The sequence below is a fragment of the Borborobacter xinjiangensis genome, assembly GCF_047739745.1.
Lineage (GTDB): Bacteria > Pseudomonadota > Alphaproteobacteria > Rhizobiales > Rhizobiaceae > Pseudaminobacter.
This window is the reverse complement of sequence record NZ_JBLLVA010000016.1, coordinates 56,949-108,244: the sequence shown is the minus strand read 5'-3', so window position 1 is coordinate 108,244 and position 51,296 is coordinate 56,949. Positions and strand designations below refer to the sequence as shown.

The 51,296-nt window shown below is 58.7% G+C and carries 46 protein-coding genes and 4 pseudogenes (1 of these 50 only partly in view); 28 read left to right on the top strand and 22 right to left on the bottom strand.

Features of this window, described 5'->3' with window-relative positions; translation table 11 throughout:
• Positions 1 to 33: 33 nt before the first annotated feature.
• A pseudogene (locus ACLKMW_RS17200) lies at positions 34 to 573 on the bottom strand (ABC transporter substrate-binding protein); the annotation flags it as partial.
• Positions 574 to 886: 313 nt separating this feature from the next.
• Here ACLKMW_RS17200 and ACLKMW_RS17195 point away from each other — a divergent pair.
• Entirely contained in the window at positions 887 to 1,681 is a 795-nt protein-coding gene (locus tag ACLKMW_RS17195; RefSeq protein WP_415725706.1) for an IclR family transcriptional regulator, read from the top strand.
• Between the two features lie 22 nt (positions 1,682 to 1,703).
• Here the strand turns inward: ACLKMW_RS17195 and ACLKMW_RS17190 are convergent, their stop codons facing one another.
• The 3 genes from ACLKMW_RS17190 to ACLKMW_RS17180 all read right to left on the bottom strand — a co-directional run bounded on the left by ACLKMW_RS17190 (position 1,704) and on the right by ACLKMW_RS17180 (position 7,266).
• Entirely contained in the window at positions 1,704 to 2,918 is a 1,215-nt protein-coding gene (locus ACLKMW_RS17190; RefSeq protein ID WP_415725705.1) for an ammonium transporter, read from the bottom strand.
• A 228-nt stretch (positions 2,919 to 3,146) separates the two neighbouring features.
• Positions 3,147 to 5,156: a hydantoinase B/oxoprolinase family protein gene (locus ACLKMW_RS17185; protein WP_415725704.1), complete on the bottom strand. Its 2,010-nt coding sequence runs from the start codon at positions 5,154 to 5,156 to the stop codon at positions 3,147 to 3,149.
• A 49-nt stretch (positions 5,157 to 5,205) separates the two neighbouring features.
• Positions 5,206 to 7,266 carry a hydantoinase/oxoprolinase family protein gene (locus tag ACLKMW_RS17180; RefSeq protein WP_415725703.1) on the bottom strand — a complete coding sequence of 687 codons (2,061 nt, stop codon included), beginning with the start codon at positions 7,264 to 7,266 and terminating at the stop codon, positions 5,206 to 5,208.
• Positions 7,267 to 7,892: 626 nt separating this feature from the next.
• Between ACLKMW_RS17180 and ACLKMW_RS17175 the strand changes: the two genes are divergently transcribed.
• Together ACLKMW_RS17175 and ACLKMW_RS17170 are read left to right on the top strand one after the other, a co-directional pair.
• Positions 7,893 to 9,053, top strand: coding sequence for a transporter substrate-binding domain-containing protein (locus ACLKMW_RS17175; RefSeq protein ID WP_415725702.1), 1,161 nt, complete (start codon positions 7,893 to 7,895; stop codon positions 9,051 to 9,053).
• A 121-nt stretch (positions 9,054 to 9,174) separates the two neighbouring features.
• On the top strand, positions 9,175 to 9,783 hold the full coding sequence (locus ACLKMW_RS17170; protein ID WP_415725701.1) for an ANTAR domain-containing response regulator: 609 nt from the start codon (positions 9,175 to 9,177) through the stop codon (positions 9,781 to 9,783).
• 232 nt (positions 9,784 to 10,015) lie between these two features.
• Here ACLKMW_RS17170 and ACLKMW_RS17165 read toward each other — a convergent pair whose 3' ends face one another.
• A complete protein-coding gene (locus ACLKMW_RS17165; RefSeq protein WP_415725716.1) occupies positions 10,016 to 11,368 on the bottom strand; it encodes an NAD(P)H-dependent oxidoreductase in 1,353 nt (450 codons plus the stop codon).
• A gap of 947 nt (positions 11,369 to 12,315) precedes the next feature.
• Between ACLKMW_RS17165 and ACLKMW_RS17160 the strand changes: the two genes are divergently transcribed.
• The 7 genes from ACLKMW_RS17160 (at position 12,316) to ACLKMW_RS17130 (ending at position 18,075) form a co-directional block, all read left to right on the top strand.
• On the top strand, positions 12,316 to 13,548 hold the full coding sequence (locus tag ACLKMW_RS17160) for a transporter substrate-binding protein (protein ID WP_415725700.1): 1,233 nt from the start codon (positions 12,316 to 12,318) through the stop codon (positions 13,546 to 13,548).
• Between the two features lie 85 nt (positions 13,549 to 13,633).
• Positions 13,634 to 14,500, top strand: coding sequence for a branched-chain amino acid ABC transporter permease (locus ACLKMW_RS17155; RefSeq protein ID WP_415725699.1), 867 nt, complete (start codon positions 13,634 to 13,636; stop codon positions 14,498 to 14,500).
• Between the two features lie 2 nt (positions 14,501 to 14,502).
• The gene (locus ACLKMW_RS17150) at positions 14,503 to 15,570 is read left to right on the top strand and encodes a branched-chain amino acid ABC transporter permease (protein ID WP_415725698.1); all 1,068 of its coding nucleotides are present in this window, start codon (positions 14,503 to 14,505) and stop codon (positions 15,568 to 15,570) included.
• Complete coding sequence (locus ACLKMW_RS17145; protein WP_415725697.1) at positions 15,567 to 16,307, top strand: ATP-binding cassette domain-containing protein; 741 nt, start codon at positions 15,567 to 15,569, stop codon at positions 16,305 to 16,307. Before ACLKMW_RS17150 ends, ACLKMW_RS17145 begins: the two co-directional genes overlap by 4 nt.
• Positions 16,276 to 16,992: an ABC transporter ATP-binding protein gene (locus ACLKMW_RS17140; protein ID WP_415725696.1), complete on the top strand. Its 717-nt coding sequence runs from the start codon at positions 16,276 to 16,278 to the stop codon at positions 16,990 to 16,992. The genes ACLKMW_RS17145 and ACLKMW_RS17140 overlap by 32 nt, the downstream gene beginning before the upstream one ends.
• A 145-nt stretch (positions 16,993 to 17,137) precedes the next feature.
• Complete coding sequence (locus ACLKMW_RS17135; RefSeq protein WP_415725695.1) at positions 17,138 to 17,533, top strand: globin domain-containing protein; 396 nt, start codon at positions 17,138 to 17,140, stop codon at positions 17,531 to 17,533.
• A 245-nt stretch (positions 17,534 to 17,778) separates the two neighbouring features.
• Entirely contained in the window at positions 17,779 to 18,075 is a 297-nt protein-coding gene (locus ACLKMW_RS17130) for a putative quinol monooxygenase (protein WP_415725694.1), read from the top strand.
• Between the two features lie 209 nt (positions 18,076 to 18,284).
• Here the strand turns inward: ACLKMW_RS17130 and ACLKMW_RS17125 are convergent, their stop codons facing one another.
• A complete protein-coding gene (locus tag ACLKMW_RS17125) occupies positions 18,285 to 18,563 on the bottom strand; it encodes a hypothetical protein (RefSeq protein ID WP_415725693.1) in 279 nt (92 codons plus the stop codon).
• A 264-nt stretch (positions 18,564 to 18,827) separates the two neighbouring features.
• Here ACLKMW_RS17125 and ACLKMW_RS17120 point away from each other — a divergent pair, with 264 nt between their 5' ends.
• The 5 genes from ACLKMW_RS17120 (at position 18,828) to ACLKMW_RS17100 (ending at position 23,983) form a co-directional block, all read left to right on the top strand.
• Entirely contained in the window at positions 18,828 to 20,237 is a 1,410-nt protein-coding gene (locus tag ACLKMW_RS17120) for an amidase (protein WP_415725692.1), read from the top strand.
• A gap of 194 nt (positions 20,238 to 20,431) precedes the next feature.
• Positions 20,432 to 21,409, top strand: coding sequence for an ABC transporter substrate-binding protein (locus ACLKMW_RS17115; protein ID WP_415725691.1), 978 nt, complete (start codon positions 20,432 to 20,434; stop codon positions 21,407 to 21,409).
• Between the two features lie 4 nt (positions 21,410 to 21,413).
• Positions 21,414 to 22,178, top strand: coding sequence for an ABC transporter ATP-binding protein (locus tag ACLKMW_RS17110; protein WP_415725690.1), 765 nt, complete (start codon positions 21,414 to 21,416; stop codon positions 22,176 to 22,178).
• A complete protein-coding gene (locus tag ACLKMW_RS17105) occupies positions 22,165 to 22,983 on the top strand; it encodes an ABC transporter permease (RefSeq protein ID WP_415725688.1) in 819 nt (272 codons plus the stop codon). Before ACLKMW_RS17110 ends, ACLKMW_RS17105 begins: the two co-directional genes overlap by 14 nt.
• Before the next feature lie 226 nt (positions 22,984 to 23,209).
• Positions 23,210 to 23,983, top strand: a complete 774-nt coding sequence (locus ACLKMW_RS17100) for a sulfite exporter TauE/SafE family protein (protein ID WP_415725687.1) — start codon at positions 23,210 to 23,212, stop codon at positions 23,981 to 23,983.
• Between the two features lie 24 nt (positions 23,984 to 24,007).
• Here ACLKMW_RS17100 and ACLKMW_RS17095 read toward each other — a convergent pair whose 3' ends face one another.
• Entirely contained in the window at positions 24,008 to 24,700 is a 693-nt protein-coding gene (locus tag ACLKMW_RS17095; RefSeq protein ID WP_415725686.1) for a Crp/Fnr family transcriptional regulator, read from the bottom strand.
• Between the two features lie 214 nt (positions 24,701 to 24,914).
• On the opposite strand from ACLKMW_RS17095, the gene ACLKMW_RS17090 reads away from it, so the two are divergent.
• Positions 24,915 to 25,124 carry a transposase gene (locus ACLKMW_RS17090; RefSeq protein WP_415725685.1) on the top strand — a complete coding sequence of 70 codons (210 nt, stop codon included), beginning with the start codon at positions 24,915 to 24,917 and terminating at the stop codon, positions 25,122 to 25,124.
• 433 nt (positions 25,125 to 25,557) lie between these two features.
• Here the strand turns inward: ACLKMW_RS17090 and ACLKMW_RS17085 are convergent, their stop codons facing one another.
• Positions 25,558 to 26,001: a type 1 glutamine amidotransferase family protein gene (locus tag ACLKMW_RS17085; RefSeq protein ID WP_415725684.1), complete on the bottom strand. Its 444-nt coding sequence runs from the start codon at positions 25,999 to 26,001 to the stop codon at positions 25,558 to 25,560.
• A gap of 323 nt (positions 26,002 to 26,324) precedes the next feature.
• Between ACLKMW_RS17085 and ACLKMW_RS17080 the strand changes: the two are divergent.
• A pseudogene (locus ACLKMW_RS17080) lies at positions 26,325 to 26,522 on the top strand (helix-turn-helix domain-containing protein); the annotation flags it as partial.
• Between the two features lie 499 nt (positions 26,523 to 27,021).
• On the opposite strand, the gene ACLKMW_RS17075 reads toward ACLKMW_RS17080, so the two are convergent.
• From ACLKMW_RS17075 to uxuA, 5 genes and pseudogenes are all read right to left on the bottom strand, one after another.
• Positions 27,022 to 27,189 (bottom strand): hypothetical protein, encoded by a 168-nt coding sequence (locus tag ACLKMW_RS17075; RefSeq protein WP_415725683.1) that lies wholly within the window; start codon positions 27,187 to 27,189, stop codon positions 27,022 to 27,024.
• 162 nt (positions 27,190 to 27,351) lie between these two features.
• Positions 27,352 to 27,875, bottom strand: a pseudogene (locus ACLKMW_RS17070) (mannitol dehydrogenase family protein); the annotation flags it as partial.
• On the bottom strand, positions 27,872 to 28,375 hold the full coding sequence (locus tag ACLKMW_RS17065) for a glucuronate isomerase (protein ID WP_415725682.1): 504 nt from the start codon (positions 28,373 to 28,375) through the stop codon (positions 27,872 to 27,874). The pseudogene ACLKMW_RS17070 and the gene ACLKMW_RS17065, both read right to left, overlap by 4 nt.
• Before the next feature lie 89 nt (positions 28,376 to 28,464).
• The gene (locus ACLKMW_RS17060; protein ID WP_415725681.1) at positions 28,465 to 29,247 is read right to left on the bottom strand and encodes a glucuronate isomerase; all 783 of its coding nucleotides are present in this window, start codon (positions 29,245 to 29,247) and stop codon (positions 28,465 to 28,467) included.
• Between the two features lie 33 nt (positions 29,248 to 29,280).
• A pseudogene (uxuA, locus tag ACLKMW_RS17055) lies at positions 29,281 to 30,297 on the bottom strand (mannonate dehydratase); the annotation flags it as partial.
• Positions 30,298 to 30,565: 268 nt separating this feature from the next.
• On the opposite strand from uxuA, the gene ACLKMW_RS17050 reads away from it, so the two are divergent.
• The 4 genes from ACLKMW_RS17050 (at position 30,566) to ACLKMW_RS17035 (ending at position 32,745) form a co-directional block, all read left to right on the top strand.
• Positions 30,566 to 31,243, top strand: coding sequence for an SDR family NAD(P)-dependent oxidoreductase (locus tag ACLKMW_RS17050; RefSeq protein WP_415725680.1), 678 nt, complete (start codon positions 30,566 to 30,568; stop codon positions 31,241 to 31,243).
• A complete protein-coding gene (locus ACLKMW_RS17045) occupies positions 31,164 to 31,556 on the top strand; it encodes an SDR family NAD(P)-dependent oxidoreductase (protein WP_415725715.1) in 393 nt (130 codons plus the stop codon). Before ACLKMW_RS17050 ends, ACLKMW_RS17045 begins: the two co-directional genes overlap by 80 nt.
• Before the next feature lie 354 nt (positions 31,557 to 31,910).
• Positions 31,911 to 32,153 carry a hypothetical protein gene (locus ACLKMW_RS17040; protein WP_415725679.1) on the top strand — a complete coding sequence of 81 codons (243 nt, stop codon included), beginning with the start codon at positions 31,911 to 31,913 and terminating at the stop codon, positions 32,151 to 32,153.
• Positions 32,131 to 32,745 (top strand): zeta toxin family protein, encoded by a 615-nt coding sequence (locus tag ACLKMW_RS17035; protein ID WP_415725678.1) that lies wholly within the window; start codon positions 32,131 to 32,133, stop codon positions 32,743 to 32,745. The genes ACLKMW_RS17040 and ACLKMW_RS17035 overlap by 23 nt, the downstream gene beginning before the upstream one ends.
• 125 nt (positions 32,746 to 32,870) lie before the next feature.
• Here ACLKMW_RS17035 and scpB read toward each other — a convergent pair whose 3' ends face one another.
• Together scpB and ACLKMW_RS17025 are read right to left on the bottom strand one after the other, a co-directional pair.
• Positions 32,871 to 33,551, bottom strand: a complete 681-nt coding sequence (scpB, locus tag ACLKMW_RS17030; RefSeq protein ID WP_415725677.1) for an SMC-Scp complex subunit ScpB — start codon at positions 33,549 to 33,551, stop codon at positions 32,871 to 32,873.
• 2 nt (positions 33,552 to 33,553) lie between these two features.
• Positions 33,554 to 34,510 carry a DUF1403 family protein gene (locus tag ACLKMW_RS17025; RefSeq protein WP_415725714.1) on the bottom strand — a complete coding sequence of 319 codons (957 nt, stop codon included), beginning with the start codon at positions 34,508 to 34,510 and terminating at the stop codon, positions 33,554 to 33,556.
• A 125-nt stretch (positions 34,511 to 34,635) separates the two neighbouring features.
• Between ACLKMW_RS17025 and ACLKMW_RS17020 the strand changes: the two genes are divergently transcribed.
• From ACLKMW_RS17020 to repC, 5 genes are all read left to right on the top strand, one after another.
• Positions 34,636 to 35,865 carry a site-specific integrase gene (locus ACLKMW_RS17020; RefSeq protein WP_415725676.1) on the top strand — a complete coding sequence of 410 codons (1,230 nt, stop codon included), beginning with the start codon at positions 34,636 to 34,638 and terminating at the stop codon, positions 35,863 to 35,865.
• 215 nt (positions 35,866 to 36,080) lie between these two features.
• Complete coding sequence (gene fic, locus ACLKMW_RS17015) at positions 36,081 to 37,184, top strand: protein adenylyltransferase Fic (RefSeq protein ID WP_415725713.1); 1,104 nt, start codon at positions 36,081 to 36,083, stop codon at positions 37,182 to 37,184.
• A gap of 690 nt (positions 37,185 to 37,874) precedes the next feature.
• A complete protein-coding gene (repA, locus tag ACLKMW_RS17010; protein WP_415725675.1) occupies positions 37,875 to 39,119 on the top strand; it encodes a plasmid partitioning protein RepA in 1,245 nt (414 codons plus the stop codon).
• A 30-nt stretch (positions 39,120 to 39,149) separates the two neighbouring features.
• Positions 39,150 to 40,136, top strand: a complete 987-nt coding sequence (gene repB / locus ACLKMW_RS17005; protein ID WP_415725674.1) for a plasmid partitioning protein RepB — start codon at positions 39,150 to 39,152, stop codon at positions 40,134 to 40,136.
• A gap of 153 nt (positions 40,137 to 40,289) precedes the next feature.
• Positions 40,290 to 41,498, top strand: a complete 1,209-nt coding sequence (gene repC / locus ACLKMW_RS17000) for a plasmid replication protein RepC (RefSeq protein WP_415725673.1) — start codon at positions 40,290 to 40,292, stop codon at positions 41,496 to 41,498.
• Positions 41,499 to 41,558: 60 nt separating this feature from the next.
• Here repC and ACLKMW_RS16995 read toward each other — a convergent pair whose 3' ends face one another.
• Entirely contained in the window at positions 41,559 to 41,861 is a 303-nt protein-coding gene (locus ACLKMW_RS16995) for a DUF982 domain-containing protein (protein ID WP_415725672.1), read from the bottom strand.
• Between the two features lie 231 nt (positions 41,862 to 42,092).
• Here ACLKMW_RS16995 and ACLKMW_RS16990 point away from each other — a divergent pair, with 231 nt between their 5' ends.
• Positions 42,093 to 42,692, top strand: a complete 600-nt coding sequence (locus ACLKMW_RS16990; protein ID WP_415725671.1) for a cold-shock protein — start codon at positions 42,093 to 42,095, stop codon at positions 42,690 to 42,692.
• Between the two features lie 208 nt (positions 42,693 to 42,900).
• Here the strand turns inward: ACLKMW_RS16990 and ACLKMW_RS16985 are convergent, their stop codons facing one another.
• Complete coding sequence (locus tag ACLKMW_RS16985) at positions 42,901 to 44,097, bottom strand: DUF1173 domain-containing protein (RefSeq protein ID WP_415725670.1); 1,197 nt, start codon at positions 44,095 to 44,097, stop codon at positions 42,901 to 42,903.
• A 212-nt stretch (positions 44,098 to 44,309) separates the two neighbouring features.
• On the opposite strand from ACLKMW_RS16985, the gene ACLKMW_RS16980 reads away from it, so the two are divergent.
• A complete protein-coding gene (locus ACLKMW_RS16980; protein ID WP_415725669.1) occupies positions 44,310 to 45,506 on the top strand; it encodes a DUF932 domain-containing protein in 1,197 nt (398 codons plus the stop codon).
• A gap of 134 nt (positions 45,507 to 45,640) precedes the next feature.
• Here ACLKMW_RS16980 and ACLKMW_RS16975 read toward each other — a convergent pair whose 3' ends face one another.
• From ACLKMW_RS16975 to ACLKMW_RS16955, 5 genes are all read right to left on the bottom strand, one after another.
• Positions 45,641 to 47,494: a UvrD-helicase domain-containing protein gene (locus tag ACLKMW_RS16975; protein ID WP_415725667.1), complete on the bottom strand. Its 1,854-nt coding sequence runs from the start codon at positions 47,492 to 47,494 to the stop codon at positions 45,641 to 45,643.
• Positions 47,491 to 49,503 carry an ATP-dependent nuclease gene (locus tag ACLKMW_RS16970; protein ID WP_415725666.1) on the bottom strand — a complete coding sequence of 671 codons (2,013 nt, stop codon included), beginning with the start codon at positions 49,501 to 49,503 and terminating at the stop codon, positions 47,491 to 47,493. The genes ACLKMW_RS16975 and ACLKMW_RS16970 overlap by 4 nt, the downstream gene beginning before the upstream one ends.
• A 369-nt stretch (positions 49,504 to 49,872) precedes the next feature.
• Positions 49,873 to 50,433 (bottom strand): GNAT family N-acetyltransferase, encoded by a 561-nt coding sequence (locus ACLKMW_RS16965; RefSeq protein WP_415725665.1) that lies wholly within the window; start codon positions 50,431 to 50,433, stop codon positions 49,873 to 49,875.
• A 51-nt stretch (positions 50,434 to 50,484) separates the two neighbouring features.
• Positions 50,485 to 50,793: a hypothetical protein gene (locus tag ACLKMW_RS16960; protein WP_415725664.1), complete on the bottom strand. Its 309-nt coding sequence runs from the start codon at positions 50,791 to 50,793 to the stop codon at positions 50,485 to 50,487.
• Positions 50,794 to 50,891: 98 nt separating this feature from the next.
• On the bottom strand, positions 50,892 to 51,296 hold the 3' portion of the coding sequence (locus tag ACLKMW_RS16955; RefSeq protein ID WP_415725663.1) for a glutathione S-transferase family protein. Its footprint extends 246 nt past the window's final position; the window shows 405 of its 651 coding nt (coding positions 247-651); its start codon lies off the right edge, out of view; its stop codon occupies positions 50,892 to 50,894.

Below are 51,296 nucleotides of genomic sequence, written 5' to 3'. Positions count from 1 at the left end.
CAAAGCTCAAAATAGCCGAAACTCTAACTCTCAAAATGGACCCGTTCTCAGGGGGAAGGCCAGTTCGGTTATCGGCTTGTCAGCAGGCGTATCGGCCAGCCGCTTCGGCATCATGAAAGGTACAATCGAGGACGGCTTGGCTATGGACTCCAACACCAGCCCGTAAGGCTCTTTCAGCTTCAGCGTGATGGTTTTGGCATCAGTAGCTTCAAGACTGGCAGTATACTCTATCAGCTTTTGCCCCATGCCATCGCGCTTGGCCCAACGTTGCAAAGAAGCAACGCAGTCCTCAGCAGTAACTGGCTTCCCATCGTGCCATTTTAGCCCTTCACGAAGGGTAAACGTGTAGACAAGCTTATCCTCAGAAACCTTGTAGTCAGCCATCTGTGGCTTGACCTGAAATTTGTCATCCATACCCAGCAGGGTGTCATAGACCATATACCCATGATCTCGACTAATATATGCGGTTGTCAGAATTGGGTCGGTAATGCGCAGGTCAGAGTGCATGACCGCGCGCACTGTTTTTGCTTCAGCTTGGTACGGCAATAAAGATAATGAAAAAGCGGTCACCATGCCAAATGATGCAACTCTCCATCTATTCGGCAGCGTATCTTCCCTGCAGTTCATTTTCGCCTCCCTTTATATTGTGGCCTGCTATTATGCTTGAAAATTGGGCAATCTCGGTGTCGGCAAACGGGGCGTTTGCGCCCGCTGAGAAGTCGTTCTCGAACATGCCGGCAAAGAACTGTCATTTGCCGCAACAGGCCTATAGCCCAACATACGCCTTGTCAACAGGTGATGTTTATGTCATTAGATGACACAATTGATGTCTTTCGGATCGACCCGGAAATCGCTAACGAAGGTCGTGACGAAATGGAGTGCTCGGATGGGCGAGTTGAAATCGGGAGTTCCCTTGGTGCGCGCGCTTGAAAGGGGGCTCGCTATCCTTGAGGCGTTCGATACCGAGACGCCTCAACTGAGCCTCTCGGAATTGGCAAAGCGCACATCCCTGGACGTAGGCACCACACGTCGCATGCTGCAGACTCTGATGATAACCGGCTTTGTTGGATACAATGAGAACGCGTCCCGCTACTTCTTGACGAGACGCATTCTAGAGATCAGCGCCGCAGTCGAGACCGGCCGCGATCTTCGCGAAGTGAGTACCGGATACTTACGAAATATCGCTGAAAAAACAGGTGCCACCGTTTTCCTTTGGACTTACGACAACGGCTTTGCGCTATGTGTTGATCGCATAAGAGCTACAATCCCGAATGTAAGCGCCACGTGGTTTACCGTAGGCGGAAAGACGACGCTCAACTGCGGCGCGGGTCCAAGAGTATTGCTTGCCTATCTATCGCCTGCGGAACGTGCTGATGCGCTGAACCAGGACATGATCAAACGTACGCCAGCCAGCATTGTTGACCGGTCAGTTCTTTCTCGGGATGCGAGCGAGATCCGAGAAAAGGGGTGGGACTTGGCTGTTGATGACTTTGTCGTCGGCTTGGCCGGACTTGGTGTGCCCATCTTGACGGTGACCGGGGTCCTCGTTGGCGCACTGAGTATTTCCAGTTTGACGACGATATTTGGCGACCCAGCCAGCCCCACTCATCTTGACTTGGTTCGCGCATCGGCGGTGGCTATCGGCGCCCAAATGTCCGGCGACGACGAACACCTACGGTAAGGCTCGCGTGACCGGACCCACGTCATTTAAGATAGGCCGTTTCGCCATGTAGTGCGATGTCAAGTCCGTTCTCTTCGGCCGCCTGCATGACCTTGACTGGAGTGAACAGGTCGATGAACCACAACATCGCGTAGGTGAAGGAAAAGGCCCAAATGGATGAACCCGCCAGAGCGGCGAACTGCTTGTATAAGAAGATGCCATTACCGGCGATCAGTCCATCTGCCCCGGCAGGATTGAAGGCCGTCGAAGCAAATATCCCCAGCAGGAGAGTGCCGAGTCCACCTCCCACGCCATGTACGCCCCAAACGTCGAGCGCATCATCCCAACGAAGCCGGTTCTTCAACTCCACCGCCAGATAGCAAACAACGCCAGCAATGATGCCAATGATCATGGCAGCCATTGGCGATACATAGCCCGCCGCCGGCGTGATCGTAGCGAGGCCAGCGACTGCACCAGTCAACAAGCCGACAAAACTGGGCCGCTTTTCGAGCCACCAGCCAACGGCGAGCCAGGTCACGGCCGCGAAAGAGGCGGCCACGTCAGTGTTGAGGAAGGCGATGGCCGTCACCGAATCAACTCGGAACTCACTGCCTGCATTGAAGCCATACCAACCGAACCAGAGAAGCCCGGTTCCCAAGGCAACCAAAGGGATGTTATGCGCTCCACTATCCGTCACTCGCCGCCGGCCGACGTAGAGGATGGAGGCTAGCGCCGCCATGCCTGCGATATTGTGCACAACGATACCCCCGGCGAAGTCCAGGACACCCCATCTCTGAAGGATGCCGCCTCCCCATACCATGTGTACGAATGGGAAGTAGACGAAGACAAGCCATAGGGTCAGGAAGGCCATATAAGCCTTGAAAGATACGCGATTGGCGAAAGCGCCTGTGATCAGCGCGGGGGTGATGATTGCGAACATCATCTGATAGGCAATATGAACGTAGAGTGGAATTCCCGGAGTGGGCGAGGGTGTGGCGAGCGTCACACCGCGCAGGAATGCCAAATCGAAATTGCCGATGACCCCGCCGACGTCGCCTGAAAAGCAAAGCGAATAGCCGAAGGCAAACCAAATAACCGTTGTCCACCCCATCGACACATAGGATTGCATCATGATGGCCAGAACGTTCTTGCGACTGACCAAACCACCATAGAAAAATGCGAGCCCGGGTGTCATAAGCATGACCAGACTGCTGCACAGCAACATGAAGGCAGTGTTACCTGTATCCAGATTCGGCATGAAAGTCCTCCTTCGGAGACATTGGCAGCATGAACCGCATATCAGGGACGATATTACTGATAATTACCATCTCGCCGCTCGAGGTCAGCGATCAGCATAAATCTCTGTGTCAGCATGCCAACAACAACAAATATTACACCTGAACGACTTGCCTAATAGCATTTGCATTTTGCAGACCCGAACAATCGGGTCTGCAGTATTTTCATTTTTGTTTTAATGGTAACGGGCTCAGGCCACTTTTAGCGTGGCTGCCTCATTCTGGCTGGCAGCTGACCAGTAAGGCACGGTGCGTCGCTTGAGCATCTCCCGGAACTGGGACGTCGTCTTGTGAAGAAGCTCGCCAGAGCCCCAGTCGACAATCACACCGTACTGTCGAATGAGATCGAACATGTCGAGTTTCTTGCCTCGATACAATGCGGCAATCTTTTCGGCATCCTCGTCCAGCCAGCCCGCACGATGAGCGGCGATACGGGCTCGCTCCGCCAGGGTGCCGTTCTCGTCGATCTGATACTCATCAAGATCCGCGTCGACGACACGGATGATAACGCCGTAGTCCTTTTTGGCTCGCTCTACCGATACGTAGCCTTCCACGACATCCGTCATGACCCGGCTGAGATCCCTTTTAAGAGGGTCACCCAAGCCTCCGCCGCCGGCCGAGGGACGCGTCACCGTATCGCCCTGGTTGAGCGGAACGCCAGAGAACAACGAACCCAAATAGCGCTCGTTCTCCGCGCCCGGATTGACCCAGACACCGTGCGGAAGCGACGGCAAGCCGCCCCAAAGACCCCACGTGACAGAACGCTCTCTGTCGCAGCAGTAGGAGACGACGGTGCGCTCACATGCATAGAGTGTTCCGCCCTTCTCGACACCGAGTCCGCCACGGAATTCGCCAGGTCCGCCCGAGTCAACACGCAGTTCATGGCATGTCGTAAGAACTGGAGACAGTCGCTCTTGGCCTTCGAAAGGTTGAGTGCCAAGCTGAACGCCGAAGACCGGACCGGTTGCCGACCAGCCGTCACGCCCGTTACGTGCGCCCCATCCCCCGACCATCCAGTCGTACCACATGAAGTAGGGCTTCTCTGCATGACGCGTGTCGCGCCCGCCAATCAGCAGATATTCTAGATTGAAAGTACAAGCCATGGCGCGTTCGGGCAGAATCTCCGCCCACAATTCGAAGACCGAATTCATGATCTTCTCGAACGGTCCGGAGGCGAAGCCCGCCACAGGGGTTGGCCAATCCGCGTTGATAACGGTGCCAATCGGGCCGAGATCAACCGTTACCACCCGATAGAACCCGGAATTGAGCGGAATGTCAGGTGATTGCATCTTGGTGCCCGCCACAATGGCCGCAAAGGCGCCGCCGTAACAGCAGTTCAGGAATGAACCGATTGTCTTGGGGTGGGACCCGGAAAGGTCGTAGTGGACACTGTCACCGTCGATCGTCATTTTGACCTTGATGGGGACCAACCCCTCCCCAGCCGCGGGGTCGACGTCGATATAGTCGGTCGTTTCCCAAGTCCCGTTCGGCAGCCCCAGGATGCGCTGACGCGTCATCACCTCGACGTAATCCTGCACCTCTTTAAAAGACGTCTTGATCGTATCGACACCGTATTTGTCGCAGAGGCGCTGAACTTCCCGTTCGGCCAGGCGACAGGCCTCGGTCTGCGCCTGCAGGTCGCCGATGATATCCATCGGCGCGCGTGTGTTGTGCGCGATCAGTTCGGCCACGTCCGAGAGATATACTCCCTTGCTATAGACCCGGACCGGCGTAATCCGAAGCCCTTCAGCCATGTGGTCAAGTGCGTTGACGTTGAACGAGCCTGGCACCGCGCCACCGACGTCCGCCCAGTGGCCATTGGCCTGAGCGAAGCCGAGCAGTTCCCCCTTGTAGAACATGGGGGCGAAGATGCGCGTATCATTGAAGTGGGTACCACCTTGATAAACGTCGTTGATCACGAAGGCATCGCCGGGATGGATATCCCCTTCGAATTTCTTGATGACCGCCTTGGCCGTATAGTGGAGGGTTCCAACATGAGCCGCGATATCGCCGCTGCCCTGCATGATCGTGTCGCCGCTAGGATCGCACAACGCGGACGAAAAATCGCGGGAATAGATAACGAACGAGTAACACGTCCGCAAAATCTGCTCCGCCATCTGATCAACGATGTTAACATAGGCGTTCTTCAACACCTCGAACGTAACCGGATCCAATGAGAACCCCTGATTATTCACTTTCATAACTTTCCTCCTGATTTTGCCAATGTTTGTGAAAGCGTCCAACGCCGGCTCAAGACGCTAACGGCACTGTCATTTTGATTGTCAGATATTCAGTAACCTCCGCCTTAATTTCGGGCGGGACGAGGACAGTAGAGTCGAGCTGCTCGATAACTGCAGGTCCCACAATCACGGTTCCAGCCGCCAGGGTATCGCGCCGATAGACGGGCGTCTGGATTCTCTTCGGGCTCTCATCGAAGAGGACGGGTCTCTCTGATGACGGCACGGCTTTCGCAGATTTATTGAGATCATACCTCGCCAGCTCGGCCTTTCTCGTAAGGCCAGTTGCTTTGACAAGTATGCGATACACTTCAACCGGGGCATCGGGTCTGGAGTAATTGTGCTCACGACCATGATCCTCGTGGAATTTCTCAATTGCCTTGTCGAGAGATGTTATGTCCGCAGTGATCGGGATAGACATTGAACGCCACTGCCCAAGGTAACGCATATCGATAAAGCGCTGGAAGAGCATCTTATCTTCCTCGATATCCTCATGCGAGAGCCGGGCATGACCTTCAATTTCAAGGACACGGAAAGCGTCATTCAGCTCTTTTATGGAGACATCTTCCACTTTGCTGAGATACATTTGAGACAGATCGTGAGTGATATCGACAAGGAGGCAGCCCATTGCCGAAGTGACACCTGGATTTGGTGGAACCAAAACGACAGGGATGTGTAGGTCGCGCGCCAAGGCCACGCCGTGCAGGGAGCCTGCCCCACCAAATGCAACCAAGGCGAAATCACGTGGATCGTAGCCTTTTCGGAGAGAAACCAGCCTGACGGCGTCAGACATGTTCGCATTGGCCACCTTCAGCATGGCGACGGCTGCTTCCTCCGTCGTCAGGCCTAGCGGATCAGCGATGACGCGCTTGATCGCAGCTTCCGCGAGTTTCACATCGAGAGGGACCGTGCCGCCAGCGAGGTAGGCTCCGAGTCGGCCGAGGAACACATTTGCGTCGCAGTTCGTGGGTTCGGTGCCACCGCGATTGTAGCAAACCGGACCAGGATTGGACCCGGCCGATTGGGGCCCATTGCGTAGCGCGCCAGCTGGGTCTCGCCATCCAAGTGAGCCACCACCAGCGCCAATCGTAAGCACTTCGATGCTCGGAAAGCGGATCGGATAGCCGTATTCAACATGCCAATCGTTCGTCATTGGCAATTCACCGTGGCTGCAGAGCGAAATGTCGGTGCTCGTCCCACCCATATCGAGGCTGATGGAATTTTCGTAGCCAGCAAGCTGCGCCACAAAGCGGCTCGCAATTGCACCCGCGGCAATGCCCGACGCTGCAAGCCTGGCGGCAAACTTCGTGGAGGTCTTGGCGGTCATCACGCCACCGCCAGAGTGGAGCAGGAGCACCTCGCCGGCATAGCCACCCTTGTTCATCCGCGATTCAAGATCGGCGCCATACTGTCCCGCGACGGGAGACAAAACGGTATTGGCAACCGTCGTATTGAACCTTTCATGTTCGAAAATCTCCGGCATGATATCACTGGACAGCGAGATCAATGCTCCAGGAATCTCCTCGAGGAGAATATCGCGCATTCGTTGTTCGTTATTTGGATTGGCGAAGGAGTTAACAAAGCAGATCGCGATGTTGTTGATGCCGCGTTTTTTTATGACACGTGCGACGTCCCTCGCCTCTGCTTCATCCACACCCTCGATAACCTTGCCGGCGTAATCAATACGCTCAGTCACAACGAGGCGATCCTTCCGCCGCAGATAGGGCGGTGCCATCTCTTTGTAGGTATCCCACAAGTCGTCGCGCGTACCGCGCCGAATTTCGATAACGTCGCGAAAGCCCTTGGTGGTGACCATGATCGCCGGCGGAAATTTTCTCGTAATCAGAGCGTTGGTGGCGAGCGTCGTTCCGTGTGAGAACAAGATGATGTCTTTCAGGTCCACACCTGCGGCGTCGATACCCAAGAGCACGCCATCAATGGGATTAGGCGTTGTCGGAGTTTTGGCGACGTGAATCTTCCCGGAAGCTTCATTCAGTACACAGACATCGGTGAAGGTCCCGCCGACATCGCAGGCGACCCGCACAGCAGGCTCGATTTTTTCTACTTTATTCATGTCGCATTCCTCCTCATTTTGGCAGCTAAAATTACCGTTTTTCGGGCGCAACTCTTCGGAGCCTGGATTTCCTTCCGGAAATCCAGGCAAACGCTCTCAAGCAACTTTCATTGCTTTCCTTCATTGATGATTACTTGAACTTCCCTGCCGCCCATGATTTCACGGCAGAGCTGCAATAGACCTGGTGGCCAAACGCAAAAAAACTCCCGGCGGTCTTCACCGCGGGAGCTATCTTTGCTCTGGTTTCAAGCCGCATCGTCGCGGACTTGATAGACGATACAATCCGAGATCCAGACCTATCTGTCAACTGGCAATTTCATATTCGGAATCCTGCCAGCTGAAATCGTGCGCAAGTTATACAGCAAACGAACCAGACCGCGATGATCGAACGGCTTGAATTCCACTCTTGCCGCCCGGCCACTGTGGCCAGATGATTTACTGATGGGAAGGGTATGACGGAGGTCACGCTTGCAATCGAGTTGACTGCCCCATCGGGTTGAGGCACAAATGACGATGGGACAGCATTGTCCCTATTGGTCAAGCAAAGGCGCTTGCTGCGGTAACTCCGCGCTGGGCGCTTTTTTTGTGTCGAGTTCGGCGGATGACAATATCTGACGGAGTTGGCAATGATGGTGATAGAGATCGAGAGGCCCATAAGCGTCGGCGTGCTATTCTCCCAAACGGGTGTCACTTCGGTGATGGAGCGCAGCATGCTGGATGCCACACTGTTTGCGATACACGAAGTCAATGAGGCCGGCGGCATCAACGGACGCGAACTTGTCCCGACATATTATGATCCCGGCTCGGATCCCATCGCCTACAACAAATTTGCGAGCCGGCTGCTGATTGAGGACGGCGTCAGGATTATTTTCGGGTGCTATATGTCCAGCACCCGCAAGGAAGTGCTCAGGGCTGTGGAACAGCGCAATGGCCTTCTTTGCTACCCTGCGCAATATGAAGGCTTTGAATACTCTCGCAACGCCATATACTGCGGTGCGGCACCGAACCAGAACAGCGTTCAGCTGGGCGACTACCTCCTCGCCAATGTCGGGACGCGGTTCTACATGGTCGGTTCTGACTACATTTGGCCGCGAGAATCCGATCGCATCATGACTGAGATGGTTCAAAAGGATCGCGGCGAGGTCGTCGGCCGTAACTATCTGAAGCTTGACGCAAAGCGTTCAGCATTCAGGCCGCTGGTTGCGGCCATCAAGCGCGAGCGGCCTGACGTAATTTTCTGCAATTTCGTCGGTGAAAGCATAGTGCATTTCTATCAGGCATTTGCTGAAGCCGGATTGGATCCCAAGACCATGCCTATCGCCAGCCTGACGACCAGCGAGTCGGACATTCAGGCGATGGGCGCGGAAGTAGGTGCGGGGCATATCACTTCCGCTTCTTATTTCCAGTCTGTCAGCGGACAGCAAAACGAAAGCTGCATGCAACGCTATGCCCTGAGAGCCGGCACCGGCGCCGTCACGAACATGTGCTGGGAAGCAGCCTATTTTCAGGTCCATGTCGTTGCGGAAGCGCTGAGAAAATGCGGTACTGACGACGTCGACATCCTGCGGCCGGCAATTCTTGGCGCTGAATTCGAAGCGCCACAAGGGCTCATCCGCATCGATCCAGATACAGCACACACTCATGTTTGGCCAAGGGTTGGCCGTGCGCGTGAAGACGGGCAGTTCGAAATCCTGACGAGAACTGAATTCGCTGTGCCACCCGATCCATATCTGGTTAGCTACAACTCCAATGAATGGGGCGCGCGACTGGCAGTTCGTTCGATATAATCCGGCCGTAACATTCAGGGGTCGCCAGCGCCTGGAATGCGAGCCCGCGATAACGCTACGATGAGGACCGATGGTATCACAGAGCGTGCAAGGATCACCGAACGGCGTCTCAGCGCCGATCATGATCAAGGACCTACGAACCCTTCGCGTTCTCCTGCTCCAACCCAAGAGCAGTGAAGGTGAGGAGCTTTGGCAGCATCTTATCAGAATTGGCTGCCAGGTTCAGACGAGTTGGCCGCCGCCGTCCGTGATCCCCCACAATATTGATGTTGTCTTTGCCTTTTTGCGTCCGATTATCGAGGGCGATATCGTCTGGAACTGGAATGCCGATGATCCGCCGGCGGTTCTAATCGCCATCGTCGACTACGAAAATCCGATTATCGTGGAAAAGGTGCTCCGGCTACGAGCCCAGGCGGTCATTGGATTGCCACTGCGCACATTCGGCATTCTGGCAAATATACTCCTGAGCGTGAACAATCACCGGCGCGAAGAAAGGTTGCGCGCGCGCGTCGAACGGCTGACTGCCAAGTTGAAGGCCCATCGGGACATCGATAAGGCCAAGGGCATTCTCATGATCACAAACAAGATGACCGAGCAGGTTGCCTACGCGACCTTGCGTGAGCAGGCCATGAACAAGCGCACGACCATCGAGGCGATGGCGCTGGCTATAATCAACGCGAGTGATCTCTTGAAATTGCAAATGCCTCAAACGACCGACTTCGCCAGCTAGGCGCCGTGCGAGTGATAGGACCAACCATTAGCCAGGTTTAGAGACCTAAAAGCCAAATCGACGCCGATGCGGGGCTGTAGGGCGGCAAAGCCATCACTGCCCGTTTGTTAGCTGAGAAGCGACAATCGCTGGCAATGTTCACGCCGTTTCATTCGGTTCGTGCAAAGCTGCTCTTTCGGCGGTTGCCGACGGCAAGTCGGTATCGACGGACACCTAATCCTGGATCCGTATGTCATTTGGCTGGGGGCCGACCAAGCGCTAGCTCCATTTTTCGGCGGAACTCAACCACCGGATCATTCGCAGGCATCGCTACATCGGACCAACGCAAGACACTGCCACGGGGCAACGAACGCATGAGCCGAACGTCGCTGGCCAACGCGATTGGAAGATATTCCATCTCCACACTGTGTTTTGCGGTTGTCAGTCGTCCCCAAACGCAGTAGCCGCCTTCTCCATCGAGAATCTCCCCCGCAGACAAATCTCGCTTCGCGATTGCGACAACATCGGCTCGAAAGCCTGTCGGAGAACCCGTACTCTCGTTCCGCAACGCCATGTTGGCAATCGAAATGCCTAGTTCCAGGCCGATCAGGTGGAAAGGCTTGTACATTGCCGCGAACCGGCCGCTCGTATCCGTAATCAGTCCATATTCTCTAAAGCAGCGTGCAACGTATGAGGACGGCGCTTCGAAAACCGTGAACACACCCCATCTGAGATCGCGGGGCACCGCCTTTCCATTCTCGAAGACCGAAGAGACGACTTCTACTCGACCTGCCCTCGAAATCGGACCGCCGACAGCACCTGGTCCGAGCAAAGTTGCCAGGTCGTCGACGCCACAGGCGGGAAACCGCAAACCGTCAACAGGGGCCTCAAGCCCGGTGGCATTAGCGACAGCCGCCATTTCCACAGCCGATTTGGTTCCGTCGAGAAACGAGTTGAACATCTTCGCACTGAGCCTGCCCAATCGTGCCTGTTCATGGGTCAGGCCATAGTACGTCCAAACCGTTTCGGGAGTAGCATCATGGTAGTGGATCTCGTGCTTGGTTCCCTTGCCGGCAGCGACGACGTTAAGACCAGCGGCGCGCGCCCAATCCACCATCTCGCAGATCAGCGCCGGCTGATCACCGTAGGCCAAGGAGTAGATGACTCCGGCTCGCTTTGCCGCATCCGCCAACGCTGGGCCAGCGAAGGCATCCGCCTCGACATTGACCATCAATATGTGCTTTTCGAACTTGCAGCATTCCAGCGCGTGCAGAACCCCGGCCCGGGGGACACCGGTGGCCTCCACCACTATGTCTACGAAGGGGCTGCGAATGAGGTCATTGGAGTCTTCCACAACAGCAATGCGCCGCTTGGTGACGGCATCCTCGATACCAGCCGTGCTGACCATCTCAATTGGCCAGCCGGTCGCCGTCACCGCAGACACGCCGCGCTCAATTGACAGATCGGCGATGGCCACGAGCTGAAGTCCTGGAGTTCTTAGGCATTGGGAGACGAACATCGATCCAAACTTACCGGCTCCAATCAGACCAACGCGGATGCGCTTTCCAGATGCCTCCAAAGCGCAGAGCTTAGAGTGGAGGTTCATTTCTCCGCCCCCTTTTGGACTGAGTGACCGGCTACCGGGGACCAATGCGGGCTGAAGCCGTGTCGGTCGAACGTCACGTCGTGCAGCCAGGCAAGGCACCCAGCTGCGACCAACGGCCATCCGGCTAAACCGACAAGGTGAGGACGACTCATAGCCTCGTAGCAGGCGATCGCAGGCATCCTTGATGTCCCCTTCTTGCCATCGCGACGCAGAGTTGTCGCACCTTACCGGAGAGCCTGGACAAGGTGCGAGCCGTCGGCCTCGCACAACTGTCAAACGCCAGCCCTGAAACGGAAAAAGCCCCCAACGGATTACCCGCGGGAGCTTCCTTGCTCTGTTCGGTCCGCCTCATCGCGAACTTTGATGTTTGAAGTCTCAGCAATCCACCACCCTGTGTCAACGGCAAGATCGAGATATCCAAGGTCCAAAGCGCAAAAACTTCCCCAGACCTATGTCCGCCGGCATCCCTGACACGTAATTCCTTTGCGCTAGGCTTGTGGTGGTTGTCGCCGGCCTCGACGCCACAAAAAAACGACCTTGGCATGCCTGTCTTCTGACTGTCTTGAAGGCCGGCTACAGGCTGCCCTCAACTTCTCGCGTCAGCATCAACTGGCCACTTCAGCCGGCGATCCGGAGTTTGCACCGCTCACGACAGCGGTAGCGAAAACGTGCGCAAAATGACCTTGACAGGAAAAACTCTTTCCTAGCTAATGCACCCACTACGCCGAATTCGCAAAGCTGCGGATGCGGCCCTTGAGAGCAGAGCTGCTCTCTCAAGACACTTCTAAAAGTGTCCTTTTGCCCCCGATTTACAAATCACCGCAATTCGTGGGCCGATCCACCGATAAGCATATCGTGCGCGCGCTCTAAAGACAGTGGTCTCCAGGGCGCCGGCTAAGGCAATTTCCGTGCATTTCCATGGTCAACATCGGAAGGGGAACTACGCCATGAGGATCGATCGCAGGCAATTCTTCAAGACAGCAACTGGCGCCTTGGGCTTTGCAAGTTTTCCGTTTTTACTTAAATCAAATGGGCTTGCTGCCGAACAGCCAATTCGTATCGCGAGCATTCTGGACAAGACTGGCGGTTTGAATATCTACAGTCTCAAGCAGATCACGGCCATCGCGATGGCTGTGGACGAGATTAATAAGGCAGGTGGCCTTCTTGGGCGCCCTCTCGAGTTGGTTTTCTATGATTCCCAATCCAACAATCAGCTAAACTCCCAGTATATGGCGCAAGCCCTTATCAAAGATAAGGCGTCTGCTGTATTCGGCGGAGTTACCAGCGCGTCGCGAGAGGTAATGCGGCCGGTAGTCCACAAATTTGGCGGCCTTTACTTCTACAACTCAATGTATGAAGGCGGTGTTTGCGATCGACGTCACGTCTGCGTGGCCCAGGTTCCGTCCCAGCAGCTCTCGCCTCTGGTGCCTCGGGTGGTCAAGGACTACGGCAAGAAATGCTACATCCTCGGCGCTGACTACATCTATCCCCACACGACCGCTAAATGGATCCAGAAATACACGCGGGACGCCGGCGGCGAGGACATCGGGGTCGAATTCTTCCCGCTTGACGTGTCAAATTTCGCTCCGGTGCTTTCCCGCATACAGGCAGCCAAGCCTGATGTCGTGTGGTCAATTCTTGTCGGCAGTGCACACAATGCCTTCTACCGTCAATATGAGTCTACTATAGGCAAGGCAAAGATACCCCTGGCCTCCTGCATGTTCGGCATTGGCAGAGAACAGACATATCTTTCCAGCGAAGAAGCAGCCGGCATCATGAATGTGACACCATTCCATGACGAGTTGCCGACCGAGAAGGCGCAGGACTTCGTCCGTAAATTCAAAGAGTATTCCGGCGAACAAGACTATGTTGGTGACTATGGCGAATACGGCTATAGAGGCGTCAACATCTGGGCCAACGCGGTCAAGAAAGCTGGGGATCCGTCACCAGACGCTGTTATTGCGGCCTTGGATGGCGTCCAGTTCGAGGCACCGGGCGGCTTGGTGACAGTAGACGGGCAGACCAACCACGCGATAATGGATGTGCACCTTGTGAAGAGCAACAAGAAACAAGGCTGGGACCACCTGGAGACCTTTAAACAACTCCAGCCGATTGACACTCAAGCTGTGTGCGATCTCCGCAAGAACCCGAACGACACCAAACAATATACAATCGAGTAATCTGATCCTGGAACATCACCGACTGCTGGCGATCACGTTTCTAACGTGATTGCCAGCAGCTAGATGAAACGCAACCAAGGTTCGAATGGCGATGGTAGACGTCCTGGTCATCCTTTATCAGATCCTCTTCTCGATGAGCTTCTTCATTCTTATCAGTCTGGGATTGGCCATCATTTTCGGCATGATGGGAGTTATTAATCTCGCCCAAGGCGAATTTATCATGCTTGGTGCGTACGCGTGTCTTTGGCTGACCAAATTTCACATCAACTTCTGGGTCTCAGCGCTGATGTCTGGCCTCATTGTCGGACTGTTCGGCATCATTATTGAACGCGCCCTGATCCGCCACCTTTACGGTCGCATCATGGACACGCTGCTTGCCACATGGGGGCTTAGCCTTCTGATGGTCGGGCTGGTAACGACAATATTTGGACCGCAGGAAGCGGGAGTCGATGTCCAGCTGGGCAAGATCGAATTTGGCGACTTTTCGATCTCCATATACAATCTAGTTCTGATCGGAATATCTGCTGCCCTTCTCATCCTGACTTACTTGCTTTGGAGGCATACCCGCTTCGGGTTGATCGTGCGAGGCACAATGCAGAACCCAGGAATGGCTTCGGCGCTTGGCATCAATACGGACAAATATTACATGCTGACATTTGGTTTTGGCTCAGCGATCACCGGGCTTGGCGGCGCCTTGATCGCGCCGCTTGTGGGCACACAGCCTACGATGGGCGGGTTCTATGTGGCCAAGGCATTCGTAACCGTGATTAGCGGGGGCGCCGCCCCTCTTACAGGAACCCTTTACGCCTCCACCATCTTTGGTGTGACCGACGGAGTGATTTCCTACGCGACGACGCAAGTCCTGGGGGAAATCAGCGTTCTGCTCGTGGCCATCGTACTTCTTCGGCTGCTTCCATCCGGCATCACCGGCCGCTTTAATGGGGGAATTTAATTATGTCCAAGTTTACGCGGCTTTTGGGCGAAGACAGCGAGCCAGCAACCGGTCTTTGGTGGTTTCTCGTGGCCGTCGTCGCAATTTTTGGATTTGCGTTGCCGTTGCTGGTTGGCCTCGATGTTGTCATGAGCACATCGATCATACTTATCTATTCCATCCTTACCCTGAGCATGAGCTATCTCTGGGGTTACTGCGGAATGCTCAGCTTCGGCCAGACAGCGATGTACGGGATTGGCGGATACACCTATGCTGTCTTTGCGTTGAATTTTGGAAATACGACTGTAGCCGTCATTGTTGCGATATTGGTTGGAACGATTACCGCGCTGGTACTTGGCTATTTTATGATTTATGGCAGGATCAGTAAGATTTATTTCACCGTGATAACTCTTGTTATTACGGTTACCTTGGAGAAGGCCGTCAGAGCAACCTCCGACGAGCGATTTACGATCGGCAGCGTTCCGCTTAGGGGACAAAACGGAATCTCCAACGTACCGGATCTGCAAATCCCGTGGGATACATCAAACGTGTTGTTCCTGGATGGCGTCTATTACGTTGCGTTGATATCGCTGCTCTGTGTCTTTATCGGCCTGCGGCTCCTTTTGACCACTCACTTTGGCCGCGTTCTCATGGGCATTCGAGACAACGAAAGGAGGGCTGAACTGCTTGGTTATGATAGCCGGAAGTATCAGCTCGGCGCCTTCGTGCTGTGCGGTGGCATATCGGCGCTAGCCGGTGTCCTTTACGGCGTGTGGGGCAATTTCGTAGCGCCAGAGATGATGAACCTGAATTCAGCTGCCAACATCGTTATTTACGCGATCGTGGGCGGCCGGTCGACCTTGGTCGGGCCGATCGCAGGCACCGCCATCGTGCAGTATCTGACCAGTTGGCTCGGCACAGCAGGTATAGGCCAGGTGACCGTCTATCTCGGCGCCGTGCTCATCGTGTTCGTGATGGTGTTTCCAAGCGGGATTTTGCCAACCCTTGGCAACCTGCTGGGCCGGTTCAATCGCAGGAAGAGTGCGGCACCAGTCGGCAAACCGGTGGAACAGGGTGGGACAATCCGATGAACACGACAACCGGCCAATCGGATTGCGTTCTGGAGACGACGGGGCTCACCAAACGCTTTGGCGGTGTTTCGGCCATCGATTCCGTGTCCTTCAAGATTCAACGGGGCGAGCTGCGGTGCCTAATCGGGCCTAATGGCGCGGGCAAGAGTACATTCTTCAAGATGCTGACCGCGCAACATCGGCCAACAGCGGGAAATATCGTGTTGAACGGTGTTGATATTACAGGCTGGGAACCGCATGCCGTGAGCCGCGCCGGGCTCGGCATCAAGAACCAAGTGCCGGATGTCTTTGACAATCTGACTGCGCGCGAAAATATCTGGCTTGCAGCTAGCTATTTCGGCAAGGCGGCCCGACCAGACCGGGTAGTCGATGAAACTATGGAGCGTCTGGGTATCGCAGGATTGGCGCGCAAGCGCGTGGGCGAGCTGGCGCATGGGCAAAGACAGTGGGTCGAGCTCGCCATGGTGGTGAGCCGCGATCCTGTCCTCATCCTGCTTGACGAGCCAACCGCCGGGATGACAGAGGACGAGACCGCAAGGACCGCAGAACTCATCCTCGAGATGAACAAGTCACGCAGCATCATCGTCGTTGAACACGACATGCAGTTCATACGCAAGATTGCGAAGACGGTAACGGTGTTCCACCAAGGCAAAATTCTCGCCGAGGACACCATGGCAAATATCCAGAACAACGAAATGGTGCGCGATGTCTATCTTGGCCGATCAGCCGCTGCTTGAAATTCGCGGATTGCGTTCCGGTTATGGCCGGATTCCCATTCTCGATGGGATCGACCTGTCGATCCCATCGGGAACGATAATGGGCATCCTTGGCCACAACGGAATGGGCAAGACAACGCTCTTAAAAACTCTTATCGGCCACCTTAAATCGATGGGCGGCACCATCACGTTCAAGGGAAAAGGAATTTCGGGATACAAGTCGTATGAAAGGGCCCAGTTGGGTCTGGGTTATGTGCCGCAGGGCCGCGAGATTTTCACCAAGCTTTCGGTGATGGAAAACCTCCGCATGGGTATGACACATACCAAGGATGAAAGCGTCCTGACCGATGTGCTCGAATACTTTCCCGCCCTGTTGCCACTTTTGGACCGCCCTGGCGGCGGCCTTTCGGGTGGGCAGCAACAAATCCTAGCCTTGGCTCGATGCCTTGTCGGCAAGCCGCAGTTGATCATGCTTGATGAGCCGACAGAAGGTATCCAGCCTTCCATTGTCGATGAAATTGCCGAGCGCTTGGTGATGCTGAAGGAGAAGCTCGGAATAACCGTACTGCTGGTGGAGCAGGACCTCCACTTTATTGCTTCGGTTGCCGATTTTGTGTCTATCATTCAGAAAGGCAAGATTGTTGCTCAGATACACCCCAGCCAGCTTTTAGACCGGGAAATAGTGAGTAAATACCTAGGCATATAAAGCATTTGTGCTGTTGCGTGGTCCGACATACAGCTAATAAATTCCGACTCGCCATAGAAACCGCAAGATATTGTTTCTTATGGGAATCGCACTCACCCGCTATGCTGTTCCTCAAAGAACCTATTCAGGAAATAGTTGAGTAAGGATGTGGGGTTTGGAACGTTCCCTTTATCTGGAGCTGGGCGGTGAGGAAACTGTCGGCCGCATTGTTGAGCTGTTTTACGACGTTGTCGAACAGGCCGAGGATGCTGCCCCGCTTCACCTCTTGCACCTTCGCGGCCACGGCATTGCCCATTCCCGTGAGGAGCAATTCAACTATCTCTGTGGGTTTTTCGGGGGACCGAGTTACTATGTTCAGAAGCACGGTCATTCGCGCTTGAAGGAGATACACGAGCATATTGAAATCGGGCCGGATCTGCGCGATCTGTGGCTGAGATGTATGCGGCGGGCAGTTGAGAGCGCAGGCCTGTCGCAGCGTTGCAGTGATCTAGTCATGCGTCATTTCGCTGCCGCGGCTGAAACAGCCAGAAACAGGGACTGATGGGGTCGCAGCGCCTGATCTCTCGATTGCGAACATGTCGTCTCGTAAGGAAAAGTAATCGGTATCTTGAGGACGCCGACAAGGTCTGAACGTGGGCGGACTCGCCTGAGGTGCACGTTGCTACATCCGATGTTACGGCGACGGATGCTGAATTTGTGACGTCGCCGGGAAAGCGGCATCTATCGGTTTTTTGGAACGTAGAGCAATACAGTTAACAGCCATCAACATTGAATGAGAACCAAGTCATGTTGACAATCACAGCCATCATCAAGACGCCCAAAGGCATCGAAGCACGCGTTCGCCAGTCGCTCCTGGCGATTATTGACGACGTCAAGAAGAACGAGCCTGGCACGCCGAACTACTTCATTTCGCAAGACCTGAACGATCCTTGCGTTTTCACCACCTTCGAGCGGTTCGCTGACAAAGCCGGCATGGACAAACACAACGGCTCGGCCGCCGTGGCAGAACTCTATGCAATCGTCAAAGAAGTCGGTGCATCGGTCACCTTGGTGACCTGTGAAGAGTTTGCGATCAAAGCTTAGCCGCCAAGAAATCGGCAGTGATTGGGCTCCAGGCGTCGCTCGCACCGAACTGTTAACCGCGACGTCCGCTCCAGCCAGTGGCAGCGGAACTCAAACGGCTGGGATGAGCGAATTGCGCTGCTCGGACGCAACATTCCCGCACCTCCAGCGGTTCACTCTTGACTGTAGCATACCTTCGCCAGTCGGTTTTGCGGCGAGCATGGCGGTTGTCAAGGAGTGTCCAGCGGCTCGGATCTTGCTGTGTTTTGGATTAAAAACTTGATGTTCGTCAGTCGCATTCGAGCAAGTTTGCGGATGGATTTCTGAGCGCCTTCCTTGTCGGCGTCCAACAAGAAATTCAATGTCATCAAATCGAGCGGGAATTCATCGATTGTCGTGGTCAGCGCTTCTGAAGTAACCCGGAACCTCTGCAGCAACGCTTTAGCTTCCTCGATCGTGCCAGCGCCTGATATGTCGATCAGCGCGCTGACCGTGTTGAAGTCATCCAATCTGAGGCTCCACTTCGCCGAATCATTAGACCGTCGGGCCGGTGTCAAGATTCCGCGCGTTGCACTGAGGATCATGGTCGATACGGAGGTGCCGCTCCTCACCTCCGACGAGCAGCCGATCACGAGCAAAGTGATCAGCCGCCCACGATGCATGAAATTTTGGAAATGGAAATTAATTGCTAACAATGGAAAAGGTGCGAGATATTTTGAGTCATCGGTTTCCTTTCACCGTTTTATCCATCCGCAGACTTGAGAGCACGCACAATGGCAAAGCATGAGAACATTTGGGACATGGAAGCCAATGAGCTAGTGACGCACTACGTCAAGAAGACGCTTTCCCCGGTCGAAGCGACGGAGGCGATCCTCGGCCACATCGAAAAGCACGAGCCGAAGATCAACGCCTTTGCGCTGCTGGACAAGACGAGCGCGATCGAGGACGCCCGCAAATCCGAGGCGCGCTGGATGAAGGGCGCGCCGCTCGGCCCCGTCGATGGCGTCCCGGCGGCCATCAAGGACCTGATCCTGACCAAGGGGTGGCCCACGCTGTGGGGCAGCCGATCGACCGATCCGAACCAGGAGTGGAACGAGGATTCGCCGGCCACCGCGCGCCTTCGCGAAAGCGGCGCGGTGCTGCTCGGCAAAAGCACGACGGCCGAATTCGGCTGGAAGGGGCTGTCGGACTGCCCGGTGCACGGCGTTACCCGAAACCCCTGGAACCTCGAACACACCGCCGGCGGCAGCAGCGGCGGCTCGTCGGCTGGAGCGGCGGCCGGGTTCGGCCCGCTGCATGTTGCCACCGACGGCGGCGGATCGGGCCGCATGCCGGCCTCGCACACCGGCGTCGTCGGCTTCAAGCCGACCCTCGGCCGGGTTGCCGTCTATCCCTATTCGCAAAACGGCACGCTCTACAACGTGACGCCTATGGCCCGTTCGGTGCGCGACGTGGCCCTGCTGTTCGACGTCGTAGCCAAGCCCGATCCGCGCGACTGGAACTCGCTGCCGCCGACCGACACGGTCTGGCGCGACGGGCTCGAAAACGGCGTCGCCGGCCTGAAGATCGCCTTCAGCCCGGCGCTCGGCTACGCCGACGTGCATCCCGACGTCGCGGCGGCGGTGGCTGCTGCCGTCAAGGTGTTTTCCGAACTCGGCGCGCATGTCGAACAGGTCGATCCCGGCATCGAAGACCCGATGCCGACGTTCCGCACATTCTGGGCGACCGGCGCGGCGCGTCGGCTGGACGCGCTGGGCGACAAACAGAAGCTGGTCGAACTCGGCCTGCAGGATGTCGCCGCAGAGGGACGGACGCTGGACGCCGTGACGTTTGCCTCCGCCGTCGAGCGGCGCGAGGTGCTCGGCCGCCACTTCCTGCATTTCCACCAGAAATGGGATTTGCTGATAACGCCGATGATCGCGCAGCCGCCGTCGAAGATCGTCGAGGATTCGGTCGGTCTCGGCAAGCAGACGCCCCTGCCGGCCTTCACCTACCTGTCGCCGTTCGCCTACCCGTTCAACCTGACGCAGCAGCCGGCGATCACCGTGCCTTGCGCCTTCACCAAGGACGGGCTGCCGGTCGGCCTGCAAATCGTGGCGGCGAAATACCACGACGCAAAGGTGCTCAACGCCGCCCGCGCCTTCGAGAAAGCACGGCCGTTCAAGGTGTGGAACGCCAACTGAGAGCCTAGGCTGTCGGGTCGCGTTAGAGGCCCGGCAGCGCCAGGCCAGCGCGAATACCTGACCGGCGGGCGCATAACTGCAATGAAACTAATTGCTTTGCACGCCTTGGGACGACTGGTCTACTGGCGTCAGCTTAAAGGCTCATGAAGCCGCCTCACCGGCTTGTGCGCCATAAACCTGGGAGGGAACAGCTCATGAAACGTCGCTTGATTTCCGTGCTTCTGGCAGGCGCTTTTGCAGTCTGCCTTGCAACCGTTGCTCCCCACAAGGCGAAGGCGGCTGACGAGATCAACATCGCCGGCGGCATCGCGCTTTCGTGGTCGCCGCTCTACATCGCCGACCAGCAGAAGCTGTTCGAGAAACACGGCCTGACGGCGACCGTGATGCCGTTCCCGAGCGGCCGCACGGCGCAGGAAGCCATCGTCGGCGGCGCCGTCGCCTGGGGCACTGTGGCCGAAACGCCGGTGATGTTTGCATCGTCGAACAACCTGCCGGTGCGTATCATCGCGACCATGTCGGACTACGAGATCTTCGATATGGTCGCCACCACCGACATCAAGGGCGCGGCCGACCTGAAGGGCAAGCGCGTCGGCTTCGCGCAGGGCACGAACTCGCAGGTCTATCTCGCCCGCATGCTCGACAGCGCGGGCCTGAAGATGGGCGACATCACCGGCATCAACCTCAGCCCGACCGACATGATGACCAGTCTAGCCAACGGCCAGATCGACGCCTTCGTCTGGGCCGAGCCGCATCTTTCGCAGGCGGTGGCGCTCGGCGGCGGCAAGTTCCACGCGATCCGCACGCCGGGCCTCTACAAGACGTTCTCTAACATCGTCGCGCTGCAGGACACTATCGACAGCAGTCCAGACATGCTGGTGCGTTCGCTATGCGCGATGAAGGACGCGGCGCAATACATGAAGGACAACAAGGAGGCATCGATCGACTACATCTCCGAGCGCATCAAGATGGACAAGGCGATCGTCGCCAAGGAATGGGACCGCATTCCCTACCAGATCAACCTGGACAAGCCGGCCATCGTCAAGGAACTGACGCAGCAGGCGCAGTGGGCGATCGACAGCGGGCTCCTGGCGGCCGGCACCAAGGCGCCCGATTTCGACCAGGTCGTAGTCACCACGATTTTCGAACAGGCTCAGAACTGCTCGGGCAAATAGCAAGATGAACACCGACTTCATTCGATGCGAACACGTCACGCGCGATTTCCGCACAGCCGGCGGCGTCGACTTCCAGGCGCTGGCGGCGGTCGACCTGACGATCAGGCAGAACGAGTTCCTCTGCCTGCTCGGGCCGAGCGGCTGCGGCAAGACCACGTTGCTGAACCTGATCGCCGGTTTCATGCGCCCCAGTTCCGGCGACATCCGCATCGCCGGCGGGCCGGTCTCGAGCCCCGGGCCGGATAGGGGTGTCGTCTTCCAGGACTATTCCCTGTTCGGATGGCTGACGGTGCGCGGCAATGTCGAGTTCGGGCCGCGCATGGCCCGAATGCCGGCAGAGGAGCGTCGCGCGCTGGCCGACCACTACCTGTCGCTGGTCGGGCTGACGAAATTCGCCGACAAATACCCGTTCGAGCTTTCGGGCGGCATGAAGCAGCGCGTCGCCATCGCCCGCTCGCTGGTGACCAAGCCGCGCGTGCTGCTGATGGACGAGCCGTTCGCAGCACTCGACGCGATGACGCGCAACAGCCTTCAATCCGAGGTGCTGGCGATCCAGCGCGCCGAGGAGAAAACCGTCATCTTCGTCACCCACAACATCGGCGAAGCCATCTTCCTCGCAGACCGCATCGTCGTGATGTCATCCCATCCCGGTCGAATCCAAGAGGTTATCAATGTCGACTTCCCCCGTCCTCGGACTCGCACCGCAGCAAGCTTCAACGAGCTCTACGAACGACTTGAAAGCGCCATCGGTCTCCATGCCGTCGAATAACCCGCCGCCCGGGCTGATGCTGCGCGCCCTGTTCCAGAGCGGACCGGCCTTGCTGGGCATTGTCGGGACTGCCGCCTTCTTCATCCTGTGGGAAGTGGTCGCCCGCCTCGAATTCGTCAACCCGGCCCTTTTGCCGCCGCCATCAAGAGTGGTCGCCGCAGCCTATGAACTGGTCGTCAGCGGCGAACTCATGCGCCACCTGGCCGCCAGCATCTGGCGGGCGCTGCTTGGCTTCCTGTTCGGCTCGGTCACCGGCATCGCCGTCGGCATCGCGACTGCGCGGATGCCGGTGTTCCGCCACATGAGTGACCCGCTGCTGCAGATGTTCAGGGCGATACCCTCCATCGCCTTCGTGCCGCTCGCGATCTTCTGGTTCGGCATCGGCGAGACCTCGAAAGTGTTTTTGATCGCCTGGGGCGTGTTCTTTCCTATCTGGGTCAACACCTTCCTCGGCGTCCGCGACTGCAACCCGCTTTTGATGCGCGCGGCCTCGACGCTCGGGGCAGGGCGGCTCCAGATGCTCTGGAGCGTCATCCTGCCGGGCGCCTTGCCCCTGATCCTCGCCGGGCTGCGCATCAGCCTGGCGGTGGCGCTCGTGCTCCTGGTTGCGGCGGAACTGGCGGGCGCGACGGCCGGCGTCGGATATTTCATCCAGATTTCCGCCCAGGTTTTCCGCGTCGACCAGATGTTCGTCGGCCTGCTGACGCTCGGTCTGCTCGGCTTTTGCGCCGACCTGCTGTTCGTCACCGCGGTCCAGCTCCTGTTTCCCTGGTACGGCGCCGAGAGCCGGGCGGCGAGGCGCTGAGATGACACCGGTCTGCAAACCCGCAGCATACGCGACGGATGATGGCGCGTCCGTCATCCACCGTCCGTCCGAGGCTCGCGACGTGCCTCCCTAAGCGGAAGCAAAAAACGGCCGTCCCTGTCGCAGGGCGCGTCGGTCTAGCCACAAAACATGCTCCGGCGCGCGCGCCGTACGCCTTCAAGCTTGGGCCGTGGAGGCTCTTTACCCAAATCATACTGGCTGAACCATGGTCGCTTTACACGATTTTGGAGACTGGACGACGCTGCAGCTCGCCTATCTGGCGCTGTCCGTGGCGGTCGCCGGTTTCGTGCGCGGCTATAGCGGCTTCGGCGCCTCGCTGGCGGCCGTGCCGATGCTGACCGTGGTGCTGAGCCCGCTCGACGCCATCCCGATCACGCTGATGTTCGAGGTCGCGCTGACGCTTGGCCTCGTCCACAGCTCGATGGCGCTGGTCCAGTGGTCGACCGTCAAGCAGCTCGTGCTCGGCGCCGTCATCGGCACGCCGCTCGGCATCTATGCGTTGTCGACCATTCCCGCCCAACATATGCGGCTTGGGCTGAGCATCATACTTTTAGGCTCGGTGATGCTGATCTGGCGCAAGCACGAAGGCATGTCCTGGCACCTGACGACGCCGGCCACGGTCGGCGTCGGGGTGATCTCGGGCCTGCTCAGCGGCGGCACGGCGATGAGCGGCCCGCCGGTCGTGATGTATTTCCTGGCCTCGCCGATGACGCCGGCCGTCAGCCGCGCCTCGATGATGGTGTTCTTCCTGTGCAGCGCATCTATCGCCATGGTGCTCGGCTTCGGGCTTGGGCTCTATTCGCGCCACACCTTCGTGCTTGCGGTCAGCGCGCTCCCGATCCTTTTCGCGGGCGCCGCGCTCGGCTCGTATTTCTTCAAATGCTCCAAGCCGGTCGCATACCGGCGGGTCGCGCTGATGATCCTGACGGCGATCGGCATTTTCGCCTTCGCCAACGCCACGCTCCATTACGTCGGGTAGCGCAAGCGGGCGTTGGGTGGGCTGTCAGTCGGCGAAGGACGCCTGTTGCAGCTTCGCCTTGTTGAGGATCACGATCCGGTGCTTTTCGAAGGCGACGATACCAGCTTTTTCGAAGCGCTGTAGTGATATAGTGACCCATTGGCGGGTGGCACCTATCATGTTCGCCAGTTCCTCATGTGACAGATGTCGGGAAAAGACCGCCGGCGAATCCTGCAGCACGCCCTCGCGCTCAGCGAGTGTCAGAAGGAGATGAGCAAGTCGGCTCGAGGCAGGGCGCGTGCCTAGGATTTGCAACAGCGCCGAATAGCATTTTCCCTTGTAGACCAGCCCGTCGACCAACCCGACGGCGAGGTTTGGCATTTTGATCATCAACTGGCGTAATTCGCGTGCAGCAAGAAAGGCAAGGTCACATTCCTCGAGCGCGGTCGCCGACCACATATGCAGGCCGCCGCCGAAGATTTCCGGGCCGCCGATGAAGTGTCCCGCCGTCCAGTGGGCGAGCGTGATCTCGCGTCCGGCCGAGGACACGTAGTATGCCCTAGCGCGGCCGCTGCGGATGACAAAGATGCCATGATGCGGCTCGCCTTGGACGAAGATGTATTCGCCGGGCTTCCGGATCTGCCGGGTCGCCCGGTTCAGGAGATGCTGCCGCTCGCTTTCGCTGAGATAACCGAGGATGTTGTAATTGTCCGCAAATTCAACGAGCGCATCACTCATATATAACACGCGGTCGATTACGATTTTGGGAGGTTGCACGTGGAAGCCTCGGCGCTCACTAGGCCCTGTTCCCGTTGGTCGGTCTTGTCACAGATAAGATACGCCCGCAATCGTGTATTGTCAGGCGCTATATTTCGCCGACAAAAGTTGACGGAGAATTCGGTTTTTGGTTCAAGGCTCCGTTTTGGAGTCAGCTTCGGGCGAACGGATCGGAGTGTCGGACGCGAAGTGGGCGCTGATCGGGCCTTTGCTCCTGGCTGAAGAAAGGCGCGGATGCCGTCCGGCGCAGGACAAACGCCGCTATTTCAAGGGTATGATGTGGATGGCGCGGACGGTAGCGCAATGGCGTAATCTTCCTGTACCAGATCCCACCAATGTTCGTCGTAGCCATCAGCAACAGCTCCACAGGCCTCTTTGGCTCTAATTTCGCGGACAGCCGCAAGAGCCAATGCCGACAGAGCGCGCGAGAGACTCTTAGTGTCGTCCGCCGGGTTCTTCGGTTTCAGCAATGAGGGAAGTGCAGGAACGAACTGAGTGGTCAGTTTCGCTTCGAGAAGCCGCCTTTGTTGCGCATTCGGTGTCATTTGGTCCCCTGTTTTGAGGTGCAAGCTAACACTGCGGCAGGCGACGCCGCCCGCTTCGCCTGACGCTCGACCGCACCGCGCTCGACGTGCGCGAAGAGTTGCGTGCGCAAGGCGAAGGAGTTCTGCGCCGAGACCGACATGGCGCGGCACGTCAGCTCCAGCTTGGCCGCGAGACATGCAGGCGGCGCGACAGCTCGGCCATCGAAATCGGCTCCTCCATTGTTTCCTCGAACAGCCGGATCGCCTTGCGGATCAGCGGCGACTTGGCGCCGTTCAGGCTCCTCGCCGGCTGGTCGGCGCCTCATAGGGGATGAGCAGGATCGAGGCGCCTTTGCGGGCCAGTTCCTCCGACACCTCGTCGCGGAGTCCGCCGGCGGAGGTGAAGTGGCGGCCGTCGCTGCAGAACTGGCTTTTCGTGTCGCGCGCGATGTCGGCGCAGATCTCCTCGAGATCCTGCTCGTGGTACCAGCTCACCGAGCACTTGCCGTCGCCGAGCAGGCCCGCTTCGGTAACCGCGAAGGCTTCGGTGCAACGCGCCCGACGATGCGTTGTCCGCGCGAAGCGCATTTGCGCAGGAGATCGATCAGCCAGGCGCGGCCGGTCCAGTAGCGCGGGATCAGCCCGCCGACGACCACCACGTAGTCGCAGCGCGGTCGACTGCACGGTGACGCCGGAACTGGATTCTGCAGGTTCGCCAAGCTGCGTGATGATGTGCACAGATCGCCGAAGCTGGAGGCCAGGAGGTTGTCGCCGGCGCTGAGCGAGGCAATCCGACGGCACCAGGGCAGGCCGGCGCGGAACGCCTCGGCCGGGCTTTTGGGCGGATCGAAACGCCGGCGCAGCTCAACTCGGGGCCATGGATGGCGCGTCCCCCGAACAGCGCCCCGACCAGTTCGGTGCGACACGGCGGGTTGTCGGTACTCGTATAAACTGGCGGCTTGCTGCCGATTAGCCCGTTAATAATTGTTGAAATTCAAAATGCTTACTTTGCAATAGCGAGTAATGTCTGCATATACTTATGAAAGTCGCATAACGGCGGGTTGGGTCTGATTTTAATGAGCGAGCGCGAGCTGCAACGGATCGAGGTGCTGTCGAAGGTGTTGGAGCAGCGCTTGACGGTTGTCTCGGCGGCGCATGGCCTGGACATGACGACGCGCCCGGTGGAGCGTCTGCTGAAGGCGTTCCGGACCGAAGGCGCTGTAGCACTTCGGCACAAGGCTCGAGGACGACCGTCAAACCAAGCCGAATGGACCGCTTCGTGCCCGACTTGCAGCCGCCGATTGGCCATCCGATGTCAGCATCGACTGGCCAGGGGCCGAGCCGACTGACCGGCTCTTGCCAGGGCCGCAAGCGTCTCTGATGGAGGCGGCCGATGCCTGTCGCAGCTTGGCTGAGGCCTTGCCGTTCGCAACGCTGGCGCCCGACACGCTGATCTGGAAGCTGGCCGGCCTTGTCATGCTGGCGGCGACCGGAGAAAAAGCGGCCTTCGATCATAAATTCATCGCCAAGGATATTCCGGCGCTTTTCGAACAGCTTTTGCTGCAGCTGCAGGATCTCCCGGTGCCGCCTGCGCCTTATCGGGTCCAACGCCACGAACCGGATCTCGTCAGCGGTGATCGGGTCCGCCTGATTGTCGGTTATTCCAGCGCCGGCAAAACGTCATGGCTGGCGCAGTCTGCACAGCACGCACCGGGGCCGCTGGTCTATTTGGATGTTGCGGATCTGCCTGGAGCGGCTCTAGCCAATGCCATTGCCAGAGAGGTTGCCGGCCGCTTCTTCAAAGGGGGGAAGGACCTTGGCGAGATATTGCTTCCTGGCGCTTCCGGTCGCGAGATCCTGCAGCATCTTTCGCGAAGACTGGATGAACAGGGCGAGGCCGTGACGGTCGCTCTTGACAATGTTCACCGCTTGGCTGCCGATGACCTTATCGGTGCCGTCGAGGCCGCCAGATCAATGCGCTTTGTGTTGCTGGGTCGGCCGGAGGGCGAGGTTTCTTCGATCGAGGCTATTATCGGTGTCGCGCGCGAGGAGCTCCGCGGCTGGGACGAAGATACTGTTGCGGCGGCTACCGGCCGCGCGGCGGCGGGCGAGCGCCTCGACGATGAAGCCCGGGGCCGATTTTGGCCGTTGCGGATTGGCGAGGTCATGGACGATATCCGGGTGGCTCTCGTCCAGCTCGCCCGTTGCCGGACTATGGCAATAGCCCTTCTCGGTGACCGTCAGCGACACGATGCGTACCGCCGGGTCACTCATGCGCCGGAGCACGCGCTCCGGGTCCTGAGGGGCGACAAGCGTCTCGACGATGCTGCCGATGACTTGGAGCGTTTCCTTGTCTCCGTCGCGCACCGCCAGCGTATAGAGATTGTCCTGAGGTGCCAGCGCATCGCTGGTATCGGGGCTGCGCAGCGATACGCCGGATATCCCCAGGACGGATCCTGCGCCAGGACCGCGTCGGTGAAGACGGCCTGGCGAGCCCGACGGAAGGCGCCGATGCCGAGATGCACGATGCCGATGGCAAGCTTCGCGGGGTCGTAGCCCGGTCTTGCGACCGAGGCCGGCAGGCTGGCGAGGTTGGAGCGGGACAGTCTCATAGGTGGTAGGCCCTCCGTGCGAGGCCGTTCGCGAGATCGGCGGCAATCCTTTGTGCTTCCTCTTCATCGAAACGGTGGTCGGCGACGAGCCGGCCGAGATAGGCGCTGTCCACGCGCCGGGCGACGTCGTGGCGGGCAGGGATCGACAAATAGGCGCGCGTATCGTCGTTGAAGCCGACCGTGTTGTAGAAGCCGGCCGTCTCGGTCGTGGCCTCGCGGAAGCGCCGCATGCCTTCGGGACTGTCGAAGAACCACCAGGCCGGGCCGAGTTTTAGCGCCGGATAATGGCCGGCCAGCGGCGCAAGCTCGCGCGAACAGGTCGTCTCGTCCAGCGTGAACAGGATGAGCGTCAGCCTGGTGTCGTTGCCGAAGGCGTCGAGCAGCGGCTTCAGCGCGTGGACATAATCTGTGGACGACGGGATATCTGCGCCCTTGTCCTTGCCGAAGGCGGCAAAGACAGTGGGATTGTGGTCGCGGAACGATCCTGGATGGATTCGCATAACGAGCCCGTCCTCGACGCTCATGCGCGCCGGTCAGCATCTGCGCGCGGAAGGTTTCTGCTTCCGCGGGCGAGGTGTTACCGGCCGCGTCAGGTTTTCGGTGCGCGCGGTGGATGGCCGTGATCGGTGGCGGTCGCGCCACGCTCCTTGAACCAGGCGCGCCTTGCGCGATGGGCGTCGAGATAGCCGTCCCAGGTCAACGGATTGCCGGTTACTTCGACCAGCCGTCGCAGGTTTTCGGCGAATTTTTCTGCTTGGGGATCGATCACGGCGTCGGGGCGGTAGGTCGGCACCACGCGGCCTTTCCAGCCGGACGCACGGATCGCATCGTGATGGGCAAGGTCGTCCAGCGCCGCGTCGGTGGTCGCAATGACCTCTATGTTGAACGTCTTGTATAGCGCCCGCGGACGCAGCCGGGGCGTCGCCAGATCCGCTGAAATCCGGTCGTAGAGCGTGTCGGCGTTCTTCGGTCCGAGCCGTTCGGTGATGCCGAAGATCGACTCCATGGAATGCTCGAACCACAGCCGCGACGGCGTGCCGGCGAACAGGAAGAAATTCTCGGCGAAGAGGCGCCAGATCTTGCGCCCGTCGGTTTCGACGGCGCCGCCGTCGCGGCGCTGGATGCCAAGCGCTTCCAGCTTCACGCCCTGCGAATACAGCATGCGCGTCACATAGTGGTCGGGCTTGACGAAAAGCGTCGCCGGATCGGGAAAGGCGGCGTCCGTTGCGTACCATGCCGGCTCGGTATGGCCGTGCGGCGAGACGATGGGCAATTCGGCGATGCCGTCATAAAGCCGGCGCGTGATCGCGCGCGCCTCGGGCTCAACGGGAAACAACCGGTCGGGATGGAGCGCCATGGTTTCTTCTTTCACGTCCTATATCGAATTCGAAATCCGTCTCGCGGCTCAATCCGGCCGTGCTCCCAGCGCATGCAGGACGCCGCGCAGTTCCGCCAGGCCGCGCAGACGACCGATGGCCGGATATCCTGGTGTCACCGTCTTATCGAGATCGTCAAGCATGCGATGGCCGTGATCGGACCGAAGGACGATCTTGTCCGACCGAGCGCGCTTGCCGTCCTCGGACACCAGTTCCTTCAGCACCGCCACCATGTCCACGTCGCCGTCGAGATGCGCGCTCTCATGAAAGGTCCGGTCGTCACCTTCGCGCTTCGTGGCCCTCAGATGCGTGAAATGGATGCGCGATGCGAAGCGGCGCGCGATCGCGGGCAGATCGTTGTCGGCGCGCACGCCGAGGCTGCCCGTACAGAAGCACATTCCGTTGGCGGGCGACGGGACGGCATCGAACAGGGCCTGGTAGTCCTGGGCGGTCGAGGCGACGCGCGGCAAGCCGAAGAGCGGACGAGGCGGATCATCGGGGTGCAGGGTCAGCTTGACGCCACACGCCTCAGCCGCAGGCGTCACCGCTTCGAGGAATTCGATCAAGTGCCGGCGCAGGACCTCGGGGCCGATCCTACGGTAGTCGATCGATGCCAGAGAACTGATCGTGTCGACCATCAGCAAGGCGCCGTGGCCGGTATCGTCAATCGCCTTGCGGATTTCGGCGATGGGGCTGACAGCGCCTGTCGATGTCTCGTTGTGGACCACGCAAACGGCCTTGATCCGCCCTTCGCGATCTTGTGCCAGGCGCTCGGCGATCGCCTGCGGCGATGCTCCCCGGCGCCAGCTGCCGGGAAGCATCTCGGCCTTCAGGCCGAGTTTTCCAGCAAGCTCGTACCAAAGGCTGGCGAAATGACCGGTCTCGGCCATCAGGACATGGTCACCAGGCGACGTGACGTTGACCAGTGCCGCTTCCCAGGCGCCCGTGCCCGAGGAGGGCAGGATGACGACGGGCGACGCGGTCTGGAAGACGAGCCGGATGTCGGCCAGCACACCACGCATCAGCGCAGCGAATTCCGGCCCGCGATGATCTATGGTCGGTCGGGCAATCGCTTGAAGCACGCGCTCCGGCGTGTTCGTCGGCCCGGAATCTGAAGGAAGTGCCTTACGGCGGAATAGGGAGCGTTGCTTCCGCTCTTGGACCAGGTCTGATTCAATCGTGCCTCCTGTCAAAGTTCTTCATTCAATGTCCCAGTCGAGCCAGCGCCTCGGGTGACGCCCGTTGGCCCGAAACCATGCCCGGTCGGAAGATGCTATCCAGGCGCGTCACATCGGACCCGGAAAGAAACAGGGCTTGCGCGTCCACGTTTTCCTGCAAGTGCATGAGGTTGCGTGTGCCGGGAATTGGCACGACAACCCGATTGGTGGTACGCTCAAGAATGCGGCCGCCCCACCCACCTCCCGCTTTGGCGTAGATGGTGATGTTGAAACCATCGGTGTTGATGTAGCTAGGGAGCGTCCGGCCGCTCCTGCCAAAAGGCGCATGCAGCCGGTCATGAACATTTGCGAGCTGATAGAATTGGGCAACACGCCGCAATACGAGCTCAATGAGCCGATACGAGCATCTGGAGCATCAAACATGCAAATCCAAGGATTGGATGGCAAAACCGCACTTGCCACCGCTGCCGGGCAGAATGTCGGGCGCCGCGTGGCGCTGGCTTTCGCGGAAGCCGGACCCAATGTCGTCATCAATGGGCTCAGCGATCTCGGCAAGATTGAAGGCGTGGCTGAAGAAGCCGAGCGTTTCGGCGTGAAGGCGTTGCCGATACTGGCTGACTGCTCGCAGTGGTCTTCGGTGGCGACGATGGTGGAAGGCGCAGTCAAGGCATACGGTTCGCTGGACGTGGCCGTCTCCACGGTCGGCATTCCGTCCGCATCAGGCATTCCACGAGATTTCGGTCGAGGATTGGGACAACGTCGTAAGAACGAATCTCAATTCAGCCTTCTACGTGGACCGGGCCGTCCTGCCTGATATGCGCGCCAAAAGGTTCGGCAGGATCATCCACATGGCCGGCTCGGACGCACTCTTCCCGCTGCCAAATCGCGCCCATGTCGTTGCGACCAAATACGCGCTACATGGATTGGCCAAGGCAATTGCTCTTGAATACGGCCCCGAGGGCATTACAGCCAACAGCGTGGCTCCAGGGTGGGTTTCCACGCAGCGAAATCCTGAGTGGTTTCCGAATCTGAAAGATACAGTGGCTGAGCTCGAGAAGACGCTACCGCTCCGGCATCTACGCAATGTGGAGGAATCTCGAACGCTTGCATCTACTTGGCTTCGATGAACTGCGTTAGGGTGGAAAATCTGGGCCGTCGTGACAGGAAGGCATATGCGCGCTCGACATCAGGCAGGGTCACGCAGCGTGTCACGGTGCGCCCGAGACTGTCCCCTTGCCTCCGCGTCTGTTGGGCTCCCCGGGCGCCAGCATGTGCGGCGCAGGTAGCAATCGCACGATGGCTTCGCGGAGCGTGTCGCTCCGCTTCGTGATCGCAAAGGCGGTGACACGAAAGCGGCGAAGGTGAGGCTCTCGCCGGCTCGAATTTCCCGAACGCCTCACGCGAACACAGCGCGCTTACGTCCAAGGCTTTGAAAATGGCTAACGGGAGTGCTAACTACGCATCCAAAGGAGCCCTCTCGAATGGCAAAGGTCGTAGTAGCAGCGTTGAGGCAGAAATCGAAGCGCCAGCCGAAGGGCTCTTCTGTGACGGAAAAACGTGTCCGCAGCACCGGGGGACAAACGACCATTATGCGAAGTCTCGACGCAGAAAGCCGCACGTTCGGTGAAGACTTTCAATACGTCTTCAGCAAGAATGTGGCGAAAGCCCGTCGCGACAACAAGCGCGCGACCGGTGCCACTGATGTCGCCGTCCCCAAGCGTTGAGCGGCCGGTCTTTCTGATTGTTGCGGGGCCGAATGGCTCTGGTAAAAGCAGTGCGTACCAGGATGCCGACATCGAAGCCTTCGGTCGTTCCGTTTGGATCATAAACCCGGATTTGCTTGCCGCGCGTATTCGAGATGTTGAGGGTTTGGAACTCGGCGCGGCCAATCTTGAAGCTGTCCGGCGCATTGAAAGCTGGCTCGAGGCCTCAGTCCGCGCCCATCAAACAGTCGGCGTAGAAACAGTGCTGTCAACCGACAAGTACCGACGTCTGGTTAGCCTGGCGAAGACACTCGGCTTCGAGGTCCGGCTCATCTACGTGCTTTTGGCCACGCCGCAGCTTAACGTTGAACGTGTTCGGCTACGGGTCAAGAAGGGCGGTCATGCAGTTCCGGAAAACAAGATCTTGGAGCGCTACACAAAATCGCTAGCGCAGATGCCCTGGTTTCTAGAGCAGGCTGATCAGGCCTGGTTATTCGACAACTCAGGCGCTACCCCGCAGCTAATCGGCAAAAAGCTCGAAGGAATCATTTCCATCGACCAGGGCGCTACTCCAGCCCTCGTGGCTGCAATAGAGACGATCCAATCCGAATGACCCTTCCCTGCCGTCTTGGCATTCTGTCACTGGATGCATGGACCTCAGAGCATTATGGTGTGCGATAGGCGCGGGAAGTCCGGTTAGCCAAGCGAAGCCTCGATCGAAAACTATTCGCCCCATTGTTAATCAGGCTCCTCTTGGTCGCCGACCAGTTCCGACATGATGTCGCCGGCCAGCAGCTTTTCCCTCGACAGCAGTCCAGCGTCCTCGAGTGCCTCGAAATCCGGCAGCTCGCGCAGCGTGTCGAGCCCGAACTGCGACAGAAAAATTTTGGTCGTCACATAGGTGTAGGGCGCACCCGGCTGCGGCGAGCGCGGTCCCGAGGCGATGAGGTCCTGCGCGCGCAGCACGCCGATCAGATCGCGCGAAACCTCCTTGCCGAAGAAGCTCGACAACTCGCCACGCGTGATCGGCTGGAAATAGGCAATGCACATCAGCACGAGCGCCTCGGACTGCGACAGTTCTTTTGTCCCCTGCCCGGTTGGCGTGCCGAAGGCGGCGTGGATGACGTCGCCAAAAACTTTCTTCGTCCGGTGCTGCCAGCCGCCGGCGACCGCGACCAGCTCGTAGGGGCGGCCGGCGAGGTCGGCGCGGATGTCGTCGATGACCAAATCGAGATTGCAGCTTCTGCCGACGACGCGCGCCAGCACTTCCCGCGACACCGGTTCGCTGGCCGCAAAGATCACCGCCTCGACCCGGCCCATCCACTCGCGCCAGCGCAGTTCTGGCGGCAGGTGCTCAAGCTCTGTGTCCAGCAGGGCCGGCTGATCGTTTGGCTTGCGGCGGGCAGACGCTTCGCTCATCCCTACAACCCAAACAGCCGGAAGGAGGTGCGGCCGGAAAGCTCACGCACGGCCTCGAGTTGTTGCAGCCGGTCGAACAAACGGCGCGCCGCAAAGCGGGACAGGTTTTTGGTCGTCAGCGATCCTGAGACGGCGTCTTCGTTGAGCAACGGAAAGATCGCGTCGCCGGCGCCCTTGGCCCTGAGCTTCGGTGCGACGGCGATAAGCCGCTCTGCTCGCCCGGCAATCTCTGTGGCGAGCCGACAGGCCTCGACGGCGCCCTGAACCAGTGCCAGGCAGACCGCGCGCTCAAAATTTTTTTCCCCGGGTCGGATGCGCTTGCCGCCGGCACCCTCGGTGCGGAAGGCCGGGCCAAAGGCCTGCGCCATCAGCAGTGGCATCGGCCGCGGCCAACGCAGACCCTGCGCCAGCACCAGGTCGGCGAGCCACCAGCCAAAAAGTTCGGAGTCTGGGCGCATGGTGACGACGTGAGCGGCGATCGCCGCCGCGGCGAACGGCGCCGTCCGCCGCAACCCCGCCAGTTTTTCGATCTCCGTGGAAAGCGCGGCGAGCGCCGCGCCATCCCAATGGAGTCCGAGCAGCTCGACGATCTTGGCCAAACGATCGGCGGTGGCGACGGGCGGCTGCGCGGCCAACTGCCGCCAAGCGCCCAAAATGGCGCCGGCAGGCCCGGGAGCGGCGCCGGCCGGGCGCAAGTGCCAGGCGTCGCGCAGGGCGGCTTCGTCCTCGGCGCGGCCGGCCAGCCGCATGCTGGCGGCGGCGCATTTCAGCGCCAGCCGCTGCCGCCAGGCCCCGGCCCAAGCCGGCCGCGCGCGGTCCAGGCTGTCGAGCGAAGCCAAGGCGGCGCCGGCCTGGAAAGCAGCGCCAGCGTCACTCGGCGCGCCGCCAGCGGCGAGCGCCCAGGCCGGGACGGAGGTCGGCACGGCGGGACTGGCGGTCGCGGGATCGAGACGAATCATGCTTTCGAGGGTAAAGCGGCCGTGCGCTTTGCGCCACCAGTTTCGGCTTAAAACGCACAGCCTGTCGGATATGCAAAACGAACGATAATCTTGCATTATCGGTCGTTTTGCTCTTTATAGGAGAAATGGCCGTTTTCAGCGAGCAGAAGCCCGAAAATCACGTCGAACAACACTCCGGACCGTCCCAGAGCACGGCGCCGGCGGATGACAACTCGGCCGACGTCGGCGCGGCCGAGTTCGACGCACACGCCGAGGACCTGCCCGACATCATCGACCTTGTCATGGATATGGGCCGCGGGCCGGAAGAGCCACCCGCCGAAGCCCCTTTTCCTTCCCTTCCTGTTGTCTCGGCCCCGCGCCTGCCGGCGCATCTCGATGAGCTTGCGGGCCGGGCGCGCGACTATGTCGAGGCGGCGAGCTCCTCAAATACGCGGCGCGCCTATCAATCGGACTGGAAGCACTTTTCCTCCTGGTGCCGACGCCAGGGCTTTGCGCTCATCCCGCCCGACCCGCAGACAGTGGGGCTGTACATCACCGCGCTCGCGTCTGGTGCAGACACTGGCACGGCGACTGGAGGGAGAAAATCCGTGTCGACCATCGAACGCCGGCTTTCTTCACTCTCCTGGAATTTTGCACAACGCGGCCTTTCGCTGGATCGCAAGGATCGTCATATCGCCACCGTCATGGCCGGCATTCGCAACAAGCACGCCGCCCCACCTCGGCAGAAAGAAGCGGTGCTGCCCGAGGATCTGATTGCCATGCTGGAAACGCTTGACCGCGGCACCTTACGCGGTCTGCGGGACAGAGCCATGCTGTTGCTGGGCTTTGCCGGCGGCCTGCGCCGCTCGGAGATCGTCGGCCTCGACGTCGGCCGCGACCAGACAGAGGACTCCTCCGGCTGGGTGGAAATTCTGGACAAGGGGATGCTGGTGACGCTGCGCGGCAAGACCGGCTGGCGCGAGGTCGAGATTGGCCGGGGCTCCTCCGATGCAACCTGCCCTGTCGTAGCACTCCAAATCTGGCTTAAGTTCGCGCGGATCGTCCACGGGCCGCTGTTCCGCCGGGTGACCGGTCAGGGCAAGGCTGTCGGCGCGGAGCGGCTTAACAATCAGGAGGTCTCGCGCCTCGTGAAGCGGACCGCGCTGGCTGCCGGCGTCCGCGGCGATCTGCCGGAGGACCAGCGGGGCACGCTGTTCGCCGGACACTCGTTGCGGTCTGGCCTCGCCTCGTCGGCCGAAGTCGATGAACGCTACGTGCAAAAGCAGCTCGGTCATGCTTCTGCGGAGATGACCCGCAAGTATCAGCGCCGCCGCGACCGATTCCGGGTGAATCTGACAAAGGCGTCCGGGCTCTAAAAAGCCCCTCCCCTGCCCCCGTAAGTTTCGTCAATTGAGAGGACTGTGAGAACTACGGCCGAGCGATCGGTTGCTCTGACCCTCCGTATTTGAAAGGACGCCTTGCTAGAGCGTCTATATGTCGATAAAATTGAACTATGGCGACATGAATTCCTCATATGTCGATGCCGGCGACATATCCCAGAGACGTGTCGAGAAAAAGAGGATTGATCGACATGCCTTTCAGCCCGGATCGTCCCTATAACGACCTTCCTCCCCTTCGCCCGCAAAAGGATGTCGAAACCAAGGCGATCCTCAAGGCCTGCATCGCTGCACGAGCAGCACTCGCCGAGCTGCGGGTATCAGGCCAGCTCATTCCAAATCAGTCCGTGCTGATCAACTCGATTCCGCTGCTCGAAGCCCAAGCAAGTTCCGAGATCGAAAACATCGTGACCACCACAGACAGGCTTTTTCGATTTGCCAATGAGGCGGGCAATCAGGCCGATCCGGCGACGAAGGAAGCCCTGCGCTACCGCACGGCGCTAAGCGAGGGATTCCAGTCGCTCAAGGCCCGTCCAGTCTCGACCTCCACTGCGATTGCGGTGTGCCGCACGATCAAGGGCGTCGAGTTGGACATTCGTTCGACGCCCGGCACCGCTTTGATGAACGAGACAACGGGCGCCGTCATCTATACGCCGCCAGAGGGGGAAAAGACGCTCCGCGACAAGCTGGCCAACTGGGAACGCTACATCCACGAGGCCGAAGACATTGACCCTTTGATCCGCCTGGCCGTGATGCACTACCAGTTTGAGGCCATACATCCGTTCACGGACGGCAACGGCCGCACGGGTCGGATTCTCAACCTGCTCTACCTCGTTGACCAGGGCCTCCTCGACATCCCGGTGCTGTACCTCAGCCGCTACATCATAGGCAACAAACAGGCGTACTATGACCGCCTCCTGGGCGTCACCACGCACTCGGCCTGGGAGGATTGGATACTCTACATGTTGGAAGCGGTGCGCGAGACCGCGGACTGGTCGACCGCGCGCATTCGCGCCATCCGCGATCTCCTCGATCATACGGCTGAGCAGATGCGGCGTGAACTGCCCAAGATTTACTCGAGGGAATTGGCCGAGGTGATTTTCGTCCACCCCTATTGTCGCATCGGCGACTTGGTGGAAGCGGGCATTGCCAAGCGGCAAGCCGCGTCTGTCTATCTCAAGGGGCTCGTCGAGAGTGGCCTCCTTCAGGAAATGAAGTCGGGTCGGGAGAACCTCTACATCAACCCAGCGCTCCTCGCCCTCCTCAGCGATCGCCCGGCTGCCAGGTCCACGCCATGAAAGCGCGCGCGGGAAAGTCGCGGCTCATCGGTTATGCCCCCGTTTCAACCGACGAACAGACTGCGCAAATACAAGAAATGACGCTCCCCGCGGCCGGCTGCGTGAACGAGGAACACGCGGCTGACGAGGCTTCCCCAATGACCGAGCATAAACCTTCTCCCCTACCCTGGCCGCCAACGACCCTCGAGGCGGCACGCGTCTAGCTAGGGTACGATCATTTATAATAGCTCGGACGATCAACGGCTTCGGTTCTTCCGGCACCAGTTCGAAAACCTGGATCAGGCATACGCAGGCTGCTACCGCCGTGATAAGAACACAATATCCATTCCCGTTGAAATCATTGCGTAAAAGCTGAAATTAGACTGCCGTCTATATCCGCGGCTGCTGGGTGCAATGGCATTCATGCCGTGGAGTACACCTTGCACAAAGCAGCCCACCTGCCACTAGCTTACGAGGTACCGCTCGTCCCGCGTCTGCTTGATCCTTTCGCCCTGTCAGGGTGCAATGTCCCATTCAGCCTATGGTGCCGGCACTGAGCCGTGGTCGTGACGGCCCAGAGTTCCGGCGGAACTCAAGATTCTCGTTAATGTTCTGTTAACCTTAAACTTCTTGTGAGCGGAGCAGAATCAGGCATAATGACGGCAATCTGGCGTTTTTGTGCGAAATGCCGTCATTTGAGGTCTCGACGAGATGAATGCTCCCGTCACTGCCGTCAACAAGCAGCGATTTGACGACACCATTTCAGCCCAAGGCCGCGAAATCAGCCGCAAGCTGAACCTCCTTCGGCTGGAGACGTTTCCTCCAAACGCCACGAAAACGCTACGCGACTTTTCCCTTGGAGAGGCAGCGTATTTTCTTGGAGTCTCCACCAGCAATCTGAAAAAGCTGCATTTAGAAGGAAAGGCGGTACCGCCGACGGTCCATGCCGGGGGACGGAGAACGTATTCCGCCGAGCAACTCTTGCAGCTTCGCCACTGGCTGGATCGCCATGGACGTGCTGAGAGTAAAAACTATGTTCCCCATCGCAGACCGGGCGACAAGCTGCAGGTAATCGCGGTAGTCAATTTTAAGGGCGGTTCGGGAAAAACGACAACGGCAGCGCACCTCGGTCAGCATCTTGCGCTCACAGGTCACCGTGTGCTTGCTGTTGATCTTGATCCCCAAGCCTCTCTTTCGGCCCTTCATGGCGTTCAGCCTGAGCTCGATCGGTATCCCTCGATCTACGAGGCGATCCGGTATGATGACGAACGCAAGCCTGTTTCGAGCGTAATCAGAAAGACAAACTTCCCGGGTCTCGATTTGATTCCGGCCTCCCTTGAGCTGCAGGAGTACGAGTACGACACCCCACTCGCGATGCAAAATAAGGCTTCGCTCGATGGAAAGACTTTCTGGAACCGCATTGAAAACGCCTTGGAACCGGTCGACAGTGATTACGATGTCATCGTAATCGATTGCCCTCCTCAACTAGGCTATTTGACGCTTACGGCGCTAGCGGCCGCCACCTCAGTTCTTATTACCGTTCACCCGCAGATGCTCGACTTGATGTCGATGTCGCAATTTTTGCTGATGTTGGGCGACCTGCTGAAAACGGTGAACCGTGCAGGGGGTGAGGTAGATCTAGATTGGTTCCGGTACCTAGTGACTCGCTACGAGCCAACCGACATCCCGCAAGCTCAGATGGTCGGATTCATGCAATCGATCCTTGCGTCGCAGATGCTCCAAAATCAGATGCTGAAATCCACTGCGATCTCCGACGCAGGTTTGACAAAGCAGACCCTCTATGAGGTTGAGCGCTCCAGTATGACCAGATCGACTTACGATCGTGCGATAGAATCCATGGAGGCTGTGAATTCGGAGATCCGAAACCTCATCCACGCAGCTTGGGGCAGGAGGCCCAAGATAGACGGCAGTCTAAACCATGGTTTTCCTCTGTGATTTCAATGAGGCGACACCGTAGGCGCAACGATGGCTAGAAAGAATATTTTCAATCGAATTCTCGCCGAGCACGACGAACCGGATGTCGTGACTGAGGACCGTTTGGCTGCCATGCCCAAATTCGGAGCGGCCAAATCTATCTCGTCGTCGATCAATGAACTAACAAAACAAGCAGCCTTGCTGACAGACGGCGAGGCGATTATCGAACTTGATCCAGCCGTCGTTGACGTGTCCTTCGTCTCGGACCGGATGACGGTTGACGATGAGCAGTATTCCGAGCTCGTGGAGGCGATCCGGGTACGCGGACAGGACACTCCGATCCTCGTTCGCCCGCATCCTACGGCTGAAGACCGCTATATGGTGGTGTTCGGGCATCGTCGCTTACGTGCAGCAATTGAACTGGGTCGGAAAGTCCGCGCTGTCGTAAAGACGCTCCAGGACCTCGACCACGTCGTTGCCCAAGGCCAGGAGAACTCTGCTCGGGCGAACTTGTCCTTTATCGAGAAGGTTGTTTTTGCCCATCAGCTTGCTGAGCGTGGATTTGAGCGGGAAACGATCCAATCTGCGCTTTCTATAGACTATCAGACGTTCTCGAAAATGATGACCATACCGAAGTCCATTCCCCCGGGAGTCATCGAGAGCATCGGGGCAGCCAAAGGGATCGGGCGTGATCGATGGCTTGAGCTTCGGAAGCTGATTGACAATCCCCGCAACGCGGCAGCAGCGGAGGAATTTATCAGCACTGAGAGCTTCCTGTCCGCAGATTCAGATGAACGCTTCAACAGCCTGTTCAATGCCCTCCATAAGGGCAAAGAGGTTGTCCGCAAGGCGATCTCGAAGCCAGGAGCCACATCTTGGGCCCCCAGCGACAAATCAGTCAGCGTAACCGCTAAGCGGGGTCCCAAGGATTATACGCTAAAGATTTCAAAGGCCGAAGCGACCCCGTTCGGCGAGTGGATTGCCGGCAATCTGGACAGTCTCTTTCAGACCTACAGACAGTCGAAACAGGAGAACTGAAACCGCAAAAGAAAAAGGCCCCCGAACGTCACCGTCGCGGAAGCCCTTCTCAACCTTTAGCAAGCTGAGAATCACATTTCCGCGAATCACTGTCAAGAGTCTTGGCGTCGTTTTGGCGAGCAGGTTTCTTTTGCCTGATTGAAGGTGAAGGAAATGGAGAGGGAAATTGCAACGACTCCCTTCGGGAGCCGATCGATGTCGCTCGCCCTTATGGCAGCGCAGATCGAAGCCAAAGAGATTCCGGAAGGGAAGGCCATCGACAAATGGCAGGTCTATCGCGATCTCTGCGAAGGCAAGAGCATCATAGGCGTCGGCGATCGCTCGCTGGCTGTCCTGGCCGGCTTGTTGTCGTTCTATCCGGATGATGAGCTGTCCGAAGAGAATGGTCTGATCGTCTTCCCATCGAACAAGCAGCTGTCGCTGCGCTCGCACGGGATGGCAAACGCCACGCTACGCCGGCATCTTGCGGCGTTGCTCGATTGCGGCATCATCCTGCGCAGGGACAGCCCGAATGGCAAAAGGTATGCCCGAAAGGGGAGGGGAGGGGAGTTGGAGGACGCCTTCGGCTTCTCCCTGGCGCCCTTGCTCGCCCGTGCCGAAGAGTTCCACCAGGCGGCCGAATGTGTGCGCGCCGACGGCCGCGCGCTGAAGCTGATGCGGGAACGTATCACGCTGCAGCGCCGTGATATCGCCAAGCTGATCGATGCGGCGATCGAGGAGGGCGCCCCAGGCGCCTGGCAGACCCTCTGGAGGCGTTTCAGGTTGGTGGTGGGTCAACTCCCGCGGAAAGCGAGCATCGTCGACCTGGAGCCGTTCGCGGCGGAGCTCGATCAGATCCGTGACGAAGTCGATATCGCATTGAATAACTTCATGAATGTTACGAATCCGAGCGCCAATGAGTCTCAGAATGAGCGGCAGCAATCTGATTCAAACCCCGACTCCCAATTTGAATTTGAACCAGCTTTCGAGAAAGCCAGGAGGTCGGCCGAGCCTAGACAAGAACCGCAGGGGCCGCCAAAGACGTATCACCTTGGGCTTGTGCTGAAAGCCTGCCCCGATATTGCTGATTACGCCGCCGCCGGAATCTCCAACTGGCGCGATTTGATGGCAACCGCCGCCCAGGTGAGGGGCTACCTCGGGGTCTCGCCGTCGGCCTACGAGGATGCATGCCACGTCATGGGGCCGGAAACCGCGGCGATCGTCGTTGCCTGCATCCTGCAGCGGGCTCAGCATATCAACTCGGCCGGTGGGTACCTCCGGGCGTTGACCGAGAAGGCGAGGGCAGGGCAGTTCTCCGTCGGACCCATGCTTATGGCTGCCTTCAAGGCCAGTGCGTCCGCACCGGAGAGGGAGGCTGGCTAGGTACTGGCAGTCATGCCGTGGTGGCAAATCGGCATGAGACTGGCCCTTGTGCTGGTTTCCTCAAGCCAGCACGCCGCCGGGGCCAGATTTTGGTCCGGTCATCCACGCCGGTACGGTTTGAAGGTCCTCCAGAATATTCGCAGCCTTTGCCCATTTGGCGAAATTGTCGCGCGCGGAATTAAGCGGTTGTGCGCCATCCAGCGCGGAGTAGCAGGCACGTCGGATCGCATCGTAAGGAACGTCTTGCAGTTCTATTGGCCATTCATCGAGGAAGTCGATGGCATCACGAAGGGAAGCGATCTCTACAATCGTGAAACTTCCTCCCTTTACGAAGACAGGACTGTCGAAAAGCTTGTCGTTCATCTCATCCTCCGGCTGTTCTCGGCAAGCATGTGGGTATGCAAGCCGAAAATATGAGTTCACAGGCGCTGGGCTTCAAGGCGGGATGAGAGGGGATCGCGGGGACCTTCGCGGATAGATTTAGTGCTTGCCGATGATCGCGTGAGCAAATCGTTATTTGACACAAACGCGGCAGCCGACGGAGATTATCCTGCGGGAGGTTGTAGTGCGCTCTCGATGTGAGCCAAAGCGATCATGGGCAAGTACAGAGATCATCGCGAGCGCCGCGGAAAGCGCCATGGCAACCACCAGGATGCCTTTTTCGGACAGGCTTCCGAGCCGAGCTACTTTCAGGACACGCCAAGCACAGAACCCGACGCTATCGATGCCGAACTGCTCTGGTTCAACCCCAGCAAGGGGTTTGGGTTCGTGAAGCTGTCGGATGGCGCCGAGGCCTATCTGCACATCAGGGTGCTGGAGGCGGCGGGGCGCAGCGATCTGTCCGTTGGGACGCATCTCAAGGTCATCGTGGAAGAAGCTCCTCGAGGGCGCCAGGTCGTCAAGCTGGTCGACATCGGGAACCATACCGCGCAAACGCCGGCCGCCGAAAGCCTCATCGAAGAAGGAGCCGCGGTAGGCACGACGCAGCTGGAGAGTGAGGGGACAGTCAAATGGTACAACCCCGAGAAGGGGTTTGGCTTCATTGCGCCCGATAACGGCGAGAAGGACGTCTTTATACACGCCACCGCGCTAAGCCGCGCAGGTCTCAGCGTCCTGGAAGAGGGGCAAAGGGTGGTTTTTCAGTCCGGTCGAGGCAAGAAGGGGATGGAGGTTCAGGCCATTCGCCTCGCATAGTCGCCGTACGCAAAAGCCCGCTGCCGGGAGGAGGTGGCAGCGGGCTCGATTTTCGAATACGGCGCGGGAGGAGGTGCACCGCATCCAGCATCGGCATCGCATCTGGGAGGAGTAGATGGCCGATAGCGTGATGATACCCGGCAGCGCGGATATTGCAATGCACAATTCGTATCGCACGTGCGAAATACTAAAGCCGAATGCGCAGTGCTCAGCGGAAGGGCAGGGGAGGCATCTCGCCCTCCGACGTGCGCCAGATCCAGGCACCGATTTCCGGCCGTGACGAGATCAGCTCCTCCAATGCCTCTTTGTAAGCGTTATCTGCTGAAGGAGGGACCACATAAAGCGCGATCGGCTGCGATTGACGCTGCAGCATTGCAGACGCGGTAGGTGTGTCTGGCGACAAATTGTAGCGTAACCCTTTGACGCTGCGGTCAGGCAGCCTGGCCAGTGTATCGACCAGCCTTTTCTCGTACGCGGAGTCGTACGGCACCCAGTTCTCGGCGACCACCATCAGCGCCACGTCGTCGATGACCGCAAGTCCGGCCGGCGTTAACCCGAACGTCGCGATCGCCATCAGGTGAGTAGCCTCGTCCGCGTCCCACAGCGCCAGCTCATTCTCGAAACGACCCTTCAGACGCGAATACAGGCTTTCGTCCAGCAGAAGCGGAAAGTCCGGCATGTGCTTGACGATCAATCGGTGGCCGCTGCGTGTCGGAGCAAAATCCTTGACCTCGCCCACCAGGATCATCAATTTCCGCGGCCCTCCCTTCGGCGGAAGTGCCGGAACCAGGGCCGCGGTCCGGCGCTGCTCGATCGCGGTCTTGTCAGTCGTCCGGAACGGTTCAGGCACAAAGAGCACCTCGCTGAGCGGCCCGCCCTTCACCATCATCTGGCTCGCAGCCTCGATCAGGTGCCAGCGAATATTCCACCAGTGACGCTTGCCAGCCCACCGTGAGGTCCAGGCAGTCAGCTCGGCCTGGTGCCAGAGATAGTGGAGCACGCTGCGCAAAGAGAGTTTCTTTCCGTCGCCGGCTATGGTGTCGCTTGCGACCGCTCCAACGCTCGGCGCAGCCCGTTTGCCGATTTTCGTCAGACTGAAAGCGACTTTCAGTGCCGACATCCCGCTCTCCGGATCGACCTGGATTGCGCTTCCCATCAACACGCCGAGACCGGACAGTTCGTCAGGCGGCTCGTAGGATGGACACGCCGGATCGTGCCCGCCACCCGACATCGGCATGCGCTTGACGATGTATTGCTCTCCGACCTGGGCAATATACATCGAGAGGCCACCTTCCTTGCACAGGCAAAGCGGTCGAATCCGCTTACGGTAAGCATCAGCTAACGCGAGCTGAAGGTCCGGCGCCGTTTCTTCGATCACCTGCTCAGCTAGTTTGAATCGTCGCATTGCCTCCATCGCTCCGGACGCCGCCGCATCCCCTGTCTCATTGATTCACGGTTTCGGCGGCGACGCAACCTTGAACAGGCGAGGGAGCGCTGCCGCGGCGCCCGCGCGCTTCGCGCGCCGGCTGGCGCATCAAGAGGGAGAGGGGAAGCCGGGATGCGGCGGCGGGCCGAGGCCAGGAGAGAGGCTCCCGGCGCCCGTCGCGGAGAACGATCATGACGCATATGGAGATTTTGGCGCCTTCACGCACGACGCCCAACGGATACAAGGTCGATGTCAGCCGCGGCCAGCGCATCGGCCGCGTGTCGTCGGAATGGTTCAATCGACCGGACGACGAACGCTTCCTGTCGCTCACCGACCTCAACAATTCGGTGAAGCGGCGGTCCGAACGCAGCAAGACCCGGATCGTCGAAAGCGAAGCGATCCGGGTCGAAGCGTCCCGCGACAATCCCGAACGGCTGACGTTGATGCTGCCCGATTCCCATGCGCCGGTTGCGCCGACGCACTGGAGCTTTGGTCAGCTCGCAAGCCTGGTCGGCGCGCCTGCCACTTATCTGCGCCAGCTGCCAGCCGCGCTCGCCGGGATCAATCTGCAATATGGGCTTTCGACACACCGGGCCGAGCAGGTCAAGACGCTCGAGATCGAGAATGGCCGCCTTGAACTCCGGGCGGTGACGGGTCCGGACTATGGCAGAATATTCGATTCAGAGCTGATCGACGCCGTCCAGAAGATCGCCGGCAACGGCACCGGCGACACACGCTGGAAAGTGCCCGGTGTGCTCGACTGGTCAACCGGCATCTACAATCCCAATGTCGATATCTCGCGGGACACGACGACGCTCTATGCCTCGGACCGTGACATCTTCGTGTTCCTGGTGGACGATCTGAACCCGATAGAAGCCGGTCGCTTGCCGAATGGCGAACCGGATCTCTACTTCCGCGGATTTTACGCCTGGAACAGCGAGGTGGGTTCGAAAACGCTAGGAATTGCGAGCTTTTACCTACGAGCCGTGTGCCAAAATCGGAATCTTTGGGGTGTCGAGGATTTCCAGGAAATCACCATTCGCCACTCAAAATATGCGGCCTCCCGCTTCGCGCTCGAAGCTGAGCCGGCGCTGATCCAGTTTGCCGAATCCTCGCCCATGCCCTTCATCAACGGCATCAAGGCAGCGCGCGAACGCGTCGTCGCACGCAACGACGACGATCGCACGACATTCCTGCGCAAGCGCGGCTTCTCCAAGGGCGAAACCACCAAGATCATCGATGCCGTGCTGACCGACGAAGGCCATCCGCCGGCATCGGTGTTCGACTTCGTCCAAGGTATCACGCGCGTTGCGCGCGACAAGCAACACCAGGATGTCCGGCTGGAAATTGAAGGCAAGGCCAAGAAGCTCCTCGACGTCGTTCACTGATCGTGCGCCAGAGGTGGCTGCTACAAGCGGCTGGTTCGCCCATCAGTTCCGGGTAGGCGAGCTGGCTGCAAAGGGGTGGTTTGCCGACGGTCTGGTAATGGGCAGCGGACATCATGAGAAGACGTTCGTCGTGCTCAGGCGATATCCTCGCTCGCGATGCGAGGCACGTGTGCACCGAGCAAATTTTCCAGCCAGGCAATCCTGCCGCCGCGATCGCTGCAGTTGGTAAAGAACGCACGCTGTTTTGCGCGTGTGAGTGCCACGAAGAACGAGTTCATCTCCTCGGGTCTGTTAGGGGTTAGGCTCCACCAGCTATTACTATCGAGGCCGAAGAAGACGATCGTATGGAACTCCATCCCCTTGCTCTTGTGGATGGTCATCAACGGCACCTGGTTGCGCCCTTCGAAGCGGTCCAGGGCCTCGCTCCAGCTGTCGGCGTCGCCAAGGCACTCGGACAACAGGAGTTTGAAACCTTCCGCCACGCGAGCGAAGTCGGCATTGCGTGTGTATGACGGTGTCGCACGCCTTATGACGGTCTCACCAATTTCCTCGATTAGAAGCGCGACCGCGCCCACTACGTTGCTAGCCTCCGGATCATGCGAGGCGATGTAGGCTCTAATCGATTTCACCAGGGCTTCGGTGCGCGCTGCCGATCGCTGGAGTCCGAGGTCGTCGTCGAGAGATAGCGCTTCGAGCCTTCGCAGCTGCTCTTGAGCCGACGCCCATGCCGCGGGGTTTCGCTTTTCCGCCCCCAGCCTCAGCAGCGGAAGGAGAATCTCGGATAGCTCTTCGGCGAGCAAGTCCTGGATCGCGATCGAGCCGACGTTCCGCGCGACGTTTCGAAGTGGGACGCCGAGTTCGGCAAGAGCCGGGCCTAACTCTTTCTCCAGACGTTCGGGGTGGTTCCGCACAAGCACTGCCAGTTCGTGGGCCGGAACGCCGTCATCGACCTGCTCGGATATCCAGCCTGCCAAGCCTTTGATCTCTTCTTCCTCGCTTCCGAAATCCCAAATCGCGCAGACATCCCCGTCGACCGCCTTTTCCCCGCGTGCGACCGCATGCTCTACATTGGGGTCAATGCTTTGCGCGACGATATGCTGTATCGCCACGAGATCGGTATGCGAGCGCCAGTTCAAGAGCAGCGATATGGGTCTTGCATCAAACTCTTGCGTATATACCTCGAAGCCGTTCGGCATTGCGCCCGCCCAGCCCATGATGCGCTGCTTGTCGTCTCCGACCGCCGTAAATGTGTTGTGGTCCTTGTCGAAGGCGGAGGTGAGCAGCTCGAACTGAGCTCGCTGAGTGTCCTGGAACTCATCGAGGAAAATGACAGGGTAAGTCATCCGGATCGCGGCGTGGATACGGGGGTTGGCGCGTACGAGATACTCTGCGAGACGATTTATCATCGGAAACGTCAGATAGGCGGTCGGTTGCCCATTTAGCTGGTCGTTCCAATATTCTTCAAACGCCGATCGAAGATTCTCGGGTACATTCTGGTTAGGGTCGCCGATCCGGACTCCTGCGATAGTGCGTGTGAGTTGCTGAGTGTTGATGTTGTGAATTCCCGCGCGCCGTAGAAAGTCGTTCAACGCGTCGTTGGTCGGAAAGGCGATCTCATAGTTTGCCGGCGGTCTGTACAAAGCCGGCACTGCCATCCGAAACTGATCGACAAGCCCTTTGGCAAATGCATCGAATGTCAGGGACACAAACCGGCGTGCCTGTCCCTCTGGACACCGTTTCCGAACACGGGCCGAAAGCGTCTCCGCGGCGTCGCGCTTGAAGCTGATCGCAAGGATTCGTTTGGGCGCAGGACACAGACCGGTCTGCAGGAGGTAGGACGCTTTTTGCGCAAGGAACTCAGTCTTGCCGGCGCCCGCTCCGGCCGTGACGCATACGCTGCGGTCAGTCTCCCGAAGTGCCTCCCAAGCGCGGTCTTCGAGCTCTTCTATGCCTTGAGGCACCCAATCTTCCGGACGAACGAGGCTCATGGGACGACTTTACGCTTCACGTAGGCGATGAGCTTCTTCAGCTCTTCGGGTGCATCCTCTTCAAGATCTTCCGAGTCGATTTCGCTCAAGGCGCGAAGGTGCGCTTCGGGCTTGCTCTCGCTCAAGAATAGGTACGGATACCAGATGAAGCTATCGTCCCACCCGTCATCGTAGAGATCGGGATCGCCTTCGGTCTTCAGCGTCACTTTCTTCTTGTCCTCAAGCGCATTCGCGCTCTTCTTGGGACCGCGGCCGCCTGGTCTCGGTTTCTGGTAAACGTCGGGGAACATCTCCAGCATCGCGAAATCAATGTCGAGCGGGGATGAGAAGAACACGCCTTCTCGCCTCAGCGCCTTGAGCCACGGATGGTCCTGATCTTGGTCGATCAGTTCCTGGTCGTCGATCTCGTCAAGCTCATCGAGGTCGATTTCCTCATCGACTACGTGCTTGTTGGTGCTGAGGTCGTTACCGACGGCGGCGAGTTGCTCCACGACATACTGCACCGTCTTCGTGCCGCCGTGCTGCCGTCCGGCATCGAGGTCCAGCAGGGTGGCATAGGGGATTTCGATATCCGACAAGAGGCGCCAGAAATGAGCGACGAACCGTCCTGCCAAGGGCACAATAGGAACGAATGAGCGGTCGAGCGGGAAGTCCGACGCCTCGGCGATGGCGGGGAGCACGATTGCCTCCGATTCGCCCTCAGCCAGTACGACGAACCGGGCGAAGTAGAGCTCGGGATATGCACGTACGGCCAAACGCACATACTTGCGAGCTTCCGTGCCTTCTTCTGGAAGGGTCAGGAGCCTCACCGAAGATTCGCGTGTCTCGGAGTTCAGGCGTGCGTATCGCACCTCTTCGGGTTCTATCCGGCTGAGAATGCTGGCGCTATGACTGGAGAGGATGACCTGCGCTTCGGCAGCGCCGCCGATGTCGCGTGCCTGGCGCATGATACGGGACAGAAAAAACGGCGAGAGGGAGTTTTCCGGCTCTTCTATCGCAAGGATGGTCAGATAAGTTCGGCGGAGTTTCTCCTGATCGAACACGCTGTCCGCCGGGGTCTCCCGTAGAGCATCGCGTTCTATTTCGAGTGTCGCTGCCGTCAGTGCGATATGGAAGAGAGAGCGTTGTCCATCGCTGAGATCGTCGAGGCGGCGCTCCCGCCCAGCCTCGTCCGGGAAGAACACGAACTCCGCGCGCCGAACGAGCTCTTCAAGCCTGGTCTCGACCAGTCTGAGCTTCGGCGTCGTGTCCGTGTCGCCAGTATAAACCTCCGACCATCGGGTTGCGAGGCGTTCCAGAATAAACTCCGTGACCCCTTCGGTATCAAATTCGTCTTGAAGTGCGCCCGCCGACGTCTCTGCCTGTTCGATCATCTGTTGAGACCATTTCGCGGCGCGCCATAGACGTCCTTTGAGTAGGTTCGTGACCTGATCGGCTGCGTTGCGGTTGGCGGGGACATAGATGAGTTGGATGTAGTTTCGCTCGACGGCCTGCACCGCCTGGCACTCGTCCCATTCGAAATCGTCGTCCGTTGCGCGCACCCATCGGAACGCCTCTTCTATCGTTCCTTCGGGCGTGCCGTCGTCGATCCACTTCGCTTCGAGGCGCATACGCACTTTCAGCGGCTCATCTTCTCCGCTCGTGGCCATCTGATTGAAGACTTCGGGAATCGCATCCGTATCCGCATCGTCTTCTTCCAGCTCCGAGAAGCCAAGCAAGCAGTCGATGACCATCAAGGTTTCCGACTGGAGCTCCTCGTCCTCCTTGGGCACATGGAAGTCGGATTTCCGGATCGTCCGTTGGGCGCTCGATGTGCCGAAAGCTTTTTGGATGGCGGCGAAAATCGCCGTCTTGCCGGAGCCGTTGTTGCCGACGAAGGCCGTAACAGCCTCTTCGAGGGTGAGCGTCACTCCCTCTGGCCCAAAGCATCTGAAGTTGCGGATGGTCAGCTGCTCAATTTTCATAGTTTCCCCCCTGCCGAGCAACAAATCAAAACCTTGCGCTGGCATCGTTCATCTACCACTGTCCTTCTACTTGCGCGACCTTCCGGAAACGGCCTCACATTCGACTTTACGTGCACCGCTCCTGCGAACGGCAGGTTTCGGAACAGCGCAATAGGTCATTTGGTGTCCTCAATTAAGGTCGATTCCTGCCAATTCACCCATCCCGGATTCGGAACGACCGTGTTGGGGTGGGAAAGACCGGTCTTGTACTGGTAGAGAACAGAAGGAGCCTTCCACTGTTGCAGAAATCAGTCACGCAAGACTGACTTAATCGCCTGCCTTTTGCGACAGAATTTCCCCAGCAAAATCAACATATTCATTTTGTCGTGAAACTTGGGAGTTGTGCGGTAGGGACAGGAAATGACAACCATACATTTATCTCTCCCGATCCTTCCAATCGCTACGGAGCAACATCGTAACGTGTTCGATGGTTTCCCTCCCGTCAGCCATGCAACGACTGGGAGCCTCAGCCACGCGGCGGTACCCCAACTTGCGCTGCATCGCCCACGAATTTTCGTTGCCGTCGAAGTAGCCATTGACCAATTTCGTCAAGCCCAGTTCACAAAAGGCGAAGCGTATCTTCGCCTCGAACGCCTCGCGTCCATAGCCGCAGCCCTGATAACCGTTGGCTATCCAAATTCCTCCGCCGCCCGTCCCGGCATGCCAGTCGATCTTGTTGAGACTGACCCCTCCGATCACCAGCCGTTCATTCCTGAGTTCGACAGCAAATTCATACGCGGTGGGCCTGCCGCCTGCACTGGAAATCTCCCGGCATCTCCTGACCCACTCTTTGGCGTGGGCAGACGAATAGGGGTGGGGGACGAAAGCCAGCCACTTAGCGACAATGAGATCGTTCAGGCCACTCGCAAGTTGTTCAATGTCTTCTTCATCCCAAGGCCGCAGAGTAAGGCGCGGAGTTTCAATTTTTATGCTCACGTTGTCGCAGCCTCCTTCGCCTGAAAGCATCGGTGAAACGGCGCATCTCGTTCAGCGGGAGCTCGCGGAGCGCGAACGGGCCGAGCGCCAGAGAAAGACAGACACGGATACGACGACCCAAGCAACGGCAATGCCAACAAGGTTGGGGAAGATGTCAACGACACGGGGATTGTGGCCGATCACCGTGGTCTGAACCAGTTCCCAACTCACGCCCACAAGAAAAGTCAGCACGGCAGCAAGCCAGATGCGCGAGTAGCCGGTTGCGAGCACGGCGAGAACGAACAGCATAGCCATAGAGGCTATATGCGGCACCTTGGTCAGGGCATTGGCGATTGCCTCAAGCGTAACCGTGAAGTCCATCTGTGGGGAACGGCGACCATCAGGAGCCCGATTGGCAGCCCAAATGCTGGCTAAGGCGAGGGCCGTAAAAGGCAGGACGCGAAGAACGCTTGGAACTTTCATTGCGACGCAGCCGTGAACACCGCCAATTGAGCGGCAAAAGCGCGCTTGAACGCCGACCGCGCTTCCGCACGGGCGACATAGGCGCAGAGATTCGGAAATTCCTCCAATAGTCCCGACCCCTTCAACCTTTGCAGCACATGCACCATCAGAAGGTCGCCGGCGCTGAAATCGCCGTCGAGCCATTCGCTGTCGCCCAGGCGCGCGGAAAGTTGATTTAACCGTTCGCGAATGCGTTCATCGACCATCTCGAAGCGCTCGCCTTGCCAACTCTTGCCTTGCTCGAAGTTCTCGACGACATCGCGATCGACGATCGGCGGCTCTACCGTATCGAGCGCAGCGAACATCCACATGATCGCACGCGCCCGCGCATTCGCACCCGCCGGCAGTAGGCCCGGAAAGCG

Coding starts and splice junctions, on each gene's coding strand:
- ACLKMW_RS17190 (WP_415725705.1), bottom strand. CDS start 2,918: ATGCCGAATCTGGATACAGGTAACACTGCCTTCATGTTGCTGTGCAGC.
- ACLKMW_RS17110 (WP_415725690.1), top strand. CDS start 21,414: ATGAACACCGACTTCATTCGATGCGAACACGTCACGCGCGATTTCCGC.
- ACLKMW_RS17150 (WP_415725698.1), top strand. CDS start 14,503: ATGTCCAAGTTTACGCGGCTTTTGGGCGAAGACAGCGAGCCAGCAACC.
- ACLKMW_RS17175 (WP_415725702.1), top strand. CDS start 7,893: ATGATGGTGATAGAGATCGAGAGGCCCATAAGCGTCGGCGTGCTATTC.
- ACLKMW_RS16995 (WP_415725672.1), bottom strand. CDS start 41,861: ATGAACGACAAGCTTTTCGACAGTCCTGTCTTCGTAAAGGGAGGAAGT.
- ACLKMW_RS17065 (WP_415725682.1), bottom strand. CDS start 28,375: ATGCGAATCCATCCAGGATCGTTCCGCGACCACAATCCCACTGTCTTT.
- ACLKMW_RS17140 (WP_415725696.1), top strand. CDS start 16,276: ATGTCTATCTTGGCCGATCAGCCGCTGCTTGAAATTCGCGGATTGCGT.
- ACLKMW_RS16990 (WP_415725671.1), top strand. CDS start 42,093: ATGGGCAAGTACAGAGATCATCGCGAGCGCCGCGGAAAGCGCCATGGC.
- ACLKMW_RS17170 (WP_415725701.1), top strand. CDS start 9,175: ATGATCAAGGACCTACGAACCCTTCGCGTTCTCCTGCTCCAACCCAAG.
- repB (WP_415725674.1), top strand. CDS start 39,150: ATGGCTAGAAAGAATATTTTCAATCGAATTCTCGCCGAGCACGACGAA.
- ACLKMW_RS17105 (WP_415725688.1), top strand. CDS start 22,165: ATGCCGTCGAATAACCCGCCGCCCGGGCTGATGCTGCGCGCCCTGTTC.
- repA (WP_415725675.1), top strand. CDS start 37,875: ATGAATGCTCCCGTCACTGCCGTCAACAAGCAGCGATTTGACGACACC.
- ACLKMW_RS17180 (WP_415725703.1), bottom strand. CDS start 7,266: ATGAATAAAGTAGAAAAAATCGAGCCTGCTGTGCGGGTCGCCTGCGAT.
- ACLKMW_RS16970 (WP_415725666.1), bottom strand. CDS start 49,503: ATGCCAGCGCAAGGTTTTGATTTGTTGCTCGGCAGGGGGGAAACTATG.
- ACLKMW_RS17115 (WP_415725691.1), top strand. CDS start 20,432: ATGAAACGTCGCTTGATTTCCGTGCTTCTGGCAGGCGCTTTTGCAGTC.
- ACLKMW_RS16960 (WP_415725664.1), bottom strand. CDS start 50,793: ATGGACTTCACGGTTACGCTTGAGGCAATCGCCAATGCCCTGACCAAG.
- ACLKMW_RS17020 (WP_415725676.1), top strand. CDS start 34,636: ATGGCCGTTTTCAGCGAGCAGAAGCCCGAAAATCACGTCGAACAACAC.
- ACLKMW_RS17025 (WP_415725714.1), bottom strand. CDS start 34,510: ATGATTCGTCTCGATCCCGCGACCGCCAGTCCCGCCGTGCCGACCTCC.
- ACLKMW_RS17135 (WP_415725695.1), top strand. CDS start 17,138: ATGTGGGGTTTGGAACGTTCCCTTTATCTGGAGCTGGGCGGTGAGGAA.
- scpB (WP_415725677.1), bottom strand. CDS start 33,551: ATGAGCGAAGCGTCTGCCCGCCGCAAGCCAAACGATCAGCCGGCCCTG.
- ACLKMW_RS17195 (WP_415725706.1), top strand. CDS start 887: ATGGGCGAGTTGAAATCGGGAGTTCCCTTGGTGCGCGCGCTTGAAAGG.
- ACLKMW_RS17160 (WP_415725700.1), top strand. CDS start 12,316: ATGAGGATCGATCGCAGGCAATTCTTCAAGACAGCAACTGGCGCCTTG.
- ACLKMW_RS17130 (WP_415725694.1), top strand. CDS start 17,779: ATGTTGACAATCACAGCCATCATCAAGACGCCCAAAGGCATCGAAGCA.
- ACLKMW_RS16980 (WP_415725669.1), top strand. CDS start 44,310: ATGACGCATATGGAGATTTTGGCGCCTTCACGCACGACGCCCAACGGA.
- ACLKMW_RS16975 (WP_415725667.1), bottom strand. CDS start 47,494: ATGAGCCTCGTTCGTCCGGAAGATTGGGTGCCTCAAGGCATAGAAGAG.
- ACLKMW_RS17145 (WP_415725697.1), top strand. CDS start 15,567: ATGAACACGACAACCGGCCAATCGGATTGCGTTCTGGAGACGACGGGG.
- ACLKMW_RS17035 (WP_415725678.1), top strand. CDS start 32,131: ATGTCGCCGTCCCCAAGCGTTGAGCGGCCGGTCTTTCTGATTGTTGCG.
- ACLKMW_RS17100 (WP_415725687.1), top strand. CDS start 23,210: ATGGTCGCTTTACACGATTTTGGAGACTGGACGACGCTGCAGCTCGCC.
- repC (WP_415725673.1), top strand. CDS start 40,290: ATGGAGAGGGAAATTGCAACGACTCCCTTCGGGAGCCGATCGATGTCG.
- ACLKMW_RS17095 (WP_415725686.1), bottom strand. CDS start 24,700: ATGAGTGATGCGCTCGTTGAATTTGCGGACAATTACAACATCCTCGGT.
- ACLKMW_RS16985 (WP_415725670.1), bottom strand. CDS start 44,097: ATGCGACGATTCAAACTAGCTGAGCAGGTGATCGAAGAAACGGCGCCG.
- ACLKMW_RS17185 (WP_415725704.1), bottom strand. CDS start 5,156: ATGAAAGTGAATAATCAGGGGTTCTCATTGGATCCGGTTACGTTCGAG.
- ACLKMW_RS17120 (WP_415725692.1), top strand. CDS start 18,828: ATGGCAAAGCATGAGAACATTTGGGACATGGAAGCCAATGAGCTAGTG.
- ACLKMW_RS17040 (WP_415725679.1), top strand. CDS start 31,911: ATGGCAAAGGTCGTAGTAGCAGCGTTGAGGCAGAAATCGAAGCGCCAG.
- ACLKMW_RS17155 (WP_415725699.1), top strand. CDS start 13,634: ATGGCGATGGTAGACGTCCTGGTCATCCTTTATCAGATCCTCTTCTCG.
- ACLKMW_RS17165 (WP_415725716.1), bottom strand. CDS start 11,368: ATGAACCTCCACTCTAAGCTCTGCGCTTTGGAGGCATCTGGAAAGCGC.
- fic (WP_415725713.1), top strand. CDS start 36,081: ATGCCTTTCAGCCCGGATCGTCCCTATAACGACCTTCCTCCCCTTCGC.